This window comes from Streptomyces caniscabiei (assembly GCF_014930365.1).
Classification (GTDB): Bacteria; Actinomycetota; Actinomycetes; order Streptomycetales; family Streptomycetaceae; genus Streptomyces; species Streptomyces caniscabiei.
The window spans coordinates 340,898-398,568 of sequence record NZ_JABXWI010000008.1 but is presented as its reverse complement, the minus strand read 5'-3'; the positions used below and the strand labels follow the sequence as shown (position 1 = coordinate 398,568).

At 72.2% G+C, this 57,671-nt stretch carries 46 protein-coding genes (2 of these 46 running past the window's edge); 16 read left to right on the top strand and 30 right to left on the bottom strand.

Features of this window, described 5'->3' with window-relative positions:
- Together HW837_RS23940 and HW837_RS23935 are read right to left on the bottom strand one after the other, a co-directional pair.
- Positions 1 to 1,950, bottom strand: partial view of a SpoIIE family protein phosphatase gene (locus HW837_RS23940; protein WP_093789088.1) — the 5' portion only. 702 nt of this gene lie to the left of the window's left edge; 1,950 of the gene's 2,652 nt are visible here — the first part of the coding sequence; the start codon lies at positions 1,948 to 1,950; the stop codon falls past the left edge of the window.
- A gap of 76 nt (positions 1,951 to 2,026) precedes the next feature.
- The gene (locus HW837_RS23935) at positions 2,027 to 6,295 is read right to left on the bottom strand and encodes a HAMP domain-containing protein (protein WP_093789087.1); all 4,269 of its coding nucleotides are present in this window, start codon (positions 6,293 to 6,295) and stop codon (positions 2,027 to 2,029) included.
- Positions 6,296 to 6,931: 636 nt separating this feature from the next.
- Here HW837_RS23935 and HW837_RS49640 point away from each other — a divergent pair.
- The 3 genes from HW837_RS49640 to HW837_RS23920 all read left to right on the top strand — a co-directional run bounded on the left by HW837_RS49640 (position 6,932) and on the right by HW837_RS23920 (position 9,284).
- Positions 6,932 to 7,822, top strand: coding sequence for a calcium-binding protein (locus HW837_RS49640; RefSeq protein ID WP_045555481.1), 891 nt, complete (start codon positions 6,932 to 6,934; stop codon positions 7,820 to 7,822).
- Positions 7,823 to 8,087: 265 nt separating this feature from the next.
- The gene (locus HW837_RS23925) at positions 8,088 to 8,795 is read left to right on the top strand and encodes a hypothetical protein (RefSeq protein WP_093789086.1); all 708 of its coding nucleotides are present in this window, start codon (positions 8,088 to 8,090) and stop codon (positions 8,793 to 8,795) included.
- A 105-nt stretch (positions 8,796 to 8,900) separates the two neighbouring features.
- Positions 8,901 to 9,284, top strand: a complete 384-nt coding sequence (locus HW837_RS23920) for a hypothetical protein (RefSeq protein ID WP_060885997.1) — start codon at positions 8,901 to 8,903, stop codon at positions 9,282 to 9,284.
- Positions 9,285 to 9,323: 39 nt separating this feature from the next.
- Here HW837_RS23920 and hypE read toward each other — a convergent pair whose 3' ends face one another.
- From hypE to HW837_RS23815, 22 genes are all read right to left on the bottom strand, one after another.
- Positions 9,324 to 10,409 carry a hydrogenase expression/formation protein HypE gene (gene hypE / locus HW837_RS23915; protein ID WP_269153611.1) on the bottom strand — a complete coding sequence of 362 codons (1,086 nt, stop codon included), beginning with the start codon at positions 10,407 to 10,409 and terminating at the stop codon, positions 9,324 to 9,326.
- Positions 10,402 to 11,529: a hydrogenase formation protein HypD gene (gene hypD / locus HW837_RS23910; RefSeq protein ID WP_193380245.1), complete on the bottom strand. Its 1,128-nt coding sequence runs from the start codon at positions 11,527 to 11,529 to the stop codon at positions 10,402 to 10,404. The genes hypE and hypD overlap by 8 nt, the downstream gene beginning before the upstream one ends.
- Positions 11,526 to 11,891 (bottom strand): HypC/HybG/HupF family hydrogenase formation chaperone, encoded by a 366-nt coding sequence (locus HW837_RS23905; protein WP_045555485.1) that lies wholly within the window; start codon positions 11,889 to 11,891, stop codon positions 11,526 to 11,528. The genes hypD and HW837_RS23905 overlap by 4 nt, the downstream gene beginning before the upstream one ends.
- A 31-nt stretch (positions 11,892 to 11,922) precedes the next feature.
- Positions 11,923 to 14,313: a carbamoyltransferase HypF gene (gene hypF / locus HW837_RS23900; RefSeq protein ID WP_193380244.1), complete on the bottom strand. Its 2,391-nt coding sequence runs from the start codon at positions 14,311 to 14,313 to the stop codon at positions 11,923 to 11,925.
- Positions 14,310 to 15,110 carry a hydrogenase nickel incorporation protein HypB gene (hypB, locus tag HW837_RS23895; protein ID WP_193380243.1) on the bottom strand — a complete coding sequence of 267 codons (801 nt, stop codon included), beginning with the start codon at positions 15,108 to 15,110 and terminating at the stop codon, positions 14,310 to 14,312. The genes hypF and hypB overlap by 4 nt, the downstream gene beginning before the upstream one ends.
- A gap of 3 nt (positions 15,111 to 15,113) precedes the next feature.
- Complete coding sequence (hypA, locus tag HW837_RS23890) at positions 15,114 to 15,512, bottom strand: hydrogenase maturation nickel metallochaperone HypA (RefSeq protein ID WP_193380242.1); 399 nt, start codon at positions 15,510 to 15,512, stop codon at positions 15,114 to 15,116.
- Between the two features lie 146 nt (positions 15,513 to 15,658).
- On the bottom strand, positions 15,659 to 15,763 hold the full coding sequence (locus HW837_RS50390; RefSeq protein ID WP_371271399.1) for a DUF6893 family small protein: 105 nt from the start codon (positions 15,761 to 15,763) through the stop codon (positions 15,659 to 15,661).
- Positions 15,764 to 15,774: 11 nt separating this feature from the next.
- Positions 15,775 to 16,320 (bottom strand): hydrogenase maturation protease, encoded by a 546-nt coding sequence (locus HW837_RS23885; protein ID WP_045555489.1) that lies wholly within the window; start codon positions 16,318 to 16,320, stop codon positions 15,775 to 15,777.
- Positions 16,317 to 17,810: a hypothetical protein gene (locus tag HW837_RS23880; protein ID WP_193380241.1), complete on the bottom strand. Its 1,494-nt coding sequence runs from the start codon at positions 17,808 to 17,810 to the stop codon at positions 16,317 to 16,319. The genes HW837_RS23885 and HW837_RS23880 overlap by 4 nt, the downstream gene beginning before the upstream one ends.
- On the bottom strand, positions 17,807 to 18,499 hold the full coding sequence (locus HW837_RS23875; protein ID WP_045555491.1) for a DUF6084 family protein: 693 nt from the start codon (positions 18,497 to 18,499) through the stop codon (positions 17,807 to 17,809). Before HW837_RS23875 ends, HW837_RS23880 begins: the two co-directional genes overlap by 4 nt.
- Complete coding sequence (locus HW837_RS23870) at positions 18,496 to 19,152, bottom strand: DUF5947 family protein (RefSeq protein WP_045555492.1); 657 nt, start codon at positions 19,150 to 19,152, stop codon at positions 18,496 to 18,498. The genes HW837_RS23875 and HW837_RS23870 overlap by 4 nt, the downstream gene beginning before the upstream one ends.
- Positions 19,149 to 19,682, bottom strand: coding sequence for a hypothetical protein (locus tag HW837_RS23865; protein ID WP_045555493.1), 534 nt, complete (start codon positions 19,680 to 19,682; stop codon positions 19,149 to 19,151). The genes HW837_RS23870 and HW837_RS23865 overlap by 4 nt, the downstream gene beginning before the upstream one ends.
- Positions 19,679 to 21,463: a nickel-dependent hydrogenase large subunit gene (locus tag HW837_RS23860; protein WP_045555494.1), complete on the bottom strand. Its 1,785-nt coding sequence runs from the start codon at positions 21,461 to 21,463 to the stop codon at positions 19,679 to 19,681. Before HW837_RS23860 ends, HW837_RS23865 begins: the two co-directional genes overlap by 4 nt.
- An 87-nt stretch (positions 21,464 to 21,550) precedes the next feature.
- The gene (locus HW837_RS23855) at positions 21,551 to 22,639 is read right to left on the bottom strand and encodes an NADH-quinone oxidoreductase subunit B family protein (RefSeq protein ID WP_045555495.1); all 1,089 of its coding nucleotides are present in this window, start codon (positions 22,637 to 22,639) and stop codon (positions 21,551 to 21,553) included.
- A 63-nt stretch (positions 22,640 to 22,702) separates the two neighbouring features.
- Positions 22,703 to 24,526 carry an enoyl-CoA hydratase-related protein gene (locus tag HW837_RS23850; protein WP_193380283.1) on the bottom strand — a complete coding sequence of 608 codons (1,824 nt, stop codon included), beginning with the start codon at positions 24,524 to 24,526 and terminating at the stop codon, positions 22,703 to 22,705.
- A 184-nt stretch (positions 24,527 to 24,710) separates the two neighbouring features.
- Positions 24,711 to 24,968, bottom strand: a complete 258-nt coding sequence (locus tag HW837_RS23845) for a hypothetical protein (protein ID WP_045555496.1) — start codon at positions 24,966 to 24,968, stop codon at positions 24,711 to 24,713.
- A complete protein-coding gene (locus HW837_RS23840) occupies positions 24,955 to 25,269 on the bottom strand; it encodes a DUF6400 family protein (protein WP_045555497.1) in 315 nt (104 codons plus the stop codon). Before HW837_RS23840 ends, HW837_RS23845 begins: the two co-directional genes overlap by 14 nt.
- Before the next feature lie 147 nt (positions 25,270 to 25,416).
- The gene (locus HW837_RS23835) at positions 25,417 to 26,448 is read right to left on the bottom strand and encodes a S66 peptidase family protein (protein WP_045555498.1); all 1,032 of its coding nucleotides are present in this window, start codon (positions 26,446 to 26,448) and stop codon (positions 25,417 to 25,419) included.
- 44 nt (positions 26,449 to 26,492) lie between these two features.
- Complete coding sequence (locus tag HW837_RS23830; RefSeq protein WP_045555499.1) at positions 26,493 to 27,110, bottom strand: TOPRIM nucleotidyl transferase/hydrolase domain-containing protein; 618 nt, start codon at positions 27,108 to 27,110, stop codon at positions 26,493 to 26,495.
- A gap of 253 nt (positions 27,111 to 27,363) precedes the next feature.
- Positions 27,364 to 28,332: an epimerase gene (locus HW837_RS23825; RefSeq protein WP_045555500.1), complete on the bottom strand. Its 969-nt coding sequence runs from the start codon at positions 28,330 to 28,332 to the stop codon at positions 27,364 to 27,366.
- Positions 28,333 to 28,470: 138 nt separating this feature from the next.
- Positions 28,471 to 28,920 (bottom strand): hypothetical protein, encoded by a 450-nt coding sequence (locus HW837_RS23820; protein WP_045555501.1) that lies wholly within the window; start codon positions 28,918 to 28,920, stop codon positions 28,471 to 28,473.
- A gap of 115 nt (positions 28,921 to 29,035) precedes the next feature.
- Positions 29,036 to 29,725 (bottom strand): M24 family metallopeptidase, encoded by a 690-nt coding sequence (locus HW837_RS23815; RefSeq protein ID WP_045555502.1) that lies wholly within the window; start codon positions 29,723 to 29,725, stop codon positions 29,036 to 29,038.
- A gap of 254 nt (positions 29,726 to 29,979) precedes the next feature.
- Here HW837_RS23815 and HW837_RS23810 point away from each other — a divergent pair, with 254 nt between their 5' ends.
- The gene (locus HW837_RS23810; protein WP_234442406.1) at positions 29,980 to 31,830 is read left to right on the top strand and encodes a rhamnogalacturonan lyase family protein; all 1,851 of its coding nucleotides are present in this window, start codon (positions 29,980 to 29,982) and stop codon (positions 31,828 to 31,830) included.
- Between the two features lie 236 nt (positions 31,831 to 32,066).
- On the opposite strand, the gene HW837_RS23805 is transcribed toward HW837_RS23810, so the two are convergent.
- Entirely contained in the window at positions 32,067 to 33,032 is a 966-nt protein-coding gene (locus HW837_RS23805) for a D-2-hydroxyacid dehydrogenase family protein (RefSeq protein ID WP_177261745.1), read from the bottom strand.
- A gap of 116 nt (positions 33,033 to 33,148) precedes the next feature.
- Here HW837_RS23805 and HW837_RS23800 point away from each other — a divergent pair, with 116 nt between their 5' ends.
- Positions 33,149 to 34,378 (top strand): MFS transporter, encoded by a 1,230-nt coding sequence (locus tag HW837_RS23800; protein WP_093789080.1) that lies wholly within the window; start codon positions 33,149 to 33,151, stop codon positions 34,376 to 34,378.
- Positions 34,379 to 34,422: 44 nt separating this feature from the next.
- Here HW837_RS23800 and HW837_RS23795 read toward each other — a convergent pair whose 3' ends face one another.
- Positions 34,423 to 35,376: an ADP-ribosylglycohydrolase family protein gene (locus HW837_RS23795; RefSeq protein WP_193380240.1), complete on the bottom strand. Its 954-nt coding sequence runs from the start codon at positions 35,374 to 35,376 to the stop codon at positions 34,423 to 34,425.
- Between the two features lie 188 nt (positions 35,377 to 35,564).
- Here HW837_RS23795 and HW837_RS23790 point away from each other — a divergent pair, with 188 nt between their 5' ends.
- Entirely contained in the window at positions 35,565 to 36,809 is a 1,245-nt protein-coding gene (locus HW837_RS23790) for an MFS transporter (RefSeq protein WP_045555505.1), read from the top strand.
- Positions 36,810 to 36,811: 2 nt separating this feature from the next.
- On the opposite strand, the gene HW837_RS23785 is transcribed toward HW837_RS23790, so the two are convergent.
- Together HW837_RS23785 and HW837_RS23780 are read right to left on the bottom strand one after the other, a co-directional pair.
- The gene (locus HW837_RS23785) at positions 36,812 to 37,999 is read right to left on the bottom strand and encodes a cytochrome P450 (RefSeq protein WP_045555506.1); all 1,188 of its coding nucleotides are present in this window, start codon (positions 37,997 to 37,999) and stop codon (positions 36,812 to 36,814) included.
- A 37-nt stretch (positions 38,000 to 38,036) separates the two neighbouring features.
- Entirely contained in the window at positions 38,037 to 41,150 is a 3,114-nt protein-coding gene (locus HW837_RS23780; protein WP_196789156.1) for a non-ribosomal peptide synthetase, read from the bottom strand.
- Between the two features lie 151 nt (positions 41,151 to 41,301).
- Between HW837_RS23780 and HW837_RS23775 the strand changes: the two genes are divergently transcribed.
- The 6 genes from HW837_RS23775 to HW837_RS23750 all read left to right on the top strand — a co-directional run bounded on the left by HW837_RS23775 (position 41,302) and on the right by HW837_RS23750 (position 50,268).
- A complete protein-coding gene (locus HW837_RS23775) occupies positions 41,302 to 44,412 on the top strand; it encodes a type I polyketide synthase (protein WP_234442407.1) in 3,111 nt (1,036 codons plus the stop codon).
- 110 nt (positions 44,413 to 44,522) lie between these two features.
- On the top strand, positions 44,523 to 46,445 hold the full coding sequence (locus HW837_RS23770; RefSeq protein WP_193380239.1) for a non-ribosomal peptide synthetase: 1,923 nt from the start codon (positions 44,523 to 44,525) through the stop codon (positions 46,443 to 46,445).
- A complete protein-coding gene (locus tag HW837_RS23765; protein WP_045555509.1) occupies positions 46,442 to 47,182 on the top strand; it encodes a thioesterase II family protein in 741 nt (246 codons plus the stop codon). The genes HW837_RS23770 and HW837_RS23765 overlap by 4 nt, the downstream gene beginning before the upstream one ends.
- A 93-nt stretch (positions 47,183 to 47,275) precedes the next feature.
- Positions 47,276 to 48,394, top strand: a complete 1,119-nt coding sequence (locus tag HW837_RS23760) for a DUF6421 family protein (protein WP_234442408.1) — start codon at positions 47,276 to 47,278, stop codon at positions 48,392 to 48,394.
- Positions 48,395 to 48,456: 62 nt separating this feature from the next.
- Entirely contained in the window at positions 48,457 to 49,329 is an 873-nt protein-coding gene (locus tag HW837_RS23755; RefSeq protein WP_143110688.1) for a DUF6202 family protein, read from the top strand.
- Between the two features lie 12 nt (positions 49,330 to 49,341).
- Complete coding sequence (locus tag HW837_RS23750) at positions 49,342 to 50,268, top strand: GNAT family N-acetyltransferase (RefSeq protein ID WP_052682811.1); 927 nt, start codon at positions 49,342 to 49,344, stop codon at positions 50,266 to 50,268.
- Positions 50,269 to 50,361: 93 nt separating this feature from the next.
- Here HW837_RS23750 and HW837_RS23745 read toward each other — a convergent pair whose 3' ends face one another.
- Together HW837_RS23745 and HW837_RS23740 are read right to left on the bottom strand one after the other, a co-directional pair.
- Complete coding sequence (locus tag HW837_RS23745) at positions 50,362 to 51,459, bottom strand: aldo/keto reductase (protein WP_045555511.1); 1,098 nt, start codon at positions 51,457 to 51,459, stop codon at positions 50,362 to 50,364.
- Positions 51,460 to 51,599: 140 nt separating this feature from the next.
- Positions 51,600 to 52,397 carry an ATP-grasp domain-containing protein gene (locus HW837_RS23740; RefSeq protein WP_193380238.1) on the bottom strand — a complete coding sequence of 266 codons (798 nt, stop codon included), beginning with the start codon at positions 52,395 to 52,397 and terminating at the stop codon, positions 51,600 to 51,602.
- Positions 52,398 to 52,886: 489 nt separating this feature from the next.
- Between HW837_RS23740 and HW837_RS23735 the strand changes: the two genes are divergently transcribed.
- The 4 genes in view from HW837_RS23735 to HW837_RS23720 are tightly spaced (at most 58 nt apart) and all read left to right on the top strand, a layout consistent with a single transcriptional unit that may run on beyond the window.
- A complete protein-coding gene (locus HW837_RS23735) occupies positions 52,887 to 54,443 on the top strand; it encodes an AMP-binding protein (protein WP_052682812.1) in 1,557 nt (518 codons plus the stop codon).
- Complete coding sequence (locus tag HW837_RS23730) at positions 54,440 to 55,879, top strand: MFS transporter (protein ID WP_045555514.1); 1,440 nt, start codon at positions 54,440 to 54,442, stop codon at positions 55,877 to 55,879. The genes HW837_RS23735 and HW837_RS23730 overlap by 4 nt, the downstream gene beginning before the upstream one ends.
- On the top strand, positions 55,876 to 57,021 hold the full coding sequence (locus HW837_RS23725; protein ID WP_193380237.1) for an NAD(P)/FAD-dependent oxidoreductase: 1,146 nt from the start codon (positions 55,876 to 55,878) through the stop codon (positions 57,019 to 57,021). The genes HW837_RS23730 and HW837_RS23725 overlap by 4 nt, the downstream gene beginning before the upstream one ends.
- 58 nt (positions 57,022 to 57,079) lie before the next feature.
- Positions 57,080 to 57,671: the 5' portion of a non-ribosomal peptide synthetase gene (locus tag HW837_RS23720; protein WP_193380236.1), read on the top strand. 2,459 nt of this gene lie beyond the right edge of the window; the window shows 592 of its 3,051 coding nt (coding positions 1-592); the start codon lies at positions 57,080 to 57,082; its stop codon lies off the right edge, out of view.

Here is a 57,671-nt window from a genome sequence, read left to right as displayed (position 1 = left end):
GAGGGTGAGCCGGTCGCGTTCGCTGGCCTGCTGCTCGGAGTGGGCGAGTTGGTCGCGGGTGGCGGCGAGGGCGACCTCCGTCCAGTGGTGGGCGGAGATGTCCTGGTAGGCGCCCCGGACGACGAAGAGCCGGCCGTCGGAGTCGAGGACCGGCTCGGCGACCACACGGATGTGCCGGGTGACGCCGTCGGGCCGCTGGAGCCGGAAGGCCGCGGACGCGGAGCGGCGGTGGTGCAGCAGGGTGCGCAGGAACCGGCCGATGGCGACGGCGTCGTCGGGGTGGGCGTGGGCGGGCAGGTCCTCCAGCGGGACGGGTCCGCTGATGGAGGGTTTGCCGTAGAGGCTGTAGAGCTGGCCGTTCCAGGTGATCTCGCCGGTGACGAGGTTCTCCTCGAACCCGCCGATGCGGCCGAGGCGCTGGGCGTGCTGGAGCAGACTCGCCAGCCGTGCGGTCTCGTCCTCTATGCGCCAGATGAGCAGGACGCTGCCGCCGTGCCGGGTGATGTTGATGTCGGCGACCGCCGCCAGCGGGACGTCCTCCACGAGCGAGGTGAGCCGCATGCGCCGGGCGCGGAACGGCTCACCGGTGGCGTAGACACGTTCGACCTGCTCGAACAGTTCGCTCTCACCGGCGGCCATGGGATACGTCTCCAGGAGCAGGGCTCCGTTGACGACGCCCCGGGGCCGGCCGGCCGGGTCGAGGAAGCGGCTGTTGACGTGGTGGATGCGGAAGTCGACCAGTTCCCCGGTGGCGTCCAGGTGCGGGACGAGCACCAGGGCGGGGTCGTGGAGACCGTCGGCGAGGTCCATCAGTTCGGCGACGTCGGGCAGGGTCCCGGGCCGCGCGTCGCCCTCGCCGCGCGGCGGGGCCAGGGTTCCCAGGGTGTGGGCGCAGAGTTCGGCCAGGGCCTCGACCTGGCGGACGATCTGCGGGGGCTGGGCCTCCAGCGGGGTGGGCCAGACGATCTCCAGCACTCCGTGGATACGGCCGCCGGTGCCGGCGGGTACGGCGACCCGGCCGCCGTCGGGATGGTGGTGCCGGCCGATGGAGGGCAGGCCGGTCTGCGACAGGCTGGCGATCCACTGACCGGCCCGGTCGCCGAGTCCGCGGCGGGCGACGGTGACCACGCCCGGCGGGACGTACCGCCAGCGGGTCGCCTCGGCGGCCGAGAAACCGGCGCTGCCGGCGAGGGTGAGGGAGCCGTCGGCGCCCAGCGCCCAGATCGCCACGGCTTCGGCGCCGAGCGGGGTCAGGGCGTGTTCCAGGAGGGAGTCGGCCACGGCCTGGGCGTCGTGGGCGGCCAGCGCGGCGCTCTCGGCGGTCCGCAGCCGGACGGCGAGGGAGCCGCTGTCCGGTGCCTCGTCGGCGTCGTCCCGGCCCGTGGTGGTCGCGAGCAGGGCGGTCGTCATCTCGGAGAGCCGGTCGCGGGCGGCCTGGTTGATCACCTCGACGGCGAACTCCAGCGGTGTCACGCCCGCTTGTTCGGTCAGTTCGGCGAGTTGCAGAGCGGCCTGGGCCGGCCCGCACCCGAGCCGCTCGACGAGGATGCCCTTGGCCAGTTCGATCACGGCCCGCCCGTCGGCCTCCGCCTGGGCCGCCTGCACCTCACGCCGCAACCGCTCCACGGTCGCGGCGAGCCGGCCGACGGGCGAGGACTGCGCCTTGGTGTCCAGAGCGGTCACATCGACCGCGGCCGGGTCGTCGACCGCGCGCTGGTGGTCGGCGGGAAGCTGGTGGCCGGCCGCGGGAGGGCCGGCGACCCCGTGCGGGTCGCCGGTCAGGGGCAGGGCGTCAGTCGTAGGCGGCGCGTCGGTCGCGCTCGGCCCGTCGGCACCCGGCGAATCCGGCGCGGCGACCGCCGACGGCTCGTCCGGCGCGGCGGCCGACGACGGCTGGTCCGGCGCGTCGTCGGCGTGCGGCGGCGCGGCCGGCTGGTGGGGGTTGCTCACGGTTGACCTGTTCCTCGGCTCGGGCGTCGCGGGACGCCACGCGGTGGGCTGGTGCGCGCGGCGATGTGACGCCCCGTCATACGGTCAGCCACCGTCGGACGCGGCCGATGAGGTCACCGGTGTCGACCGGCTTGGTGACGTAGTCGTTCGCGCCCGACGCGAGGCTCTTCTCCTGATCCCCGGGCATGGCCTTCGCGGTGACGGCGATGATGGGCAGGTCGGCGTACTGGGGCATCGCACGGATCTCCGAGGTCGCGGTGTACCCGTCCATCTCGGGCATCATCACGTCCATCAGCACCAGCGAGACGTCCGGGTGGGCGAGCAGCATCTCGATGCCCCGGCGGCCGTTGTCGGCGTGCAGGACGTGGAAGCCGTGGAGTTCCAGCATCCCGCTCAGGGCGAAGAGGTTACGGGCGTCGTCGTCGACCACGAGGACCTTGCGGCCGAGGAAGGCGCCGTCGACGACCTGCTCGGCGGGGCGCTGGTTCTCCTCGGCGCGCACCAGGGACAGCACGTCCCCCGGCTCCTCGGCGGACAGGTGCAGGGTGATGCGTTCGCGCAGTTCGTCCAGGCTGGAGAGGAAGTCCAGCGGGCGGCCGTCCGCACGGGAGCGCAGCGCCTGTTCGTGCGCCAGGTCCACCCGGTGGCCGGTGTGCACGAGGACGGGGACGCTGGCGAGTGCCGAGTCGCCCTCCATGGCCTCCAGCAGACGCGCACCCTCGTCGTCGGACAGGGCGAGTTCGAGGACGACGCAGTGGCAGGGTTCGGCGGCCAGGGTGCTCGCGGCCTCCTGTGCTCCGACGGCGGTGATGATGTCGATGGCGCCGAGGGGGTCGCCGTCGGACGCGAGGTCCGCGACGGCGCGTTCGGCGACGAGGGTCAGCAGTCCGCGGGGGCGGTCCTCGACGACCAGCAGACGGCGTCGGCGCTGCTCGGGCACCGCCGCGGACGCGAGCTCCGGCCGGGACGCCGACGGGAGGTCACGGCCGGTGGTGTCCGGGTGCTCCGTCGGCCGGCCGTCGCCGTCGAGCAGTTCCTCGAAGTCGTCGCGCGCCACGGGCAGGTAGAGGGTGAAGGTGCTGCCCTGCCCGGGTGTGCTGTCGACGGTGACGGCGCCGCCGAGCAGATGGGCGATCTCCCGGGTGATCGACAGGCCGAGGCCGGTGCCGCCGTACTTGCGGCTGGTGGTGCCGTCCGCCTGCTGGAACGCCCCGAAGATCGTCTCCAACTGCTGCTGGGGGATGCCGATGCCGGTGTCCTCGACCCGGAACGCCACGACGGGACCGCCCCGCAGGACGCTCACGGGGATCTCGCGGTCCACGGCGGGTTCGATACGCAGGGTGACGCCGCCGTCCTCGGTGAACTTCACCGCGTTCGACAGCAGGTTGCGCAGGATCTGCCGGAGCCGGGAGTCGTCGGTGAGCAGGTCGGCGGGCGTGCCCGGTGCGGTGGCCACCGCGAAGTCCAGGTTCTTCTGCGACGTCATCGGACGGAACGTGGCCTCGACGTACTCCAGGAGCTTGCGCAGCGGGACGCGCTCGGGGGCGACGTCCATCTTGCCCGCCTCGACCTTGGACAGGTCGAGGATGTCGTTGATCAGCTGCAGCAGGTCCGAGCCGGCCGAGTGGATGATGCCCGCGTACTCGACCTGCTTGGGCGTGAGGTTGCGTGAGGGGTTCTGGGCGAGCAACTGGGCGAGGATCAGCAGGCTGTTGAGCGGGGTGCGCAGTTCGTGGCTCATGTTCGCCAGGAACTCCGACTTGTACTTGGACGCCAGGGCCAGCTGCTGTGCGCGGGTCTCCAGCTCCTGCCGCGCCTGTTCGATCTCCAGGTTCTTGGCCTCGATGTCGCTGTTCTGCGAGGCGAGCAGGGAGGCCTTCTCCTCCAGTTCGGCGTTGGAGCGCTGGAGTTCGTCCTGCTGGACCTGCAACTCCTCGGACCGTGCCTGGAGTTCGGCGGTCAGCCGCTGGGACTCCCCCAGCAGTTCGTCGGTGCGGGCGTTGGCCACGATGGTGTTGAGGTTGACGCCGATGGTCGGCATCAGCTGGCTGAGGAAGTCCTGGTGGATCTGGGTGAAGGGGGTGACGGAGCCCAGTTCGATGACGCCGAGGACCTGGTCCTCCACGACGATGGGCAGCACCACCAGGGCACTGGGCACGGCCTGTCCGAGTCCGGAGGAGATGGTCACATAGCCCGGCGGCAGTTCCTCGACGCTGATGGGACGGCGGTTGCGCGCCGCCTGCCCGACCAGGGAGCGGCCGACGGGAATGCGCTCGGGCCGGTCGGTGTCGTCGGGGTAGCCGTAGGAGCCCACCAGCCGCAGTTCGGGGCCGCGTTCGGTGTCCTCGGCGAGGTAGAAGGCGCCGTACTGGGCGGAGGCCAGCGGCGCGAGCTCGTCCATGATGAGTTCGGCGACGACGGGCAGATCGCGGTGGCCCTGCATCAGGCCGGAGATCCGGGCGAGGTTGGTCTTGAGCCAGTCCTGCTCCTGGTTGGCCCGGGTGGTCTCGCGCAGGGACTCCACCATGGAGTTGATGTTGTCCTTGAGGTCGGCGACCTCGCCGGAGGCCTCCACGGTGATGGAGCGGGTCAGATCGCCCTCGGCGACGGCGCTGGTGACCTCGGCGATCGCGCGGACCTGCCGGGTGAGGTTGCCGGCCAGTCCGTTGACGTTCTCGGTGAGCCGCTTCCAGGTGCCCTCGACGCCCTCCACCTCGGCCTGTCCGCCGAGCCGGCCCTCACTGCCGACCTCACGGGCGACGCGGGTGACCTCCGCGGCGAACGACGACAGCTGGTCGACCATCGTGTTGATGGTGGTCTTCAGCTCCAGGATCTCGCCGCGCGCGTCGACGTCGATCTTCTTCGACAGGTCGCCGTTGGCCACCGCCGTCGTGACCAGGGCGATGTTGCGGACCTGGCCGGTGAGGTTGTTGGCCATCGAGTTGACGTTGTCGGTGAGGTCCTTCCAGGTGCCGGCGACGTTCGGCACGTGCGCCTGGCCGCCGAGCCGTCCCTCGGTACCGACCTCGCGGGCGACGCGGGTGACTTCGTCCGCGAACGCGGAGAGCGTGTCGACCATGGTGTTGATGACGTCCGCGAGGGCCGCGACCTCGCCCTTGGCCTCGACCGTGATCTTCTGGGAGAGGTCGCCGCGCGCGACGGCGGTGGCGACCTGGGCGATCGAGCGGACCTGGCCGGTCAGGTTCGACGCCATCACGTTGACGTTGTCGGTCAGGTCCTTCCAGGTCCCCGACGCGCCCCGGACGATGGCCTGACCGCCCAGGTTGCCTTCCGTGCCGACCTCGCGGGCGACACGGGTGACCTCGTCGGCGAAGCCGGACAGCTGGTCCACCATCGTGTTGATGGTGTCCTTGAGCTGCAGGATCTCACCACGGGCATCCACGGTGATCTTCTGGGAGAGGTCGCCCTGAGCCACCGCCGTGGCCACCTGGGCGATGTTGCGGACCTGGGAGGTGAGGTTGGCCCCCATGAAGTTCACGGAGTCCGTGAGGTCGCGCCAGGTGCCCTTCACACCCTTGACGTCCGCCTGCCCGCCGAGCCGTCCCTCGGTGCCGACCTCCCGGGCGACGCGCGTGACCTCGTCGGCGAACCCGGACAGCTGGTCCACCATCGTGTTGATGGTGTTCTTCAGCTCCTGGATCTCGCCGCGGGCGTCGACCGTGATCTTCTGCGAGAGATCGCCCTCGGCCACCGCCGTGGTCACCTGGGCGATGTTGCGGACCTGCGAAGTGAGGTTCCCCGCCATGAAGTTGACCGAATCGGTCAGGTCGCGCCAGACGCCGCCGACGCCGGGCACCTGGGCCTGACCGCCGAGCCGGCCCTCGCTGCCGACCTCCCGGGCGACCCGGGTGACCTCGTCGGCGAAAGCGGAGAGCTGGTCGACCATCGTGTTGACGGTCTCCTTCAGCTGAAGGATCTCGCCACGCGCCGGGACGTCGATCTTCTGTGACAGGTCGCCCCGGGCGACGGCGGTCGCCACCTGCGCGATGTCGCGCACCTGGGTGGTCAGGTTGCCCGCCATGGCGTTGACCGAGTCGGTGAGGTCGGCCCAGGTGCCGGAGACGCCCGGCACCTCGGCCTGACCGCCGAGCGTGCCCTCGGTGCCGACCTCGCGGGCCACCCGGGTGACCTCCGAGGTGAACACGGACAGCTGGTCCACCATGCCGTTGAAGACGGTGGCGATGTCGCCGAGCAACCCCTCGCCGTCGGACGGCAGCCGGGTGCCGAAGTCGCCGTCCCGCACGGCGGTCAGTCCGGCCAGGAGCTGTCGTAGCTCCTGCTCTCCCGGAGCCCGTTCGGCGGTCTCGGTCGTCTTGCCGCTCATGCGCACCCTCGTTCCGCTCCCCAAGAGCCCTCGCGCCGAGGACTCGGAACCCGCGCCGGGCCGTGCAGGGCCCGCTCACCGGCCGGATTTCCGCAGTTCACGGAACGGCCGGATGAGAAAATCCGGTGAAGGTTAACGCAGTTGTCGTCCGACAACCAAAGCCGGTCGCGAAGATCCCGGCCGCCCCGAAAAGATACCTCCCCAGGCGGAATACCCACCGTTTCGCGGGGCACTCGGGATGGTTTCGCGCCGCCGCCGGCCGTGCCCCGAGACCGCCTCGGCAAGGGTGCTTTCAGCCGCTTTCCGGCCACCTGTCCGCCCCGGTACGACCCGCCCCCAGACCTGGCGCCCGGCGCGCTGTCCAGTCCACCGTCCGGACCCCTGCCCAGTCCACCGTCCGGTCCACCGTCCGGTCCACCGTCCGGACCTTCCCGGCCATCCACCGCTCCGCCCGTCGACCCCGTCGTCGACGGCCGAGGAGCAGGCGCCCGCTCGTACCCCCGCTCCGCGCGCCCGCGCGCGCCGTATATGGGGGCCCATCCCCCATGCGCCGCCCCAGGCCCCCCGGGGACCGTGGGGGCGGCCCGGCGCACCGGTGGTGCGCGTGGCTCGACGAACGCAAGCGAGAGGGAGTCCATGGGAAGAGAAGCGTTACTCCGGGTCCTGGTGGTCGCGGTGATGGCCGCGTCCGCGGTGACGTTGACCGGAGGGCCCGCGAGCGCGGCCACGGGTGTCTTCAAGAGCGGGACCAACGTGGTCGTCAACGCGGCGGCGGGGCGCGCCAACAACATCACGGTCAGCCTGTCCGGAAGCAACGTCGTCATCCAGGACACCGCCGACACCCTGACCGCCGGGGTCGGCTGCTCGGTCCAGGTCAACGGGTCGGTGGTCTGCCCGGTGAACCTCAACTCCGACACGGTCGTGGTCAACGCCGGTGACGGCAACGACATCGTCACCAAGACCGGCAACGTCCGCGGTGACCTGAAGGGCGAGTCCGGCAACGACGTCATCAACGGCGGCCCCAGCCCGGGCAGCAACATCCTCAACGGCGGCCCGGGGAACGACACCCTGAACGGCGGCGTCACCTTCGACCTCCTCATCGGCGGCACGGGCGCGGACCGGCTCAGCGGCGGGGGCGGCGCCAGCGACATCGCCAGCTACCTGGAGAGCGGCTCCGGGGTGGTCGTCGACATCGACAACGCCGCCGACGACGGCATCGGCGGCGAGGGGGACAACGTCCTCACGGACGTCGAGATCGTCTACGGCAGCCCGTTCGGCGACACGCTCACCGGCGGCACGGCGGGCGACATCCTGTCCGGCTTCGGCGGCAACGACCTCCTCGTGGGCGGCGCGGGCAACGACACCCTCGTCGGTGGCGCCGGCGGCGACAGCCACAGCGGCGGGGCGGGCAACGACACCCTCGACGCCGTGGACGGCGTGTTCGGGAACGACTCCCTCAACGGGGGCACCAACACGGACACCTGCACGGCCGACACGAACGACACCAGGAGCGCCTGCGAGGCGTGAGGTGACGGGGCGGGGCCGGATCGCACGGAGACGCGATCCGGCCCCGCCGACGTTCCCGCCCACAGGACGACGTGGTGCCCCCGACGTCACTGCCCTCGGCGTGCGGTGAGGGTGACGGCGTGCCCGGTGCCCCGCCGGTGAGGGCACCGGAGCCGGCATGCAGAATTCGGCCAGGACGTGCAACTGCCTACGGCCGAAAATCGTCCCTTTCTCCCGAGCCGACGGGGCTCACGGAGATCGCGAACAAGCAGGAGGGGGACGCGCCATGAACGTGACACCGAGGAAGACCCGCCGCAGACCCGGCACCGTCAGGGCGATCGTGCTGAGCGTCTGCGCCGCGGGGGCGCTGAGTCTGACCGGCTGCTCGGGGGACGGCGGTGCGGAGGCCGCCGACGGGGACGCGAAGGCGAGCGCGACGGCGACGGGCGGGACCCAGGACAAGGCCGGCGGAAAGAGCGGGGGTACGGCCGGGACACCTGACGCGAAGGCGTCCGCGACCCCGGACGCCGGCACCGGGAAGTCCGGGGCCGACCCGGACGCCTCGAAGCCGCCCGCCGCCGACGCGACGGGCTCCACGGCCTCGGGCGGCGGCAGCAGCGGCGGTGGCGGTGGCGTCGATGACGGCTGCGACCACAAGATGCCCATCTCCCCCGACGAGATCGCGGTCTACCGCTACACGCCCGAAGGCGGATCCCTGAGCCTGATCGTCAAGCACGGCAACTGGGGATGCGGCACCCCAGACTCGGACGGCGCCCCCTTCGAGACGGTCGGCAAGGAGACGTACATCCCGATGGACCAGGCCGCGGCCATCACCGTGACCGACCCCGTCGTTCAGAGCACGACGAACCAGCCCATCGGCGTGCAGGAGTTCCTGGACTGGATCGAGGCCCATCCGGACTCCGGACTCGTCTTCACCTACCACCTCGGCGACAACGGGGCCATCGACCGCCTCGACGAGGTCTTCACCCCCTGAGCGAGCACGCTCACCGCGCCCGAACCATGACAAGGAGGGATAATTTACCCATCGCAGCGACATATGAGCGCCGCCCCCACCGCCCACGAACAGACAGGTCGGACCATGTCGAAGAAACCACGTTCGTCCGAGCCGCCGCACGGCAAGGGCCCCAGCCGGCACCGGGGCACCGAGCAGCACGGCTGGTCGCCCGATGTGGACGAGACCCGTCAGCAGGACAACCCGAGCGCCCCGCGCTCCTTCCGTGCCGAGCACGCCGGCGAACCGGGCCCGGGCCGGAAGAAGTCCGCGCAGGAGACCAGGTCCGTCCCCGGTGACAGGGCGAAGAGCGAGGGGACACGCGGCGAGGAGTACGGCGACGCGGACGAGAAGGGCCGCCGGGACACCGGCCGCAGGGGACGTTCCCAGCGCCCCAGCGGCACCAAGGACGCCGACGCCGTGACCGGTGTGGACCCGCAGGACCCGCAGGACGAGCCTCCTGGGACCTGACGGGGTCGGCGGCCCCGTCCGGCGACGCGTGGCCGCGCATCAGCAGATGCGCGGCAACTGCTCCCCGATCGGCAGATCGACCACCCGCGTTCCGCCCAGCCCGGTGCGGGCCACGACCATGCCGGGATGCCCCTCGACGACCTCACCGATGATCATGGATCCCGCGCCCAGCGGGTGGGCCCGCATGGCTTCGAGGACGGCGTCGGCGCGCTCGCGCGGTACGAAGGCGACGAGCTTCCCCTCGTTGGCGATGTACATGGGGTCCAGTCCGAGAATGGCGCAGGCGTTGGCCACGGCCGGCGGGACCGGGACGTCGCGTTCCGTGATGACGACCCCGGTCCCCGAGGCCGCCGCGATCTCGTTGAGCGCCGCCGCCAGACCGCCCCGGGTGGGATCGCGCAGGACGTGCAGATCAGGGGTGACGGCGAGCATCGCGTCGACCAGACCGCCGAGGGCCGCGCAGTCGCTCTTGATCTCCACGCCGAACTCCAGCCCTTCCCGCACGCTCATGATCGCCACCCCGTGGACGCCGATGGCGCCACTGACGATCACGACGTCACCGGGGACGACCCGCTGGGGCCGCAGATCGACGCCGGCCGGTACGAGACCGATGCCGGCCGTGTTGACGTAGACCCCGTCGCCGTGGCCGGCCTCCACCACCTTGGTGTCGCCGGTGGCCACCTCCACCCCGGCGGTGCGGGCGGCCTCGCCCAGCGCCCGGGCGACCCGGCCGACCACGTCCAGCTCCACGCCCTCCTCCAGGATGAACCCGCAGGAGAGGTAGGCGGCGCGGGCGCCGCGCATGGCGAGGTCGTTGACGGTGCCGTTCACCGCGAGGTCGCCGATGCTGCCGCCGGGGAAGAACAGCGGCCGCACCACATAGGAGTCGGTGGAGAACGCCAGCCGGGCCCCGCCCAGCGCGAGAACGGCCGCGTCACCCATCTGGGCGAGCACATCGCCGCCGTAGGCCGGTGCGAAGATCTGCTCGACGAGTTCGGCGGAGAGGGCTCCCCCGCCGCCGTGCCCCATGACGACGCGGGGCCTGTCACGGACGGGGGCCGGGCACGTCCACGCCTCGATGTCCAGGGGGGTGGGGGCGGGGAGATCGGTGGTGGTGTCAGACAACGGGGCTCGCCTCCCGGGCCTTGGCGGCGGGCATGTCCAGCCGCCGGTAGAGGTAGTACGCGGCGCAGGCCCCCTCGCTGGAGACCATCGTGGCCCCCAGGGGTGTGCGCGGTGTGCACAGCGTGCCGAAGGCCTCGCATTCGTGCGGCTTGAGCAGGCCCTGGAGGACTTCTCCGCTGCGGCACTCGGCGGGCTCGACCGTCCGGATCCCGCCGACCGCGAAGCGGTGCTCGGCGTCGTGGTCGCGGTACGCGGGCGCCAGCCGCCAACCGCTGTCGGGGATCACCCCGATCCCGCGCCAGGCCCGGTCGGTGACCTCGAAGACGTCCTCCAGCATGGCCCGGGCGGCCTGGTTGCCCTCCGGGCGGACGGCTCGGGCGTAGGCGTTGTCGACGGTGTGCTCGCCGCGTTCCAGCTGGCGCACGGCCTGGCGTACGCCTTCGAGGATGTCCAGCGGCTCGAAGCCCGTCACGACGATGGGGACGCGGAAGCGCTCGGCGAGTTCCGGGTACTCCTCCACCCCCATCACGCTGCAGACGTGCCCGGCGGCGAGGAAGCCCTGCACCCGGCAGCTCGGCGAGGACATGATCGCCTCGATGGCGGGAGGTACGCGGACGTGGGACACCAGCATGCTGAAGTTCCCGATGCCCAGCTTGCGGGCCTGATGGACCGTCATGGCGTTGGGCGGCGCGGTGGTCTCGAAGCCGATACCGAAGAACACCACCTCGCGGTCCGGGTTCCGCTGGGCGATGCGCAGCGCGTCGAGCGGCGAGTACACGACCCGTACGTCGCCGCCCTCCCCCCGGACCTGGAACAGGTCCCGGCCGGTGCCCGGCACCCGGAGCATGTCGCCGAAGGAGCAGAAGATCACCTCCGGTCGTGAGGCGATCTCCAGCGCCTTGTCGATGACCTCCAGCGGGGTGACGCACACAGGACAGCCGGGTCCGTGGATCAACTCCAGCTCGTCAGGGAGGAGTTGATCGATACCGTGCCGGATGATGCTGTGCGTCTGTCCTCCGCACACCTCCATCAGGGCCCACGGCCTGGTGACCGTGGCACGGATGTCGTCGAGGAGCCGCCGCGCCAGCTCCGGGTCCTGGAACTCGTCGATGTACTTCACCGGTTGCGCACCTCTTCCGCCGACACCTCTGCCACCGGGGCTCCCGCCACCGGCACCTCCGCCAGCGGCGCCTCCGCCACCGGTTCCACGCCCGCCTCCGCCGCCGCCATCTCCCAGGCGTCGCCGAACTCCTCCTGCAACATGCCGAGTTCGGCGAAGAGTTCCAGGGTCTGGCGGGCCGACTCCTCGTCCAGCCGTTGCAGGGCGAACCCGACGTGGACGATGGCGTACTCGCCGACCCGCAGGTCGGGCAGGTACTCCAGGCACACCTCCTTGACCACTCCGCCGAAGTCGACGGTGGCCATCCGGGTGCCGTCCCGTTCCTCGATGTCCAGCACTCTGCCGGGTACCGCCAGGCACATGAGCCTCTCCTCGCTGTGGGTCGCGTGTGCTTCAGTCGGTGGGGGTGGAATCGGTCCGGGCGGCCACCATCAGCTGGCCCAGTGCCAGACCGCCGTCGCCCGGCGGGACCAGGTGGTGCCGCAGGACCGTGAAGCCGTCCCCGCGCAGGGCGCATGAACAGGCCGACGAGAGCAGGGTGTTGGCGAACACGCCTCCCGTGAGGACGACCGTGTCGAGGCCGTGCCGCTCCCGCGCCCGCAGGCACATGCCGTGCACCAGAGCGGCCACACCCCGGTGGAAGCGGGCCGCGACCAGCGCCGGTGCGACGCCCGCGCGCAGGTCGTCGACGATCGCCGCGAGCACGGGCGCCGGGTCGGCCCGGACGGCACCGCCCTCGCCGCCCTCGGGGTCGTGGAGGGCGAAGGCGTACGCCTCGGTGTCCCCGGCCGGTGCGCGCAGGGCCGCGGCCTCCCACTCGACGGCGGCCTGCGCCTCGTAGCCGGCCCGGTGGCAGACCCCGGCGAGGGAGGACACGGCGTCGAAGAGGCGGCCCATGCTGGACGTGGGCACACAGTTGAGGTTCCGTTCCAACTGCCGTGCCAGCAGCGGTAGTTCGTCGGGCGGACAGGCCGCCGTGCAGGCGAGGTCGTCGGCCCAGCCGATCCCGGCCGCCCGCAGATGGGCCAGGGCCATGCGGTACGGCCGCCGCACGGCCGCGTCGCCGCCGGGCAGCGGAACGTAGGCGAGGTGCCCGAACCTGGTGAACCGGTCGTAGTCGGCGAGCAGGAACTCCCCGCCCCACACGGCGCCGTCGTCACCGTGGCCCGTGCCGTCGAAGGCGACGCCGATGACCTGCCGGGTGCCGTCGAGCCCGTGCTCGGCCATGGCCGCGGCGATGTGCGCGTGATGGTGCTGGACGCGTACGACGGGCCGCCGTGCCGCCTCGCGGTCGGCCCACCGGGCGGAGCGGTAGCCGGGGTGACGGTCGGACACCAGGGTCTCGGGCCGCACCCCGGTGAGGGACTCCAGTTGTGCCGTCGCGTGCGCGAAGGCCCGCTGGGTGCCGAGGTCGTCCATGTCGCCGATGTGCGCCGACAGCCAGGCGTGGCGGCCCGATCCCAGGCAGAAGGTGTTCTTCAGGTCGCCACCGACGGCGAGGGCCGGCCGCACGGGCAGCGGGAGGGTGAGCGGCAGCGGCGCGTAGCCACGGGAGCGGCGCAGCACCAGGGGCTCCCCGTCGCAGACCCGGACCACGGAGTCGTCGCACGGGACGTGGATCGGCCGGTCGTGGGTGAGCCAGGCGTCGGCCAGCTGCGCGAGCCGCTCCCGTGCCTCGGTGTCGTCCGTGACGATCGGTTCCCCGGAAAGGTTGCCGCTGGTCATGACGAGCAGCCGAGGGCCGTCCGCGTCGCCGGGCAGGCCGAGCAGCAGATGGTGCAGGGGGGTGTAGGGCAGCATCACGCCGAGATCGGGGCTGCCGGGCGCGACGGCTTCGGCGGGCCGTACGCCGTCGGCGGCGTGCGCCGGCCGCGGTCGCCGTCTCATCAGGACGACCGGCCTGGCCCGGCTCTCCAGCAGGTTCTGCTCCTCGGGGCCCACGCGCACGAGGTGGCGGATGTCGTCCGTCGTCCGGGCCATGACGGCGAACGGCTTGTCCCCGCGCGCCTTGCGGCGTCGCAGCAGGTCGACGGCGGCCTGGTTCGTGGCGTCGCAGGCCAGGTGGTAGCCGCCGAGGCCCTTCACTGCGACGACGGCGCCGCGGGCCAGCAGGGTGCGCGCCTCGACGACCGGGTCCGCCCCGTCGGCGCTCCTCGTTCCGGACTCGTCGGCGAGAAGCAGCCGCAGCCGGGGCCCGCACGCCGGGCAGGCGACCGGCTGCGCGTGGAAGCGCCGGTCGGCCGGATCACCGTACTCGCGGGCACAGTCGAGGCACATCGCGAAGCCGGCCATGGTGGTGTGGGCCCGGTCGTAGGGCACCCCGGTGACGATGGTGAAACGCGGGCCGCAGTGGGTGCAGTTGACGAACGGGTGGCGGTACCGGCGGTCGGTGGGGTCGGCCAGTTCGGCGAGGCAGTCGGCGCAGGTGGCGGTGTCCGGGGAGATCAGGGTGCGGGCCGGGCCGCCGGAGTGGGAGGCGAGGATGGTGAAGGTCGTCCCGCCGACGGGAGGCAGCTCCCGGTGGTCGACGGAGTCGACGCGGGCCAGCGGGGGCGCCTGCGCGGCGATCCGGTCGCAGAAGCGGGTCACGGCCGAGGCGGTGCCCTCGACCTCGACGATCACACCCTCCGGAGTGTTGGTCACATGTCCGGCCAGGGCGAGTTCGGTGGCGAGGCCGTACAGGTAGGGCCGGAAGCCCACGCCCTGGACGACTCCCCGGACGGTGACTCGGCGGCGCAGCCGGGTGTCCTCGGTGACGGCGGCCGGGGCCTGCGGAGCGCTCACGACTGGGGGTGGGCCATGGCTTCGGCGGCCTCCGGGGCGGGGTCATGGGTGTGGCCGTGGGAGTGCTCATCACCGTGGCTGTGGTCGTGACCATGTCCGTGGTGCTGAGGCTGGCGGGCCATGACCGGCGCGTGGACGGGTGTGCCTTCCGCCGTGGCCAACGCCCGGTCGAGCAGGGCGCCCACCCCCCACCCCCGGCGTGCCGAGGTCAGGATCACCTCGACGCCGGGGTTGACCTGCTCCAGGTTCTTGCGGAACGCGAACTCGTCGAACTCGACGGCCTCCGCGAGGTCCGTCTTGGTCACCACGACCAGCTGGGCCAGCCCGAAGGCGGTGGGGTACTTGAGCGGCTTGTCCTCGCCCTCCGTCACGGAGGCGAGGGCGACCCGCAGCGTCTCCCCCAGGTCGTAGGAGGCGGGGCAGACGAGGTTGCCGACGTTCTCCACGAACAGCAGCCGCACGTCGTCGGGCAGCCAGCCGTCCAGGTGCCCGGCGAGCATGCCCGCCTCCAGATGGCACAGTCCGTCGGTGAGCACCTGTTTGACCGGGACACCCGAACGCGCCAGCCGGATGGCGTCGTTCTCGGTGGCGAGGTCGGCGCTCAGCGCCGCCACGGGAACGGACCGCTCGCGGGCCCGCAGCAGTTCCTGCTCCAGCAGCGCGGTCTTGCCGCTGCCCGGGCTGGACAGCAGATTGACGACGGCGGTGCCCCGGGCGGTGAGGGCGGCACGCAGTTCGTGGGCGCTCGCGTCGTTCTTCGCGAGTACGGCCTGGCGCAGGTCGGCGACACGGCACATGGTTCAGCTCTCCTCGGAGATCGGTTCGCGGGTGGGCGGCTGCGCGGGGCCGCCGTCCTCCCAGCGCACGTCGACGATGCTCAGCTCCCGGCCCGCCAGCAGATCGGTGCGTGTGCCGCCGCACGCGGGACAGGTGAGTTGGGGCGGCATGCCGACGGCCCACTCGTGTGCGCAGGGAGTGCAGCGGGCCCGCCCCGGCACCGCCTCGGTGATCAGCTCGGCGCCTTCCAACAGGGTTCCGGAGCAGGCCAGTTCGAAGCAGAAGGTGAGGGAGTCGGGTACCACCCCGGCCAGTTCGCCCACCTGGAGCCGTACCGAACGCACCGCCGTGATGTCTCCGGCCCGGTCGGCGGCCTCCGCGACCTGGTCGACGACGGCCAGTGCGACGGACATCTCGTGCATGGGTCTGTGATCCTTCCGCCGCCTGCCTTCCGCCGGGGTTCATTACAGGCGTGCGTGTCCGGGTCCCCCGGCCCGGCGCGCCGTCACGGGTCGCCGGGTACGCCGTTCGACGCAACCGGGACGGCACGCGGGCCGGCGGCCGTGCCTCACATCCGTCGGATGCGCAGATAGCGCCTGAGGTCCGGCAGGACCTCGGCGGCGACGGCTACCAGGGCGGCCATGGCCGCTCCTCCGATGACGATCTTCTTCATCCCGTCTCTCCTCATGTCGAAGCCTCAGCGGTTGAGGCCCGTGCCAGGGACGGCTCGCCGTCCCGCAGCAGCTCTTCGATCAGCCGGACGGCCTCCGGCACGGCCGCGGACACCGGTGGGCTGAGTCCGATGCGCTCGTCCACCGAGGCCGGTTCGCATCCGACGACCAGAACGCGGCGTGGTGGTGCGCCCCCGGTCCCCGCGCAGAGGGTGTGCAGCAGCGCCAGCACGGTGTCGGGGGTCATCCGGTGCCCGTCCAGGGCGGGGGCGCCCGGCGACGGGTTCGGGGCCGTGTCGTCGTGCTCGATCACGTACAGCGTGCCGGGGGCTTCGCCGCGTGCCGTGGCGTCGACGAGGATCAGGGTGTCGTAGCCGTCCAGGAGCTGGTAGGCGAGGTGCACCCCCCGTACGCCGATGTCGACGACCTCGATGTGGCCGGGCAGTTCGCGCTCGGCGAGGCGGCGCGCGGTCTCCACGCCGAAGCCGTCGTCGCCGAGGAAGATGTTGCCGATGCCGGCGACCAGGGTTCTGGGGTCCGACGGCGCGGGGTCGTTCATGCGTCGTCCTCCAGCGGGGTGACCTCGTCGGGCTGGAAGTACAGGAAGCGGCCCTGCTCGCGGCGGATGTCGGCGCCCGGGTCGCCCTCGACCGTGACGGCGAGGTGGACCCCGCCGTCGACGTCGTGCAGCACCGCCTCGACCACGGCGGTGCGCCCGCGCAGGAAGATGTCCTGTGCGTCGGTGCGGCGCAGCCCGGGGTGCAGTTCGACGCGGCTGCCCTTGCCGACCGACCGGCCGTCGACGACCACGCGGTCCCGCGTCGGGTCGAAGCCCGCGTCGCTCGCGGGGTCCCACCAGGGCGTGTCCGGCCGCTGCACCCCGTACTCGTCGGGGAAGCCGCCTCCCTGGGCCGCGAAGTCGGGGTCGGGGGCCGCGAAGCCGGGGCCCGGGGCGGCGGGGCCGGAGCCTGGGGAGCCGGGGTCGGGGCCGGTCACCTCGCGCAGGCTGCGTACCGCGCCGTGCAGCCGCTCCAGGACCTCGGCGGGCATGGAGTCGGCCAACTCGATGACGGCGGCGGCCCGTTCGTCGGTGCCCCGGGCCTCACGCTTCTCCTCGTCGGTGAGGGCGGCGGTGCGTAGCGCGAGGATCTCGTCGATCTCGGTGGCGTCGTAGAGCGCGCCGGGGCTCTCCGGCGCGATGGCGGGGTGGTCCTCCAGGATGATCGGCGAGGACAGCACGAGGTCGGCGCGGCCGGGTTCGCCGGCGAGTACTGGCCAGGTGTGCAGGTTGCGGCAGGCGGCGACCGCGCCTCTGGCCCACTCCGGGGGGTCGGTCATCGACAGGAACGATCCGGCGCTGAGGGCCATGAGCAGGTGGGTGGCCACCAGGGAGTGCGGCAGCGCCGCGTCCCGGTCGGCGCCGCGTCCCTCGGGGGGTGTCCAGCCGCTGGTGTTCTCGACGACGGCGGTCAGGCGCGACACCCGGTAGGGGCCGTCGAGTTCGCGGGCGGACAACCGCACCGTCCCGTTGATCTCCTCGCGGCGCCGCAGCAGCCGGCCGACGGTGCGGCCCGCCGCGTCCAGGACCGGTGCGGTGTCCTCCCGGGCCGGGCGGTGGAAGGGGTGGACGACGCCGTCGCCGAGGAGTTCGGCGACCGGCGCGATCACCTCGACGCGTTCCTCGACGCCCTCGTCCCAAGGCACCAGCACCCGGTCGTCCAGGTCGAGTTCGGCGACCGTGTCGAAGCCTCCGTCCGGGCGGGCCCGCTGCACCGTGCGCCGCCGGGCGTGCAGGAAGCGCACCTCGACCGAGAGGGTCGCGTCCGCCTTCGGCTCCATCAGGCATTCGGTGTGCTGGAAGTCGTGTTCCTCGCACTCGGCGCCCCAGGCGGGCGGTACGAGCACCCCGAACTGCCAGCGCAGCCGGTTCTTGGCCGCCGAGGCACGGTAGGGGTAGAGCACATAGCCCTCGAAGAGGACGGCGTCGGCCACCTGCCGGGCGAGGGCGAACCGTTCCTCGGTCTCGGCGGCGAACGCGGTGAGGGTCACGTGTCGGTCCTTCCGGTGGTGCCGGTGAGGGCGCGGAACGGGTCTCTCGCGGGCGTGTCGGCGGCGCTGCTCCGGTCGAGCAGGGAGGTGAGGGTCGCCTCCCAGGAGGACAGCGCGTGCCGGGAGCGGTAGGCGAGGAGGGCGTCCATGGTGTCGCGGGGGAGCCGGATCCAGCCGCAGCCGGGGAAGTGCTGCTCGACCATCTCGCGCCAGGTGGCGACCGGCATGCGGAAGGCCGCCTCGCGGTCCCAGGGGACGGGTTCGACCCGGAAGCCGCCGGTGCCGGTGAACGCCGTACCGGAGAACAGCATCAGCAGCGGGACTTCGCCGTCGGTGAGGGCGGTGAGGTAGCGGGTGGCGGCGATGTCCATGTCGTAGGTGCAGGGGACCACGAGGTCGACGTCGGTCTCTCCCGTGAAGCTGGGCACCATGAGCGCGACCTGGGCGAACTGCACCGGCTGGAGGGTGCTGCCCCAGCGGGTGCGCTCGCCGAAGAGGTCGGTCAGCCCGTCGGCCTCGGCGGGCTCGTACGCCCGGCGGGCAGGTTCGATGCGGATCTGGCAGCGCAGGGCGACGGCGTGCACGTGCGCGTTGTCGGCGGCGGTGACGCGCAGCCGGAAGACGAGCGTGGGGCCGGCTGCGTACCGGTCGGCGCGGACGCCGGTGCAGGCGAAGGAGAACTCGGTCATGAACGCACCGCCCCGTCCACCGGCCGGGTGCGTCGTGCGACGTCCGCGAAGAAGGTGTCCAGGGCGGCGCGGGCCTCGGCGCCGCCGTCGAAGCCCTGCCACAACAGGCGCATACGGCCGACGAGTTCGTAGCAGATGTCGATCGGGACGAGGTGGCAGGTGCAGCGTCCGTCGGTGCGGCGCAGCAGCAGTGCCTCCACGTCGGGTTCGAGGAGTTCGGCGAGGCGGCTGCCGGCGAGGACGTCCGCCCAGGTCGCCGGGTCGAGTTCGCTCTCGGTGGCTCCGGCCGGGCTCGGGTACAGGGCGACCAGCCGGTCGAGCGCGGCGTTGCGGAAGAGGAAGGCGACGCCGACCGGGATCTGGAGCGCGTCCCAGGCGCTGTCGTCCAGGTGGTGTGCGGGGTCGGTGAGGTAGCGGGCGGGGACGGCGCGGAAGCGGCCCGCTGCGGCGCCTGGCTGTTCCATCAGCAGGGCGCAGGCGCCGCAGGCGCAGACGAGGGCGCGTTTCTCGGTGTCGACCAGGTGGCGGTGGTCCTCGGGCACCACCACCGCGCACAGTTCACAGCGCTCCACCTGTGGTGGACGCTCGGTGAGGAACCGCCGTAGGCCCGCGCCGGGCCCCGTGGTCCGCGTGCGTGCGGTCGTCGCGGTCATCGGGCCACCGTCGGCGCCGAGCCGATCTGCAGAAGCGGGGGCTCCACGGGTGCGGTCTCCACCTGGACGGCCCGGACCTCGGGCGCGAAGCAGGCGAGTGCCGCCTCCGCCGCCTGCCGGGCGTCCGCGCCGGAGCCGCCACCGCAGCCGCCGGAGGCCCGGGCGCGTACCCGCAGGGTGCCGCTCGGCTCGTCGAGGTCCATGACGTCAAGGCCGTGTTCCCGGACGGTGTCGAGGGCGCGGGCGATGCGGGTGTCGCGGTCCTCGGGGTGCAGGTCGTGCAGGACGAGGAGGCTCGCGACGAGTTCGTCGCCGAGCAGCCGCGCCGAGGGGTCGCCGGGTGCCGAGGACAGCAGGTGGAGGATGCGGGCCAGGCCGGCGCCGTAGTAGTCCATGAGGGAACGGACGAGTTCCTCGGCCGCGGCGGTGACGGCCGGGTCGCCGCTCGTGGCCAGCCGGTCGAGCACCTCCTCGACCCTGCGTCCGGTCTGTTCCGCGTTCGCCGGCGGCGTCGCCGTGGGCGCGCTCATCCGCCCAGTCCGCTCAGGCCGGTGGGCACATGCATCGACTTCACGGTCTTGCCGCCGCCGACGTACATGTGGACGCCGCAGGGCAGACAGGGGTCGAAGCTGCGGACGGCGCGCATGATGTCGATGCCCTTGAAGTTCTCCGGGGTGTTCTCCTCGAAGATGGGCGTGTTCTGCACGGCGTCCTCGTACGGGCCGGGTGTGCCGAAGGTGTCCCTGGTGCTGGCGTTCCACGGGGTCGGCGGATACGGGTGGTAGTTGGCGATCTTGCCGTCGCGGATCACCATGTGGTGGGAGAGGACGCCGCGGACGGCCTCGGTGAAGCCGACGCCGATGCCCTGGTCCGGGACCTCGAACTTCTCCCAGGTCTGGGTGCGTCCGGCGCGGACCTCCGCGAGGCCCTTCTCGGCGCAGTGCAGGGCGACGGCGGCGGCGTAGGCCTGGAAGTAGGTGCGGGCGCGGTTGCGTTCCAGCGCGTTGGACCACTTGGGGATCTGCCACTCGAAGGTGGTCTCCGGCTTGGTCATGGTGCGGGGCAGGTTGATGACCACGCTGTGGCCGGTGGCCTTGATGTAGCCGATGTCGACGAGGCCGGACAGGGCGGTGGACCACAGGCGGGCGATGGGGCCGCCGCCGGTGTCCAGGGCGAGGTGGTCCTTGCCGTCGAACCAGCGCGGGGACATGACCCAGCTGTACTTGTCGTCGAAGTTCCGCTTCTGCGGGGCCGGGATGGTGTGCTGGTTCCACGGGTGGCGCGGGTCCACCGGGTTGCCGAGCGGGTCGTGGGTGACGAACTGCTCCTGTCCCTGCCAGTCCTCGTAGTAGGAGCTGCCGAGCAGGATGCGGATGCCGAGGTTGATCTCGGTGAGGTCGTTGGTGACGAGCTTGCCGTCCACGACGATGCCGGGGGTGACGAACATCTTCCGTCCCCAGTCGGTCATGTTGGCGTAGGTGAAGTCGCAGTACTCGGGGTCGTTGAGCGCGCCCCAGCAGCCGAGCATGACGCGGCGGCGGCCGACTTCCTCGTAGCCGGGCAGGGCCTCGTAGAAGAAGTCGAACAGGTCGTCGTGCAGGGGCACGACGCGCTTCATGAACTCGACGTACCGCATGAGGCGGCTCATGTAGTCCGTGAAGAGCTGCACGGAGGCGATGGTGCCGACGCCGCCCGGGTAGAGCGTGGAAGGGTGTACATGGCGGCCTTCCATCAGGCAGAACATCTCGCGCGTGTAGCGGCTCACCTGGAGCGCCTCGCGGTAGAACTCGCCCTCCAGGGGGTTGAGCGAGCGCATGATGTCGGCGATGGTGCGGTAGCCGTGCTCGGCGGCGTGCGGGGCCTCGGTGCGCTCGGCGAGTTCGAGGACGCCGGGGTTGGTCTCCTTGACCATCTTTTCGCAGTAGTCGACCCCGACCAGGTTCTCCTGGAAGATGTTGTGGTCGAACATGTACTCCGCCGACTCGCCGAGGTTGATGATCCACTCGCCGAGGTGCGGGGGCTTCACGCCGTACGCCATGTTCTGCGCGTACACCGAGCAGGTGGCGTGGTTGTCGCCGCAGATGCCGCAGATGCGGCTGGTGATGAAGTGGGCGTCGCGGGGGTCCTTGCCGCGCATGAAGACGCTGTAGCCCCGGAAGACCGACGAGGTGCTGTAGCACTCGGCGACCCGCTTCTGCTTGAAGTCGATCTTCGTGTGGATGCCCAGGGAGCCCACGATCCGGGTGATCGGGTCCCAGGCCATCTCCACCAGGCCGTTGCCGTCGCCGGCCGTCTTCGTCTTCGGTGCCATCTGGGTGCGTGCCCTTCGTTGCGTCATTGCGCGGGAGGTTGGGGTGGGGGGTGCACGAGGCGGGGAGCCGCTGTGCGTGGGGGCCGTTCACCACGGGGGCCGGTAGCCGGTGGTGATCTTCTCTCCGGTACGGCGCCACTTGGGCTCCTTGTCCACGGTCCTGGCGGTGATCGACCGCAGTTTGCGGACCACGGCGCCGTACGCCCCGCTGGCGCCGCTCGACACCTTGGCGCCGGGGGGTTCGTCCATGAACGGCATGAACTTGTCGGGGAAGCCCGGCATGGTGCAGGCGATGCAGATGCCGCCGACGTTGGGGCAGCCGCCGATGCCGTTCATCCAGCCGCGCTTGGGCACGTTGCACTTGACGACCGGTCCCCAGCAGCCGAGTTTGACCAGACAGGTCGGCGAGTCGTACGACAGGGCGAACTGGCCCTGCTCGTAGTAGCCGGCGCGGTCGCAGCCCTCGTGCACGGTGGCCCCGAACAGCCAGGTGGGGCGCAGCTTGTCGTCCAGCGGGATCATGGGGGCGGCGCCGGCCGCCTGGTAGAGCAGGTAGGTGAGCGTCTCGGAGAAGTTGTCGGGCTGGATCGGGCAGCCCGGGACGCACACGATGGGGATGCCCGCGTGGGACTTCCAGTCCCAGCCGAGGTAGTCCGGTACGCCCATGGCGCCGGTCGGGTTGCCCGCCATGGCGTGGATGCCGCCGTAGGTGGCGCAGGTGCCGATGGCGACGACCGCGAGGGCCTTGGGGGCGAGCCGGTCGATCCACTCGCTGGTGGTGATCGGCTGACCGGTCTCGGGGTTGTCGCCGAAGCCGCACCAGTAGCCCTCGGGTTTGATCGACTCGTTGGGGATGGAGCCTTCGACGACCAGCACGAACGGGTCGATCTCGCCCCGCTCGCCCTTGAAGAACCACTCGATGAACGTGTCCGAGCCGCCGACGGGACCGCATTCGAAGTCGATGAGCGGCCAGTGCACGGCGACCTTGGGAAGTCCTGGCAGCACACCGAGCACGATCTCCTCGATGCTGGGCTGCATGGCCGCCGTCAACGCGACCGAGTCGCCGTCGCAGCTCAGGCCCGCGTTGATCCAGAGGATGTGGATCGTGGGCGTCTCGTCGGCGGACGTGCCGCCCGCGTCTGCGGTGTCGAGCGTGCTCGGCGTCGTCTCAGTCATGGGACCGCCTCCTGGGGAGGTATGGGATGAAAGCCGGTATTTCGACCGTCGCTCTTCTTCGTATCAGCCGTTCGACCGCGACGGGTCGCCAGCAGGGGCCGTTCCGGTGACGTCGGCGGCGGAGGGCATCGGGGCGGTGCGCGCAACCCGGCTCGGACCGAGGTGCGCCGGGGTGTGCGCCGACGGCTCCTTGCGGACGAAGGCACGGCGCAGCGCGTGGTAGCCGGCGTCGGGGTCGTCGAAGGTCCGGCGCATGCGGGCCAGCTCCCGTTCGCGGAAGCCGGCCAGCGGGGTCGTGCTCTCCAGCCGGTCCAGTTCCGTCTTCTTGGCGGAGATCCGGGAGGCCGTGGCCGGAAGGGCGGCCAGCCGCGCGGCCAGGTCGCCGACCTCCCCCGCGAAGGTGTCCGGGCCGCTGTCCACGACACGGTCCACGAGCCCGAGCCGCAGTGCGCTCGCCGAGCTGACCGGGAGTGCCTCGTCCATGAGCCGTTCGGCCGTCGCGGGTCCCACCCGGCGCGGCAGGGTGTACGTCCAGTACTCCGAGCCGTAGAGGCCCATCAGCCGGTAGTGCGGGTTCAGGACGGCGCCCGAGCGGCACCAGACCTCGTCGGCCGCCAGGGCGAGCATCACGCCGCCCGCGGCGGCGTTGCCCGCGACCGCCGAGACCACCAGCCGGTCGGTCGTCGTCAGGACCGCCTCGACCAGGTCGTCGATGGCGTTGATGTTCGCCCAGGACTCGGCGGCGGGGTCGGCGGCGGCCTCGATGACGCCCAGGTGGATGCCGTTGGAGAAGAAGTCCCGCTCACCGCCCAGCACCAGCACCGTGGTGGGCCGTGCGCAGGCCTCCCGGTAGGCGTCCAGGAGACGGCGGCACTGCTGCGTGCTCATGGCGCCGCCGGGGAAGGAGAACGCGAGGTGTCCGACGTTCCCGTCCTCCCGGTAGCGGATGTCCGACCAGGTCCGGTGCGTGTTCTCGGGCAGGCGGGGCGGGGCGTGCTCGGGCAGCGGTGGCAGCCGGTCACCCAGGGCCCGTACGGCGGGGAGCTTGAAGGTGGGCGGCTGTCCGGGCACTCGTCGGGGCCGCAGCTCGGGGATCCACACGGCGCCGTCCGCGGTGGCCCGGCAGACCGCCCCGGCGCGGGTGGCCAGCAGCTCTCCCGGCCGCCCGCGCAGCACACCCTCGGCGTGGCCGCCGTGCAGGTACCACTCCGCGCCGAGCAGCTCGTCCAGCACTCCGGGCTGCGAATCGGCCGCCCGCAGCTTGCGCAGGACGTCCTCGGTGGAGTCCTCGGCCCAGTCGATGCGGCGGACGCTCTGGTCGAGGTAGGGACGCGTGCGGGGGCCCGGGTGCGGCACGCCGCCCACGTCCGCTGCGGCATAGGCGTCGGCATCCGCGGTGTCCGTGCGGTCCTGCTTCAGCGGCACGTAGGTGCCGTCTGCGAAGCGCTCCACCGCGAGCAGCACGGCCTCGATCGCGGCGTCGGCGATCTCGCCCCGGTACAGCTCGCTCTTGGGGACGCGGGGAACCCGGCAGGGCACGGTGGCCCACACGTCACCGGCGTCCATCTCCGCGTCGGCCTGGAGCACGGTGACGCCCCACCGGTCGGCGCCCTCGTGGATCGCCCAGTCCAGGGAGGACGGCCCCCGGTCGCCCACGGGTCCGGGGTGGACGACGAGACAGGTGTGGGCCGACCACACCTCCTCGGGGATCGCCGTCCTGAGCATCGGCGACACGATGAGCTCCGGCGCGTGACGCCGTACGGCCTCGGGCAAGGGGCTGCCGGGCAGGGCCAGTTCGACCGTCACGGTGTGGCCCCGGTCGCGCAGCTCGGCGTGGGTGCGCTGGGTGAGGCTGTTGAACGCGCTGGCTAGGAGCAGGATGTGCACGGCTGCCTCCGGGCGGACGAACGGCAGGCAGGGATGACCGCCGTCCGCGATCCTCGGCCACGGCTGCCCGCCGTCCCCGGCGACAGACGGCGAGGTCATCCGAAAGCGGGCGTGCATCCGCCGTCCGGCCTCACCGGGCCGAACCGTCGTCCCGCCGGCTCAGCGGCTCAATGGCGGGGGCCGGTCACCGTCGTCGCAGGCCGCTGGTGATGCGCTCCCAGGGGGTGCGGGTGGCGCCGAAGTGGGTCTCGTGGGCCCAGATGTGGGTGCACGACGGGCACTGCAGGTGCAGCAGGCTGCCGACGTTGGCCAGCAGATAGCGCCAGTGCGCGGAGCAGGTGCGGCCCTGCTCGCAGGTGCCGCATCCCTGGTGGTCGGCGCAGCTCGGGCAGGCCACCCAGGCGCGGCGGCCGATGTCGGCCTGCGGGTCAAGCGGCAGCATGACCGCCACCGTCTCCCGGCAGCACACCGGCCGCGACGAGGTCGTCGTAGATCCGGCGCTGTTCGTCGTCGAGCCCGGAGTACAGCAGTCGGTGGGCCGTCTCCTCGTCGCGCAGGGCCGCGACGGGGTTCCAGTCGTCGCCGAGGGCGTCCAGGACATGAGCGCGCCGGAGCATCTCGTGCGAGGTGAGGTCGATGTCCAGATCGACCGTCGGGGCGGCGTCGGGGCTGCCCGCTGCGGGGTCGCTCACCGCCTCGGGCTCGTCCGGTCCGCCGGGAAGGTCGCGGTCATGGGGGGCCATGCGACCGAACGTAGGTAAACGGCGCGGGCTCCGGCAAGGGCAGGTGGGCGAAGTCACAGCAGGTCGGGAGCGTACGCGGCGACCGCGGACCGGCCGGCGGGCGTGGTGTTCCCGGCTCGGGGTGAGCGGCTCGCTGATCCGCTGTGCTCAGCCGACCGGTCCCGTCGTCGGGAGCGGTCGTACCGCCGGTTCGAGCAGCGACAATGTCCGCCGGTGCGCATCGAGGCCGACGCGGATGCCGACCGGCATCGGCAGATTCGGGCCGGCGTGCCCGAACTCGACGTTGCCCAGGACCGGGATGTCACGGTCGCCGAGGACGTCGAGGACCATCTCGGACAGGGTCGGGGACGCGTCACGAGCATCGGTCGTGCCGAGCCCGTGGATCGCGTCCGGAACGCCCACGACCATGCCGGAGATCCGATCGAGGATGCCGGAGTGCCGCAGGACCTGCAGATAGCTCCACACATGCGATGCCTGGCCGCCCGCCTCCTCCCAGAACAGCACCGCGCCGTCGAAGCATGCGAGCGGCAGCGCGAAGGACGTCGCCTGCACCAGCGCGATGCGGTTGATCACCCCGCCGATCAGCCGGCCTTCGGTGCGACCGGCGCGCCAGCACTCCCACGACGGGGTGGCCGGCAGCGCACCGATCGCCTCGTCGCCGGTCAGCAGCGTCGAGTAGAGCTTTTCGAGTTCCGCTCTGCGTGCCGCGGGCGCGGACTGCCAGTACCCGCCGAGTCCACGGGTGGCCACGTCGGCGTGGAATCCGACCAGCCCCGTACGCGCGTAGAGCACCAGATGCAGCAGTGAGATGTCGCTGTAGCCGAGGATCGGCTTGGGGTCGGCCGCGATCGCCTCGAAGTCGATCAGGTCGAGGTAACCGAGCGCGGTCTGCCCGCCGTCGTGCGCGATGATCGCGCGTACTTCGGGATCACGCAGCAGAGCGTTGAACTCCCCGGCGATCTCCGTCGGAGTACCCGCGCTCCACCAACGGTGCCGCCCCGCTTCGAGCAGGGGTGCCCGGCGCACCCGGAACCCCATCCCTTCGAGCACGGCCATCGCCTGCTGGAGGCCGGGCTCGTCAACCGCGTCGAGCGGTCCGGAGAGTGCTGCGACGACGACGAGATCTCCGGGCTTCAGGGCGCGAGGTCGAAGCAGTCGAGGCTGTGCGGAAGCGGTCACCGACGCAGTGTCCAACACGCGCAACGACTCGCTACGACGGCTTCTCACAGGTGGGCGAGGAGGTCGTCCAGCGGGGCCGGCACCTCCTCGGGGGCGAGGGCTTCGACCAGCAGGCGGCCGTAGCGGATCTTGCGGCCCTTCCTGGTGCTCATGAAGCGCCGCAGCTGCTGGTGCCGGGGGCGGCCGTACTGGGCGGGCTGCTGCAGGAAGGTCTGCCAGGGGCGCGACTCGTCCTCGGCGTGGACGATCTGCTCGACCCGCTGCGGGCCCAGCGCGCGGATGAGTTCGTCCTCCAGGTCGGCCGAGCAGACGAAGACGGCGTGGCGCGGGGTCGAGGCCGGGGCGAGGCTGCGGTCGAAGAACGGCTGCTCGCGTTCGTCGCACAGCCCGACGAGGCGCAGGCCCAGGCCGGACGGTCCGAGCAGCGCGGTGTAGCGGCCGACGCTCATCGCGCCGCCCATCGACAGCACGCACACTCCCTCGGCGGCCAGGTCGCGGCCCCGCATCCCGGCGAGTGCCTCGACGGCGGCGAGGTCGCTGAGCCCTTCCAGCAGGACGACCGTGTGCACGCCGAGCCGCTCCGCCAGTTCTCCCGCCGACCCGCCGGAGTCCCCGCCCGCCCGGCGGGTCACCTCGTCTCTGAACATGCGCATGTCCGCCATACCCGCGAGTCTGCTACGCCCGCCGCGGCCACCGCACGCGATATTCGGCAGCGCGGTCGCCCTCACCGGGGCCGGAGCGCCGAGGAGTTGGGTGGTGCTGATCGACTTCGGGTGCCGACGAGGCACTGGTGGGCGGGTGGCTCAAGCAACGGCATCAGGCGTCGGTGCCGCGGGAGCGCGCGGCGACCCGCTCCCCGAAGGCCACCGTCCGGTCGGCGGGCACCGGGAGCGAGACCGGGGGCCCGCGGGCCCGTCATGACGCCTTGCGGAGCACGGCTGATCGCTCCGGCCGGGCGCGTCGCACTAGGGACGCCGCCGCGCTCTCCCAGTCGGGGTGCGCGAAGGAGAATCCGGCGTCGGTCAGCCGGCCCGGCACCACGCGGCGGCTCTTGAACAGCAGTTCCGTGTCCGAGCGCAGGGCGAACGCGCCCAGCTCGGCCATCCCCCGGGTCGCGGGCAGTCCCACCGGGACGTTCCAGGCCGTGCGCAGGGCCCGCATGAACGCGCGGTGCGGGAGGGGCTCGGGCGAGGCGAGGTTCACCGGACCGTCGAGGTCGTCCCGGGCGATCAGGAACTCGACGGCCCGCACGAAGTCCTCGTCCTGGATCCAGGAGACGTACTGCGCGCCGCCGGCCACCGGGCCGCCGAGCCCGAGGCGCACCAGCCGTGACAGGACGTCGAACACACCGCCCCGGTCCGGGCTCATGACCATCGCCGCGCGCAGGGCCACCTTGCGGGTGGCGGGGGTCGGCGCCTCGGCCTGCGCCCGCTCCCAGTTCTTCGCGATCTCGACGCTGTACGCCCAGTAGTCCGGCACCCCGGCCTCCGAGCCGCCGATGACGCCGGTCGCCTCGTCGTGGGGCGCGTCGAAGCGGTGGGCGTAGATCGTCGCCGTACTCATCTGGAGCCAGACGCGCGGCGGTCGCGCGGCGGCGGCGATCGCCTCGCCGACGACCCGCGTCGAAGCCACCCGGGAGTCCATCATGGTGCGCAGGTTCTCGGGGGTGTAGCGGCAGGAGACGCTGCGCCCGGCCAGGTTGATCACGATGTCGCAGCCGTCGATCGCCGTGGCCCAGGGGCCGAGCGTGGCCCCGTCCCAGCCGATGTCGCGCGCCCGCACGGGACGCCGGGTCACCACGGTGACCTCGTGACCGGCCGCTGTCAGCGCACGGTCGAGAACCGCGCCGATCTGTCCGGTTCCCCCGGGCAGCACCACTCTCATCGAACCCTCCTCGCTCGGCTCGACTCCAGGGTAACCGCTTTTTGAACGCGTTCAACAAAGTGCCGTGAGTTCCCGCGCCGGGTGCGACTCGAAAGAGGGGCGGCGGTGCGGGAACTCACGGCCGGATGACGCGCCGGATCAGCGGATCTCGGTGACCCGGTGCTCCTTCAGGGAACCGCAGTTGGAGTTCTCCACCGACACGTACACGTTGTCGATGCTGCCGCCCCAGCTCACGCAGAAGCCCTTGCCGTAGACGTAGGCCGGTCCCGCGTACGAGGAGTAGCTGTCGGAGTCCCCGGCGTACTCGTCCGTCGCGGGGACATAGACCCACGTGGACATGGGCTTGAGCGTGCCCGGGTTCTTGCGGATGGTCGCGACGCAGTTCTCGCCGTTCGAGGAGTTGTAGGTCAGGTAGACGGTGCCCAGCGAGCCGACGGGCGCCGAGTTGACCGTCTTGTAGGCCTTGCCGCAGACACCCTGCGGGGTGACGTTCGGCGCGGCGGAGGCCGTCGTGGCGAAGGCGGTCGAGGCACCCACCGCGAGTGCGGCTAAGGCCCCCATCGTCACGACATTACGTACCTTTCTCATATTTCCCCCTTGTAGCCATGAGAGCGCCTTTGCTCTCACAAGATGTGACCCACGAGGGGGACGGATGGTTGCCCCGGTCTTCCACTGAGGTTCGCGGGAGTGCGCGCGGCCCTGGTCAGAGGGTGAGAAGTTCTTCGTGGAAGCCGCCGAACCCGCGCCCGGGGTCGATGAGATGGATCTCCAGGATCCAGTGGCAGCGGCGCCCGGCCTTGTCGGTGCGGCGCATCGGGGTGGTGTTGGCGGGGGTGATGTACGACTCCACATCGGCGCCGTCGATCCACTCGTGCGGGAACTCGCCGACCAGGTGGCCGGCATGCCAGCCGCCCAGCTCCCACCCCGCCTCGGCGGCCAGCCGCCGCACCTCGGCGTACAGCCGCGCTCCGGTGATGTCCGGGTCGGCCTCGAAGAACCTTCGGCCCGCGGCGAAGACGCGCGGCAGGTCGTCGCGGAGCCGGTGCTTGACGGGGTCCTCGCCGAGGACGAAGGTCCGGCCGAAGTCGGCCTCGTACTCCTCGAAGATCGGGCCGAAGTCGGCGAAGACGATGTCGTCCGCGGCGATCACGCGGTCCGGCGGGTTCTCCCGGTAGGGCTTCAGCGTGTTCGGGCCCGAGCGCACGATCCTCTTGTGCCAGTGCCGGGTCGTGCCGAACAGTTCGTTCGCCAGGTCCCGGACCCGGTCGCTGACCGCGCGCTCGCTCTCGCCGGGAGCGACGAGACCGCGCTCCTCCAACTCCGTGAAGAGCCGTACCGCCTTCGCCTGGGCGTCCAGCAGCCGTGCCGCGCGTGTGGGTTCGTCGTCCGCCATGGAGCGACCGTAATGAGGGAGATCGCTTCCGGCAACGGAATATCACCGACCGGCTTCGGGGGCGTTTCTGGAAGCGTTTCCAGACGGGTCCGAGTGGGTGTTCCGAGGCATCAACGCCCCTGAACTGAGGGAATGTTGACGCTTCGTGAGCCTTGACGGTCACCTCGGGCGGTGCTTCCATCACAAGCGTGTAAACGGTTCAAGTCCCTGCGGTACGACTCGTCGGCGGTTCCGTTCCGGCACAGGAGGTTGTCATGCGCATGACTTTCACAGGGGTCGTCTGTGCCGTGCTGGCCGTCGGGGCGACCGGCCTCGCCTCGCCCGGCGCGCCCACGGCCACGGCCGACGAGCCGCCGAGGGTTCAGGCCGCGCGGGTGATGGAGAACCTCGGGCGCGGGGTCGTGGCGGTGCGCTCCGGCGCCACCCAGGTACTGGTCTCCTGGCGGCTGCTGGGGCTCGACCCGGACGGCATCGGCTTCCACGTGTACCGCTCCACCGGTGGCGGCGCCTACGTCAGGCTCAACGCGAGCGCTCTGACGGGCGGGACCAACTACGTCGACTCCACGGCCGATCTGACCCGCTCCAACAGCTACCGGGTCGTTCCCGTGGTGGGCGGGCAGGAGCAGGCGCCCAGCGCACCCTTCAGCCTGACGGCCGACCACGCCACGGAACCGGTGGTCCGCGTGCCGTTGCGCGCCGGCGGTCCCGTGAAGTTCGTCTGGGTCGGCGACCTCGACGGCGACGGCGAGTACGACTACGTGGTCGACCGGCAGACCTCCCCGCAGCGGCTGGAGGCGTACACCGGCCGGGGCCAGTTCCTCTGGGACGTCGACCTGGGGCCGAACAGCCGGAACCAGGACAACATCGAACCGGGGTCGGCCACGATCGACGTGGGCCACTGGGACGGTGTCACCGTGTACGACTTCGACAGCGACGGCCGCGCCGAGGTCGCCCTGAAGATCGCCGACGGCGTCAGGTTCGGCGACGGGACGACCTGGACGCACACGGACGACGCGCGTCAGTTCATGGCGGTCCTCGACGGCCGGACCGGAGCGCTCCGCAACTGGTCCGCGGTGCCCACCACCTACCTCGCCGACGGGCCGATGGGCGCGCGGCTCGGCGTCGCGTATCTCAACGGCACCACGCCGAGTCTGGTGGCGTACATGAAGAACCGGCGCGACGACGGGTCCTTCAACCTGATGATGGCCGCGTGGCGGTTCACCGGCAGCGCGCTGCGGCAGGAGTGGACGTGGCTGCGCGGCGGCCAGAACGCCCCCGACGGGCACAACACCCGTGCCGTGGACGTCGACGGGAACGGGACGGACGAGGTCGCCGAGATCGGCTTCGTCCTGAACGGCGACGGCTCCCTGCGCTACTCCATGGGACCGCAGGGCATCGTCCACGGCGACCGCTTCCACCTCGCCGACATGGACCCCTCCCGCCCCGGTCTGGAGGGCTACGGCGTGCAGCAGGACAATCCGAGCGGTCTGCTGGAGTACTACTACGACGCCGCCACCGGCTCCGTCCTGTGGCGGCACGGCGGCGGCCCCGCCGACGTCGGGCGGGGCATGGCCGGCGACGTGGACCCGCGCTTCCCCGGCATGGAGGTCTGGTCCTTCTCCGGCCTCTACAACGCGCCCTCCGACAGGCTCACCGAACCGAACACCGCGCTGCGCCCGTGGCCGCAGCTGGGGCTGTGGTGGGACGGCGACCTCACCGTGGAACTGCTCAACGACGGCAAGATCGAGAAGTGGGATCCGGCCCGCCCGACGCCGACCGGCAGTCTGCCCCGGCTGGTCAGCACCTGGAATCACGGCGCCGTCACCGCCGCGCAGGGCGGCCCCACCCTCGTCGGTGACATCCTCGGCGACTGGCGGGAGGAGGCCGTCTACACCAACGCCTCCCACGACGAGCTGATCGTCTTCACCACCGACCGGCCCACCGCCACCCGGCTCTACACGCCGGCCCACAACCCCGCCTACCGCAACGCCATGACGTTCAAGGGCTATATGCAGTCCCATCACGTCGACTACTTCCTCGGCGCCGGCATGGCCCGGCCGCCGCGGCCCGACATCGCCTACGCGGGAGACGGTTCCCTCCGCTAGGGCCCTTCTGATGGATCTCCGTGGGAGAAGGAGCGGCGTCGTGGGGGTCCCTCCCGCTCGAGCGGAGCCGAGAGTGGGGGAGCGTGCGCTCGGCGTGCGGCGTGGAGGGCCTTGTGGCGGAGCCACCTGGCCCTTCGCGGCGTGCGGCGAGCGTGCGTGCCGGGCGCCGCGACGCCGCGGAGATCCATCAGAAGGGCCCTAGGCCCGCCCCCGGACCTCCCCCACGCCTCCGTCGGCTACCCGTCCGTCAACCGGCGGACCGGGGCGCCGGCGAGGAAGGCGGTGATGTCCTCCACCGCCTGGGAGTAGAAGGTGCGGTAGTTGCGCTCGGTGACATAGCCGAGGTGTGGGGTCGCGAGGACGTTGGGGAGGGTGCGGAAGGGGTCGTCCGCGGGGAGGGGCTCGGTGTCGAAGACGTCGAGACCCGCGCCGGCGATCCAGCCCTCCCGCAACGCGCGCAGCAGTGCCGTCCGGTCGACGATCGCGGCGCGGGACGTGTTGACGAGGTGGGCGTGCGGGCGCATGGCGCGCAGTTCCGGCTCGCCCAGGAGGCCCCGGGTGCGGTCGGACAGCACGAGATGGACGGAGACGAAGTCGCTGCGGCCGAGCAGGTCCTGCTTGTCCTCGGCCGGTCGGGCGCCGGCCTCGGCCGCTCGCTCGGCGGTGAGGTTCTCGCTCCAGGCCAGGACCTCCATGCCGAAGGCGGTGGCGATATGGGCCACCCGGGTGCCGATCTTGCCGAGGCCGAGCAGGCCCAGGGTGCGGCCGTGCAGGTCCTGGCCCACGGTGGACTGCCAGGGGCCGCCCTCGCGCAGGGCCCGGTTCTCGACGGTGACCTGCCGGGCGAGGCCGAGGAGCAACGCCCAGGTCAGTTCGACGGGCGGGGTGGGACTGCTCGCCGTACCGCAGACGATCACGCCCCGGGCCCGCGCCGCCGCGAGGTCGATGGAGGCGTTGCGCATGCCGGTGGTGATCAGCAGGCGCAGCCGGGGCAGTCGGGACAGGAGGTCGGCGTCGAAGGGGGTGCGCTCCCGCATGGCCACGACGATCTCGCTGTCGGCGAGTTCGGCCACGAGCCGGTCCCGGTCGGTGATGTTCTCGCGGAGGGCGCGGACCTCGACCCGGTCGGCGAGGGGGCTCCAGTCCGCCAGGGTCAGGGCGGCGTCCTGATAGTCGTCCAGCACGGTGCAGTGGAGGGTCATGCGGACAGTCTGCCGTTCACCGACGGCCGCCTCGGGCGCGGGAGGGGAGCGGGTGCCGGGGCCCGGCCGCGGTCGTCGGGGCGCGTGCCGTGATGGGCGGGGTTACCTTCGGCGGTATGGACGGTGATCCCGGGCGCTGGCGCCGGTGCACGCTCGGCGGTGCGGTGTTCGCCGTGTGCATGGCCGGCACGACGCTGCCGACCCCGCTGTACGGCCTCTACCAGGAGAAGTTCGGCTTCTCCGAGCTCACGGTCACCGTGGTCTACGCCGTCTACGCCTTCGGGGTCATCGGTGTGCTGCTGCTGGCGGGGAACGCGTCGGACGCCGTGGGCCGGCGCCCGGTGCTGTGGTGGGGCCTGGGGTTCGCGGCGGCGAGTGCCGTCTGTTTCCTGTGCGCCACCGCGCTGGGCTGGCTGTACGCGGGGCGGCTGCTGTCGGGGCTGTCCGCAGGCCTGTTCACCGGTGCGGCCACGGCGTACGTGATGGAGCTGGCACCGCGCGGCGGTGCCTCACGGGCCACGTTCGTGGCGACCGCCGCGAACATGGGCGGGCTCGGGTGCGGTCCCCTGCTCGCCGGGGTGCTGGCGCAGTACGCCGCGTGGCCGCTGTACCTGCCCTTCGCCGTCCATCTCGCCCTGGTGGCCTGCTCGGCGGCCGTCCTGCTGGGGCTGCCGGAAACCGTGGGGGAGCGACGGCCGCTGAGCACCGTACGGCCGCGGCGGCCCAGCCTGCCGCCCTCGGTGCGGGTGGTGTTCGGGCCCGCGGCGGCCGCCTCCTTCGTGGGGTTCGCCCTCTTCGGGGTCTTCACCTCGGTCAGCCCGGCCTTCCTCGCCCTGTCCCTGGACGTGCGCGACCACGCGGTGAGCGGGCTGGTCGTCGCGCTGGCCTTCTTCGCGTCCACGGCCGGGCAGTTGGCCGTCGGACGGGTCGGGGTGCGCCGGTCGCTGCCGCTGGGCTGCGCCGGTCTGCTGGCCGGGCTGGCGCTGCTGGCGGGCGCGCTGCACTGGGAGCTGTTGGCGCTGGTGGTGCTGAGCGCCGTCGTGGGCGGGGCCGCGCAGGGGCTGGCGTTCCGCGGCGCGCTGTCCGCCGTGGCCGCCGCGTCGGCGCCGGACCGGCGGGCGGCCGTGATCTCGACGCTGTTCGTCGTCGCCTACACGGGGATCTCGGTACCGGTCATCGGCGTGGGTCTGCTGGCGGAGCCGATGGGCCTGGAGGGCGCCGGGCTCGTGTTCATCGCGTGCATGGCCGTGCTGGTGACGACCGCGGGCGTGTATCTGCTGCGCCGTCCGGTACCGGTTCCGGAGGCGGACCGGGACATGGGGGTGGAGTCGCGGTCGCGGTCGTGAGCGTCAGCGGGGCGTCCGGCGGGGCGGGGCGGGCGTAACCGCCGTCAGGCATCCGCGGATCGGTGCGGCACGGGGTGGCTCGACGGCGACGGGGCCTGCCAGCGGCTCCAGGCGGGGAGGGGCTCACGGGCCTCGTGCCAGGCCGGGGGTACGTCGGCCGTGCCCGTGCGGGAGGCGACGACGCCGCCCGCGATGGCGCAGGTGGTGTCGCGGTCGCCCCACCCGGCGACGGTCTGCCACAGGGCCTCGGTCAGGTCGTCCAGGTGACCGGCGGCGGACCACAGGGCGAACGGGACCGTGTCCGGGGCCGAGATGAGGGTCCCCGAGCCCAGTACGGACGCGGCGTGGCGGACCGACGTACGGTCCGGGAAGGCCGCGGCCACCAGCAGCCGGGCGCGGACGTCGCTGTCCGGTACATGGTCGGCGACCTCCCGCAGGAACTCCGCGCGCGGCGGGGCGTCCGGACCCTCGGCGGCTGCCGCCAGCGCCGCCGCGACCGCGACGGCGACGGCGCCCGCGACGGCCTCGGGGTGGGCGTGCGTGGTCAGCGCGGACAGCCGGGCCTGCTCGCGGGCGGCGGGCAGGTCGTCGCGGAACCAGGCGCCGAGGGGGGCGACCCGCATCGCGGCCCCGTTGCCGTGGGAGCCCTGGCCGCCGAACCGTGCCGTGGTGACGTCCCGCCAGTCGCCGCCCTCGTGGATGCCCCGGAGCACACTGTGCATCGACGGCCCGTAACCGCGCGCGGGGTCCCGGTCGTACTCGGCGGCGAACTCCGCCGCGAGGGCGTCCGGGCGGACCTCGCCGTGGGTCGTCAGGTGCGCGAACAGCACGAAGGCCATGGCGGAGTCGTCCGTCCACGGCCACGGCCGGGGGCGGGGCTCGCGCGCGGCCCACAGCGCCTCGGCGTCCTCGTCGGAGCGCGTGAACCAGCTGTCGCCGAAGGCGTCACCCATCACCAGGCCGTCGAGGCCTGCGCGGGCGTGGTCGGGGCCGGTCATCGGGATGCTCCTCGGGACGTCGGGGTGGCCAGAGCATTGTCGTCGGCGGGCGTCGGGCTCGCGAGTGTGTTTCCGCCGCGTCGCGGGCGACATGGCCGACCGGGCGGGACGGCTCCCTTGATTTGGCAGGTACTGCACAACAAAGCTTGCCGGGCCCCTGCTCGACGACCCTGAGTGGAGTCCCCGCCGTGCCCCGCCTGATACCGGACACCCGGCCGCAACGCGTGCTCGCGGCCTCCAACTTCGTCTACACCATCGGCAACGGTCTCTATCTGACCGCCGGAGTGCTGTACTTCACGCAGGCGGTGCGCCTTCCGGCGGACCGGGTGGGGCTCGGTCTCGGGCTGGCGGGTCTGATGGCGCTGGCCCTGGGTGTGACGGTCGGTCATCTGGCGGACCGGTTCGGAGCGCGCGGTGTCTACGCGGTCACCCTGGTGGTCCAGGCCTCGGCCACGGCCGCCTTCGTCCTGGCGGACAGCTTCTGGCCGTTCGTGTGCGCGGTCTGCGCGGCGGCGGGGGCGAAGACGGCGGGCACGGCGGCCCGCTCCCCGCTCATCAGGCACTACGGAGGGGACCGGCCGCAGGAGTTCCGTGCCTATCTGCGTGCGGTGACCAACCTGGGCATCTCCCTGGGTGCCGTCCTGGCGGGCTGGGTGGTGCAGGTGGGCACGCTCACCGCCTACCAGCTGATGGTCGTCGGCAACGCGATCGCCTTCGTGTTCTCCGCGGCGGTGCTGGTCCTGCTGCCCCCCGTCGCGCCGCTGCCGGCCGTCGGCGGCCCGCGCTGGACGGCCCTCCGGGACCGCCCCTATCTGCTGCTCACCGCCCTGGACGGCATCATGGCCGTGCAGTTCAAGGTCCTCACCGTGGGCATCCCGCTCTGGCTCGTCGGCGCCACCACCGCCCCGCACTGGCTCATCTCGGGCACCATCCTCACCAGCACGGCCATCGTCATCGCGTTCCAGGTGCGGGCGAGCCGCTCCATCGTCTCCCCGGCGGCCGGCGGTGACGCCTACCGCCGGGCGGGCGCGGCCTTCCTCCTCTCCTGCTCGCTGATCTCGCTGGCGGCGGGCCTACCCGCGTGGGCCGCCGCGACGCTGTTCATCACGGCGGCGGTGATCCACACGATCGGCGAACTGTGGTACTCCGCCGCGGGCTTCGAGGTGTCCTTCGCCCTCGCCCCGCAGCACGCCACCGGCCAGTACCTGGGCGTGTTCGGCCTGGGCGCGGGGCTGGCCGACGCCGTCGGGCCGGCTCTGATCATCTCGCTCTGCATCACCTGGGGCCGCCCCGGGTGGTACGTCGTCGGGGGCCTGTTCGCCGTGACGGGTCTGGCCGCGCCGCCGGCCGTCCGCTGGGCGGAGCGCCGGCGGCGCGCCCGTCGGACGGAGCCCGGCCCCGCGGAGAACGCGCCGACGGCGGGACCCGTGTGAACTCAGCGGGCGACCAGCCGGACGGTGGCGTGCGCCGGGCCGTTCACCGTGATCGAACGCAGCGGTTCCGCCTCCCCGACCGGCTCGACCACGGCGACCCGCTCGGCGAGCGTCTCCAGGAGCATCCGGGTCTGGTGGCGGGCCATGGTGCTGCCGATGCAGACGTGTTCGCCCGCGCCCAGGGCCAGATGGCGGTTGGGCTCCCGGCCGAGGTCGAACCGGTCCGGGTCCGGGAACACCGACTCGTCCCGGTTCGCCGACGGGATCCACAGCACGACCCGGTCGCCGGCGGCGATGCGCCGGCCCCGGAGCACCGTGTCCTCGGTGGCCGTCCGCATGCTGTGCGTGGCACTGCTCGTCCATCGCAGCACCTCCTCCGCGGCGGTCCTGACGAACCCGCCGTCCCGCTCCCGCACCAGTCGCTCCCACTGGCGTGGGTGCGCGGCGAGAGCGAGGATCCCGGCGGCCATCGACAGGCCGGCGTTCTCGGACGCCCCGACGAGGTTCTCGACGCCCAGCAGTATCTCGGTCTCGGTCGACAGCTCGCCGAGCACCTCGTTGTGGACGAACATGCCCATCGCGTCGTCGGCGGGCTCCTCCATCCGCGCGTACATCAGCTCGATGAAGTAGCGCATCAGCGGGAGGTGGGCGGTGAGCGGCTTGCCGTCTCGGAACGCCTCGGTGGTCCAGGTCAGCAGCCGCTCCCGGTCCTGCGGCGGTACGCCGAGCAGGCGGCCGATGTTGTGGCCGGAGAGCCGGGCGCCGATGTCGTGGACGACGTCGCAGGTGCCCGCCTCGACGGCGCGGGCGACCACCGACCGGATCTCGGCGCGCATCTCGCCGGCCAGGGAGCGGGCGCAGCGTTCGCTGAACCGGTCGGCCAGTTGTCCGCGCAGGGCACGGTGCCGGGGCGGGTCGGCGAGGGCCATGGTGAGGCCGCTGCCGGGGTCCTCCCCCAGCTCCGTCGGCCGGAGCAGGACGCCGCGCGCGGAGCTGAAGACGGCCGGGTTCCGGTAGACGTCCCGGATGTCGTCGTGGCGGGTGAGCGACCAGAAGCCCGGCAGGTCGCCCGGTTCGTGCCAGTGGACCGGCGCGTGCCGTCGCATCCAGCGCCACAGCTCGTGCACCTCGCCGGAGGCGTGCAGTTCCGGGTCGACGACACCGGCGAGGTCGGGGGTCACGACGGTCATGGGGCCGCTCCCGTCGCGAGGTCGGAGTTCACGACGGTCATGAGGTGGCTCGCGTCGCGAGGGCGGTGAGGCGGTCGTGGAAGCCGTCGAGCAGTTTCCGCGCGGTGGTCCCGGCGACGGCGTCCCGGCGGTACGACAGCACCACGTCGAGCGCGCCGCCCTCGTCCGGCCACACCTCCAGGTGCAGTTCCAGCGGGAGGGCCGGGTAGGGCCGGCGCAGATGTGTGGAGGCGACACCGGGGAGGTCGAGGCGGGGCGGAGGGTTGTCCTGGAGGGCGAAGAGGGTCTGGAAGACGGGCGGTCGCCCCGGTGTCGTCGTGGCGCCCTCGGCGACGGCGGTGAAGGGGACGGGCCCCCGGCCGAAGGCGCGGTGGACGAGTCTGCCGGTCTCCCGGATGCCGTCCTCGCCGCCGGCCGACGCGGTGCCGCGCAGGCGCACCGGCACCATGTCGATCAGACAGCCAACGGCCCGCTCCAGTTCCGGAAGGGTGCGTTCGGCGACGGGAACGCCCACCGCGAAGTCCCGCTGCCCGCAGATCTCGGCCAGTGTCCCGGCCCAGACCGACAGGAGCACCACGAACCGGCTCGCCCCGAGCGCCGTGCCGCGGGCGTCGAGACCCGCCGTGAGGGCTGCGGGCACGGATCCGTGGAGGTGGTGTGTCCCGCTCTCGCCGGGTGCGGCCGGTTCGGGCCAGCGGAGCTCGGGCACGTCCCGGAACTCCTGCCGTACCCGCGCCGCACGCGCGGCCGGGTCCGTCACGGCGTTCGCCGCCGCCGTCAGCGCCGACCGTTCGGCCGGGGTGGGCGGGGCCGGGCCCGGCTCGCGTCCGGCGTAGGCGTCCGACAGGTCGCGTGCCAGGACGGATTCCGACCGTCCGTCGAAGACGATGTGGTGGACCAGGAGCCCGAAGAGCCAGCCGCCCCGGTCGGTCAGCGGCACGAGCGCGGTGCGCCAGAGGTCGGCGTCCCGTGGTTCGAGGGGCTCGTCGAAGAGTGTCCGCAGCGCGGCGACCGCCTCGTCGACGGTCGGCCGGGCGTCGAGCAGTTCCAGGGGCGGGGCGGAGATGTCGGTGACCTCGGCGTGGGGCCGGGGGTCCGCGCGGAAGGCGGTGCGCAGCGTCTGGTGCCGCTCGTGGACGGCGGCCACGGCCGCCTCCAGTGTGTCCGGGTCGAGCCGGTCGTCCAGGTGCCAGGTCATCAGGCAGTACTGCGAGGGGTCCTGCGGCCGGGTCAGATGACGGGTGAGGAAGACCAGTTCCATCGGGGTGAGGGGGAGCTCGCCGGACGACGGTGGCGCGGCGGCGTCGACGGCCGGCGTCGACCGCAGCCAGGCGGCGAGGCGTTCGGCCGAGGGATGCTCGTACAGGCTCGACAGCGGAACCGGACGTCCGGTGGCCCTGCGGATCCGTGTGCAGGCGCGGGCGGCCTGGAGCGAGGAGCCGCCCAGCTCGAAGAACGGGGTGGGCGGCGGCACGGAACGTCTGCCGAGCACGGTGGCGAACGCCTGGCACACGAGGTGGACGAGCGGGTCGTCGCCGGGGGCGTGGTGGGGTTCGTCCGGTGTCCCGGGCAGGGTCGCCAGCAGGGCCCGGTCGTCCAGCTTGCCGGTGCCGGTCAGCGGGAAGGCGTCCACGACGGCGACGGCCACGGGACGTTGGTGTGCGGGCAGGTGGCGGGCGAGCGCCGCCGACACGTCCGCGACGAGGTCTTCGGATACGTCCGTCGAGGCCTGCGGCGGTGCGGCGTCGGGCCGACGCGGGGTGCAGAAGGCGACCAGTTCGAAGGCGCCGTCGAGTTCGTTCCAGCGGGGGACGACCCGGCAGTCGGCGACGGAGCGGACCAGGCGGACGGTCTGCCGCTCGACCTCGGCCGGTTCGACGCGGTTGCCCCGCACCTTGACCTGCCGGTCGAGCCGCCCGCGGAACTCCACGAGCCCGTTCTCGTCGCGGACCCCCAGGTCTCCGGTGCGGTACAGCCGGACCCGCTCGCCGACGATGTCGACGTACGTGAACTTCTCGGCGGTGAGGGCCGGTTCACCGAGGTAGCCGTCGGCCAGACCGTCGCCCGCGGCACAGATCTCCCCGGGCTCCCCTACGGCGCAGGGGCGGTCGCCGTCGAGGACGAAGACGGAGGTGCCGGGTACCTCCCGCCCGAGCGGGATGCCGCCCGGGCGGGCGCAGTCCGCGACGGTGATGCGGTGGGTGGTGGTGAACACCGTGTTCTCGACCGGGCCGTAGCCGTTGACGAGGGCCGTGCCGGGGAACCGGTCGAGGAAGCGGTGGACATGGCGGGCGGACAGGCGTTCACCGCCGATCATCAGCTGGGACAGGCCGCCCATCGCGGACAGGTCCTCGTCGACGATCAGGTTGAACAGGCTGCTGGTCAGCCACACGGTGTTCACTCCGTGGTCGCCGACCAGCGCGCGGAGGGCCTCGGCCGTCAGGAACAGCTCGTCGATCAGGACGCCTGTTCCGCCGTTGTGCAGCGCGGCCCAGAGTTCGAGGGAGAACGCGTCCCACGGCAGCGCCGCCGCGAGGGGGACGACCGTGTCCCGGCCGAAGCGCGCGAACGTGCCGGGCCGGAAGAGCCGGGCCGTGGCCCGGTGCGGAGTCACCACGCCCTTGGGCCGTCCCGTGGTGCCGGACGTGAAGAACACACAGCACACGTCGGTGTCCCGCACCGGCACGTGGGTGCGGCGGGCGGGGCGGTGCGTCGCGCCGCCGTCGGACGGGTCCCACACGGGTGCGGACAGCGGCGCGACCGTGCCCGGCCGGGCGATCACGAGGGGCGGGCGGAGCTGGTCGACGACGGCGTCGAGGCGGGTGGCCGGCCAGTCGGTGTCGAGCAACGCGTGGGCGGCGCCGCATTTGAGAACGGCGAGCAGAGCGACGACCAGGTCCACGGAGCGCGGCATCAGGATCGGTACGAGATGTCCCCGTCCGACACCGGCGGCGGCGAGCCGGTCGGCTAATCGCTCGGCGCGGGCGTCCAATTCACCGTAGGAGACCTGGATGTCCCCTGCAATGAGGGCTGTTCGCAGCGGCTGAGAGGCCGCCTGTGCGGCGAAGACATCGTGCAGTCCTTCCCCCGGAGATTCCATCGACTGCAACTCGTCGGCTCCCTTCGAATCAGGAGCGTACGACGTTGCCATGTCTGATCGTTTCCTGCCAACCTCCTTCCGACTCCCTTTTCCCAAAAAAGGGTTGAGACCGCCTGCATCATGAATATGATCAAGAGGCGACACGGCACCGGCGCAGCATCTGATGGAATATCCGATTTCCAACGGCATGATGGGGGACGTTGTGACGAGTCGGGATCGTTCCCTGGACATCGCGGTCATCGGTATGGCGGCGCGGTTACCGGGTCCCCGGGGAATGGACGAGTGGTGGGACTCGCAACTCCGGGGCACCGTGCACAGCCGGCGGTACTCGCGCGAGGAGCTGATCGCGGCCGGTGTGCCCGTCGCGCTGACCGACGACCCCGACTACGTGCCCGTACGCGGCCATCTCGACGACTGGGACCGCTTCGACCACGACTTCTTCCGCATACCCCGCCGCGAGGCCGAGCTGATGGACCCCCAGCATCGCTGGATGCTGGAGGTGGGCCACAACGCCCTTGCGGACGCCGGGGTTCCGCCTCGGGACGACACCCTGGTGACCGGTGTCTACGCGTCGATGACGGGCAGCGGCTACATGCGCGCCATGGTCCGTGGCGGCGCCCTCGATCCGGGCCTGCTGGACGACGTGATCCACGGGACCGAGCCGGACTTCATGGCGAGCCGCCTGGCCTACCGCCTAGGTCTGACCGGGCCCGCCTTCGCCGTGCAGACGGCCTGCTCCTCCTCGCTCGTGGCCGTGCACCTGGCCGTGCAGGCGCTGCTCGGCGGTGACTGTGACCAGGCGCTGGTGGTGGGGGCCGGGTTCGGCTACCCCCAGGCGGGCCATCTGCACACACCGGGGGGTGTGCTGTCGGCGACGGGGGTCTGCCGTCCGTTCGACCGGCACGCGGACGGGGTGATCGCCGGGTCGGGCGCGGCCGCCGTGGTGCTGCGCCGGATGCCGGACGTCACCGACGACGATCCCGAGCCGTACGGGGTCGTCCTGGGCAGCGCGATCAACAACGACGGGCACACGAAGGCCGGTTACTACGCGCCCTCCTCGGCGGGGCAGCAGCGGGTCATCGGCGCGGCGCTGGACGCGGCCGGCGTCGACGGCGGCTCCCTCGGCTATCTGGAGGCCCATGGCACGGGCACCCGGATCGGGGACCCGATCGAGTGGACGGCGGCCGGCGCCGCGCTGCGCGAGGGCGGTGCCCGGCCGGGCGGGGTGGCGGTGGGCGCGCTGAAGGCGAGCGTGGGCCACCTCGACGCCGCAGCGGGAGTCGCCGCGCTGATCCGAGCCCTGCTCGTGGTCCGCGGCGGTGTGATCCCGCCCGTCGCGGGGTTCACCGAGCCCAACCCCCTGCTGCAGACCGGGGACTGCCCGCTGTACCTCCCCTCGCGGGCGGTCGCGTGGACCGGCGAGGGCCCGCGACGCGCGGGGGTGAGCGCGTTCGGCATCGGCGGCACCAACGCCCACGTCGTGATCGAACAGGCGCCGCGCCGCGAGCCGGCCCTCCCTGAGACTCCGGCATCGCACGAGACGGCCACGCCCCTCCCCGGGACCCCGCCATCACACGAGACGGCCCTCCCCGCGCCCCCGGCATCGCTCCCGGCGGCCGCCCCCTCCCCCGCGCCGGAGCCGCAGGTGCCGCGCGAGCGGCTGGTGTTGGTGTCGGCTGCCGACGCCGAGGCCCTGGAGCGTGTGGTGGACGGTCTGGCCGTTCATCTCGCGGACCACGATCCGGACCTCGGTGAGGTCTGCGGCACGCTGGACAACGGACGCGCGGCCCTGCGCGAGCGTCTGACCGTCACGGGGCGGACCAGTGCCGAGGTCGCCGAGCGACTCGCCTCCCGCTCCGGGACCTCCCGGGGCACCGTCCCGGTGACGGGCCCCGCCCCGGTGGTCCTGCTCTTCCCCGGCGGCGGCACCCAACGCCCGGGAATGGCCGCGTCCTTCACCGCTCTCCCCGGCTTCGGCCCGGCGCTCGACCGGTGCCTCGCGGCCTTCCCCACGCCGTTGTCCGCGAGGATCCGCCGGGCCGTGTGCGACCCGGACTTCCCCGCCGACGAGCTGAACGGGCCCGCGCTGGCCCAGCCGGCCCTCTTCGCCGTCGGCCACGCGGCGGCGACCGCGCTCATGGAGCTGGGCGTCCGGCCCGCGGCGGTCTGCGGACACAGCTCCGGCGAGATCACCGCCGCCACCGTCGCCGGCGTGCTCGGCCTGGAGGACGCGGCCGCCTTCATCACGGCGCGCGGCCGGGCCATGCAGGACTGCCCGGAGGGCGCGATGGCGGCCATCGGCGCGGACGTGAAGCAGGCGCTCGCCCTCGCCGACGAGTGGGGCCTCGACCTCGACGTGGCCGCGGTCAACGGACCGGACTCCTGTGTACTGGGCGGGCCCGCCGAGCAGGTCGACGAGTATCTGCGGCGCGTCGGCGACACCTGCTTCGTACGCCGTCTGCGCTATTCGCACGCGGGGCACTCCCGTCTGATCGAGCCCGCGCTGCCGGCGCTCGCCCGGGCGATGTCGGGGATCGAACTCCGGCCGACCGCTCTTCCCCTCGCGCTCAACGAGTCGGGCCGGGTCGTCGCGGCCGGTACGGTCCTCCGACCGGACACGTTCGTCACACAGGTCAGACGGTCCGTGCTGTTCGGCGCCGCGCTCGACTCGCTGGCCGAACACCTGCCGGGGGCCCTGGCGGTGGAGATCGGTCCGGGGCGCCCCCTGTCGCCGTCGGCGGAGGCCGCCGGGTTCCCCGTGGTCGCCCTGGACCGCGCCAGGGACTCGCCGGGGTCGACGGCGCTGGCCGGTGTGGGGGCCCTGTGGGCCCTGGGCCAGCCGATCACGACCGACGGGCTGACCGGCGAAGGCCACCGGGCCAGGCTGCCCGGTTATCCGTTCTCGGGGCCGCGCCTGGTGGCCCCGGAAGCACGCGCCTCGCCCGGGGCCCCACCCACCGCCGCGCCGCCGGAAACGCCGACCGGAGCGCCAGGAGCACCGGTCGGAGCGCCTGAACGGACGACGGGGGCGCCCGAACGGACGACAGCTGCTCCGGAATCCGCGCACCCGATGCCTGTCGACGCGACCGAGGGAGTGACCCGGATCTGGGGCGAGCTGCTAGGGCGAAACGATTTTCCGGTGGACGCCGATTTCTTCGCCGAAGGGGGTGACTCCCTGCTGATCACACGGCTCATCCGCAGGGTGAACAACGAGTTCGGGATCCGTGTCCCCGTACGCGAGATGCTGGCCCGCCGGACCCTGAACGGTCATATCGCGGTCGTTCACCGAATCCAGGACGAATCCGACCGCTAATCACGTCCCCGACCACGGGCAGGGCGAACACAATTCGCCCGCCCCCCACACGGATCACCGAATTCCGCTTATTGCACGGGGGAGTTTCTCTGTTGTCGGCATCGCACCACATGAAATCGACCGGCGCACCGCTGCCGGATGTTCCGTTCGTCTCCGCGCACGAAGCGGTGGCCCGTGTGGCCGCCGACCGGCCGACGCGGGTCGCCGTGCGGTGCGGTGACGTCGAGGTCACGTACGGCGAACTGATCCGCTGGGCACGGCAGTTGTCCCACCGACTGGCCGCGGCGGGGGTGCGCCCCGGCGATCGGGTCGCCCACCTCGCCGAACCCTCGGTCACGATGATCGCCTCCGTGCTCGGCATCCTCGGCTCGGGCGCCGCCCACGTACCCGTCGACCCGGCCCAGCCGGACGCCCGTCTCGCCACGATCCTCGACGACGCCCGGGTGAAGGCCGTCGTGGCGACGGCACGCACGGAGCACCGGGCGAGCACCGTCGCCCGGGTGCCCGTCGTGACGGCCACGGACCTCCCGAGCGAGGAGACGTACGAGGACCCCGGGTCCTTCCCCGCGGAGGTCGGTCCGGCGGACCCGGTCTACCTCATCTACACCTCGGGCAGCACCGGCGAGCCCAAGGGCGTCGTCGTCGAGCACCAAAACCTCGCCGCGTCGACCCGGGCGCGTCTCCTGGTCCATCCGGGAAGCCCGACCTTCCTGCTGGTGTCGCCCCTGGCCTTCGACTCGTCGGTCGCCGGGACATGGGGGACGCTCCAGGCGGGCGGCTGCCTGGTCGTCGCGTCCGACGACGAACTGCGCGACCCCGAGCGGCTGGTCGCCCTCGTCCACCGTCACCGGGTGGACAGCGTGCTGTGCGTGCCCGCGCTGTACGGGCTGCTGCTCGACGCCGCCGAACGCACCAGCACCGGTCGCCTGGCCTCCCTCCGCCGGGTGACCGTGGCGGGCGAGGCCCTGCCGCAGTCCCTGGTCGACCGGCACTTCTCGGTCCACTCCCCCGGAGTGGACCTCGTCAACGAGTACGGCCCGACCGAGACGACCGTGTGGGCCACCTACCGCCGCTTCACCGGTGTCGCACCGGTGGGCATCGGCGGACCGATCCCCGGGGCCCGGCTCCACGTCCTCGACGACGAGCTCCGGCCCGTACCCCCGGGCGCGGAAGGCGAGTTGTTCATCGGCGGGCCGGGGGTGGCCCGCGGCTATCTCGGCCGCCCCGACGCCACGGCGGCGGTCTTCCTCGCCGACCCCTTCACCGACGAGCCGGGCGCGCGCATGTACCGCACCGGTGACCTCGTGCGCCGGATGCCGGACCACGGGCTGGACTTCGTCGGCCGCAGGGACGACCAGATCAAGGTCCGGGGCCACCGGGTGGAGCTCGGTGCGGTCGAGACGGCGCTGCGCCTCCTGGACGGCGTCCAGGAGGCGGTCGTCCTGCCCGACGCGCGGGGCACGGGCCTGATCGGCTTCGTCGCCTCCCGGGAGGGCGCGGACCCCGTCGCGCTGCGGCGCGCCCTCGCGGAGACGTTGCCCGCCGTGATGGTGCCCGGCGACCTGCGGGTGCTGCCTGAGCTGCCGCGCAACCTCAACGGCAAACTCGACCGCGCCGCCCTGCGGGCCCTCGCCGCCGAGGCGCTCGCCCCGTCGCCGCCCACCGACCGGGCACCCACCGGACGGGCCCCGGCCGCGCCCGTCCCCGACGACGCGCTCACCGCCCAGGTGACCGCCGCCTGGGCGGAGGTGCTCGGCACGCCCACGGTGCCGTCGGACGTCAACTTCTTCGATCTCGGCGGCCATTCGCTGGCCATGTTCAAGCTCCAGGACGCGCTGGAGCAGCGCTGCGGTCTGCGGCCGTCGATCGTCGCCCTGTTCCAGGAGACCACCGTGAACGCCCAGGTCGCGCTCATCCGCGCCGGTCACGAGCAGGGGGAGGACGCGGCGGCCGGCTCCTCCGCCGAGGCCGCCCGCCGGGCCCGTACGGCGCGGCTCCGACAGCAGCGCGCCCGGAAGGGGGTCCGCCGGTGACCGCCCCGGACACCTCCCGCCGACTCGTGTGCGACACCGCACGGCCGACGGCCCGCGTCCGTCTGGTGTGCTTCCCGCACGCCGGCGGATCGGCCTCCTTCTACCGCGGGTGGGGCGACGCGCTCCCCGACGTGGAGGTGCACGCCGTCCAGTACCCGGGGCGCGCCGACCGGTTCGACGAGGAGCCTCCGGACGACCTCGTCCGGCTCGCCGACGACATCGCCGACGCGCTCGAACCGCTCGAGGACCGGCCCCTCGCCTTCTTCGGGCACAGCCTGGGCGCGCCCATCGCCCTGGAGACGGCACGCGCACTGCAACGACGCGGTGTCCACATCGAGCACCTGTTCGCTTCGGGTTCCCGGGACGCTCCGCTGCCCACCGGTCTCGTCGCCGAGGAGGATCCCGACCGGCTGCTCGACGATCTGGTCCGGATGGGCGGCACCGACGCGGAGATGGCCGCCGACCCCATCTTCCGGGAGGTAGTGCTGCCCTATCTGATCGCGGACGGCCGTATGTTCCACGACTACGTGATGCGTCCCGAGCCGCTGCTCACCTGTCCGGTCACCACCATCGTCGGCGACCGGGACGAGGACGCGGACCGCCGTCCGTGGAGTGCGCTCAGCACATCAGCCGTCCGCGAGGTCGGCGTCGCGGGCCATCACTTCTACCTGATCGCGGACCCGCCGTACCCGGTCCTGCGCAAGACACTGGAGGCTCCTCGGCACGACTCCCGATGAATTGCGGGAGCCATTGCGGCCATTCCGAAAAGGCAAAGATTCGAACATCCGGGCGTGGTAGCGTGCACCGGAGTTGACGGGGAGGAGCATTTGTTGATCGACATCGACATGAGCTCGGTGTTCGCGGAAGTCAATGAATTACGGGGAGAGTTCGGCAGCCGCTCCTCGTTCCATGAGGCGGACACCCAGAAGGAGTTGGCCCGTCGGCTAGAAGGATCCACTCATTTACGGCGGCAGCCGATAGTCCAGGCCTTTCTGGAGGACCTGCGCACCTTCGCTCCCGGCTCCAGACTGCGGGCCACGAAGGAACACATCAACAGCCGCCGGGACAACCACATCTTCTCGTTGTTCGACGCCTCGTACTTTCCGTCCCTGTCCCTCGACTACCTCACGTACGAGATGCTGCCGACCGATCCACACCTGGCGGAGCGGTACGCCAGCCCCACGGCGCCGGTCACGGTGACGGGGCAGTCCGACGGATTCCGGTCGCGCGTGGTGGTGGCGCTCTTCCCGGAGAACCACTTCGACGGGATCCAGGACCCGGACGACCTCATCTTCTACTTCATCGACAAGTTCGTCGAACGCCACAACCGCACCACCCGGAAGATGATCGACGCGGTGATGGCGCGGGAAAGCTTCCCGCTCCTCCAGGGGGCGACGGACCGGCAGGTGCAGCAGGCCTCGTCCTGGTGGGTGCGGCTGCACGAATACCACCACCGGCAGGGCGACATGCCGATCCCCGCCTTCCTGTCGGCGAAGAAGTACAAGCCCCTCGCCGGACTCGAAGAGCTGCGCGTGGACGTCTCAGCCATGCTGGTCCTGCTCGGCGACGCCGCCCTCCCGGCCGAGCAGGCGCGGACCGCGTACGAGTACATCCTCGCCGAGCGTCTGCTGCGCTACGCCGTCGAAGGCATCCCACGGCCCAACTACGACGCCGTCGCCTCCCAGTTGCTCTTCGGGTACCTCAGCGAGCACGACGGCATCCGGGTGGCCGGCGGCAGGATCGAGCTGAGCCCGGACCTCCCCCTCGTGCTGGCCCGGTTCCTCGGCGCGATCCAGGACATCGAGCGCCGGATCCACGAGGAACCCGTCGAGGCGGTCCGCCGGCGGCTGCTGGAGTTCACCAACCGGTACACGGACTACGACCCGGTGGCCCGCGACTACCGCTACATCCCGTTCTTCGCCGAGGTGAAAGAGCGGCTCGGCGTATGACTCCGGCCGCTCGTCGGCCTCTTGAACGACCCTCGTCGTCCTCACACTTCTCTGGAGTGATCGTGACTGCTGCAACCGAGTTCTCCCTCGCCGACCGGACCGAACTCGACGAGCGGGTGGACCAGGAGATCGACCGCGCGGGTCTGCGACGGGCGGACCACGCGTTCTTCGGGGGCGCGCGTGCCGCCGCGACCGTCTCGCCGCGGGCCGCGCTCACCCTCGGGGTGTGGTGGCGGTCGATGACGAAGAGCTTCATGTTCAGCACCATCGCCGGTATGGGCGAGATGGCCCGGGTGTTCTCGGCGCAGGACGCGCCGACGCACGACATCCTCGGCGCCTTCCAGACCGTCTACCGGGTGATCGGCGACGACCTGGACAACGCCGCGCCGGAGTTCCGGGCCGTGGCCCCGCGCGGTCCGGCCGGCATCCACTACGTGTGGTGGGACGACACCATCGTCGCCCCGCTGGCGGCCAGGCTGGGCGCGGAGGAGCTGCGGGCGGCGTCGCGACTGCCCGAGGCGATAGGTGAGTTGCTGGCCAATATGGACCGGCTCGCGCGTTCCCCGCTGGGGGCGGCGATCCAGCTGCGGGTCGTGGAGACCATCGCGCTGGACATCGCCGTGGCCTTCCGGCGGCTGTACGCGAAGGTCTCGGTGGACGGGGAGCGGGTCTTCGCCGAGACCGACCAGTTCGCCTGGATCGACTCCCACATCAAGGCGGAGACGGTGCACGCGGCGCAGGTCAGCGACGACGAGACCGGTATGACGTGGGTGGTCACGGACACGGCGCAGGCCGCCGAGTTCCTCACCCTGGTCAGGGAGTACTCGGAGAACTGGTCCCGGGCCCTCGCGTGCTTCGCCGACTGTCTGAGCGACGCTCCGTCGGTGTCCGCCGGGTCCCCCGGTGCCGCGGACTCCGTCGCGGCGGGTGCCTGAGCCGCGCGGCGCATGGAGATCGTGGACCGCCACGGCCTGGCGCTCGCCCTGATCGCACCCGCGGAACTGGCCGAGGAACCCTGGACCAGGACCGATCAGCCCATCGACGTCGTCCGGCTGCTCAACCCTCCGGCCGGGATCTGGGACGACCTCGCCCGTCGGGGGTTCGTCCGCAAGCCGTCCCTTCTCACCTGGGTGGCCGAGCTGGGCGCCGACGAGGACGGTTTCCTCGCGAGCCTCGACAGTTCGTCACGCAAGTCCGTCCGGCGCGCCCAGCGCCAGGCGGTCGCGGCCGGCCTGCGCGAGACGGTCGAGGACCCGGTGACACCGGGCACCCTCGACCGCTTTCTCACGCTCTACCGGGAACGGGTGGCCGACATGCGCTTCGGCGTCCCGTTCGCACTCGACCACCGCGACGCCGTCCTGCACGGGCCCCGTAAGTTCTTCGGGGTCTTCGCGTACGACGGGGAGGAGCTGGTCGGCGGCTGTCTCGCCCTCGAATGCCCGGCGGTGAACACCCTGGTGCTCCGGTTCTCCGCGGTGAGCGCGGCGTACCGGCGCTCCAGCCTCCCCCGGGTCGTCTACCTCTCCGTCCTGCGGGAGGCGCGCGCCCGGGGCTACGGTCGGGCGACGCTGGGCAACGAACCGAACCTGATGGGGCATCTGACACAGCCGGGGCTGCTCCGCTTCAAGACGGGGCTGGGATTCCGTGCGGTGCCCTCGCACGAGTGCGCCGACCCCCAGCCCTCCGACGAGGCGGACCTCGTGCTGCGGCTGACGGCCCTCAACGATCCGACGCTCATCCTCGGGTACGCCGGGCCGCGCCTCGCGGCGCATCTGATCAGCGAGAAGCCCATGGAGGCGGCCGAGGCCCAGCTCTACACCGCGCCCTTCCTGGACCCGACACCCGTCCAGCACCGGCCGGCGTGCCCGGACTGAACCATCGGCCGCCGCCCGTGTTCCGCGCCACGGGCGGTCCGGCCCCGGACAGTCTGAGCCCAGGACAGCCCGAGCCCCGGTCAGCGCCGGGGCTCAGGCCACGGGCACGGCGGGTGCGGCCATCCGGTCGGGATCGCCGCCGATCAGGGAGTCCCGTACGAGACGGCCGATCTCGTGCGGGCTGCCCAGCTCGACGGCGCTCGCCGTGTCCAGCCGGGTGAGGTGCTCCTCCGTGAGCGTGACGTCGAGCGAGGTGAGGTACTCCTCCAGCTGGTCCACGCCGCGCGGGCCGATCACCGGCACGAACGCGGTCGTCGACCGTGCCGCACGGTCGCGCAGCCAGGCGAGCGCCACCTGCGGCGCCGAGAGTCCCGTCTCGCCGGCCACGGCGAGGACGGTGTTCACGACGCCCTCGATGCGGTCGGTGTCGTTGCGCGGGTGCCGGCGGTTCTGGTCGCTGACCCAGCCGGCCTCCGTACGCCGGTACTTGCCGGTGAGGAGTCCGCCGCCCAGTGGTGACCACAGGGCCGCGCCGAGGCCGAGCGCCTCGGCCATGGGCAGCAGTTCGCGCTCGCCGGTGCGGTTGACCAGGTTGTACTCGGTCTGGATGCCGATGACGGGGGCCCAGCCGCGCAGTTCCGCGATCGTCACGGCCCGTGAGACACGCCAGGCGGGAAAGTTGGAGAGACCGGCGTAGAGGATCTTGCCGCTGCGTACGAGCTGGTCGACGGCGGTGAGGATCTCCTCGGTCGGCGTGAGCGTGTCGGGGAAGTGGGCCCAGTACAGGTCGATGTGGTCGGTCCTCAGACGCCGCAGGCTGGACTCGACCGAACGGATCATGTTCTTGCGGCTGTTGCCGGTGTCGGAGACACCGGGGCGTACGGAGTCGCTGTTGGTGTACTTCGACGACAGGACGAAGTGGTCGCGGTCGGCGGCGAGGAACTCGCCCAGCAGCTTCTCCGACTCACCGAACTGGTAGCAGTCGGCGGTGTCGATGAGGGTGCCGCCGGCCTCGGCGAACCGGTCGAAGACCTTGCGCGCCTCCTCCCGTCCGGCGCCGTCGCCCCGTCGGGCCCACATCAGTCCGGCGGCCTCGGGGTGCGCGCCGACGCCCGTGCCGAAGTTGGCCGTGCCGAGGGCGAACTCCGACACGCGCAGCCCGGTGGTGCGGCCGAAGGTCGTGTAGCGCATGGCTCTCCTGAGTGCTGGCGGGACGGAGCTGAGGGCGGGGAGGCAGGGGAGGGCGGGAAGAGGGAGGGCGTGATGAGAGGGGGTGCCCCGGGGCGGGGTCCGGCGGGTGTGCGTCGGGGCGGGGGCCGGGCGGCCGGGGTTCAGGACGCGGTCCTCGCCTCGACCCAGTCGAAGACGCCGCCGAGCACCTGGCGGTGCTGGTCCCGGCCGAGCATGGAGAGATAGCCCGGGACCGGATTGACCTCCAGGACCACATAGCCGTCCGGGGTGGGGAGGATGTCGAGGCCGGCCAGGGTGATGCCCATGGCGCGGGTGGCCCTGAGCGAGAGCTCGACGAGGTCGTCGGGGGCCTCGAACCGCTCGAAGGTGGCGCCCTCCATGGTCTTGCAGCGCCAGGAGCCCGCCGCCGGCAGCTTGAGCATGTTGATCGGGGTGGCCTCCCCCGCGACCGTGATCCGGTACTCGCCGCCCGACGTCGGGTAGAAGCGCTGGCACACCAGGGTGGGATAGCGGGAGAGCAGTTCCTCGGCGACGGCCTTGTCGGCCGCGAAGTCGGCGACCCGCTCCACGTCCGTGCCGCGGTAGCCGAAGGAGGGCTTGAGGATGACCGCGCCCCACTCCTCGCAGGCCTCCTCGACCTCCGTCAGCGAGGTCGCCGAGCGGGTGGGCGGCACGGGCAGGCCGGCGGCGGCCAGACGCTGGGCCATCAGGAACTTGCTGTATCCCGTCACCCACACGTCCGCCGGGTCGAAGAGCAGCAGACCGGGGACGCTGCTGAGCATCGTCAGCCGCTCCACGCGGTCCTGCCAGTCGTCCCCGTACAGCTTGGCGCGGTTGATGACGGCGTCGAAGGCCTCGGCGGGCTCCCCGCCCAGGGTGAGCGTCACGCCGGACGGCCCGGGGCGATAGGCGAGTTCCTCGAGCGTGAAGAACGACATTTCGTGCCCGCGCTCCCGACCGTACTCCACCAGGCTTATGCCATCGGGATCGATTCCCGAATAGTCCCAGCCGAGCAGGCCTATCTTCACCGTGCCTCCAGTGCTCGCGTGCATTGCCGTGGACAGAGCGGACGCCGTCGCAGCCTCACTCTCCTCGCCGCGATGTGTCAAGTGCTTTATCGACGAGACCCGTTGAACGCGGATCGTCGCAATCGTGGACACTGCACGCTTTTGCACGAACGGTGAGGGCGGCGTGTGTTTGATAAACAGAATCGGATTTCCCCGTTCCACCTACCGCGACCTTCCGTCATCCTCTAGGCTCGGCCACCGGTTTCGTGCTCAGCATCAATCTCGAAGTACGAAGAGCGACGTACGAAGAGCGGGGGCGCTTCAGTGGGTGAATGGGACACGCTGGTTATTCCGGGACCGGAGACGGCCGCGAAATACCGGGCGGCCGGCTGGTGGCGAGAGGAAACGTTTCTGGCCGACTTGGCCGAAGCTGTTCGCACCAGACCCGGGCATCCCGCCGTCATCGCCTACGAGGGCCGGGACCTCACCAGGCTGGTGACCTACGCCGAACTGGCCGACCTGGTCGAACGGTTCGCCGCCGCGCTCACCGAACTCGGGGTCACCGCGGGCGACGTGGTCGCGCTCTATCTGCCGAACCGCTGGATCCTGACCCCTCTGTACCTGGCCTGCCACCGGGTCGGGGCCGTCGCCTGCCCGGTGATCCCCGCGCTCGACGTGCGGGAACTGGCGCAGGTGCTCCAGGAGAGTGCCGCGCGGGTCTGTGTCACCGTCGACCGCTTCAACGACATCGACTACGGTGCCCGGCTCGCCGAGGCCGCTCCCGCGTCCCTCGCCCACCGGGTCGTGGTGGGCGACGCCGCCGCCACGGGCGCGATCGACTTCGACGCGTTCTTCGTCCGCACACCGTGGGAGGACCGGCACGACCTCGGCGCGGTGCGGCCGTCGGCCCCCGACGATCCGGCGCTGCTGCTGTACACCTCCGGCACCACCGGCCGGATGAAGGGGGTCGTGCACAGTCAGAACACCCTGCACGCGGCCGTGCTCGCGGTGTCCGGGCCGCACCGGCTCACCCGTGACGACGTCATCTCCATCCCCAACTTCGCCACCCACATGGCCGGGCTGACCTACGCCTGCTACATGCCCCTGCTGCTGCACGGGACCTGCGTGATGCAGGAGGCCAACCGGGACATGGAGCTGCTGCTCGACATCGTCGCCGCCCACCGGGTCACCTGGGCCTACGCGTCCCCGGCGTACCTCGTGGACCTGCTGGACGCCCAGCGCAAGGAGCCGCGCGACACCTCAAGCGTCGTACAGATCGTGTCCGGCTCCGCCCCCATCGACCCGGGGCTGATCGCCCAGGTCCGCGAGGTCCTCGACATCCCGGTGCGCGCCCTGTGGGGCATGACGGAGAACGGGGCCGTCACCGTGACCCGGGACGACGATCCCGAGGGCTGGGCGGGCCACAGCGACGGCCGGGCGGAACCGTCGACGGAGGTGCGGATCGCCGTCGAGGAGGACGGCGGCTCCGGCCGGCTGCTGGTGCGCGGGGCCTCGCAGTGTCTCGGCTACCTCGGCCGGCGCGAGGTGTACGAGGCGTGCCTGGACGAGGACGGCTGGTTCGACACCAGCGACCTGGCCCGGGACGACGGCCGGGGCGGCATCCGTATCGTCGGCCGCAGTGTCGACCAGATCACCCGGGGCAGCGGCCAGAAGGTCTCCACCCTGGAGGTCGAGGCCGTCCTGACCCGGCACCCGGCGGTCAAGGAGGTCGCGCTCGTCGGCTGCCCCGATCCGCGGATCCCCGGCGGCGAGCTGGTGTGCGCCGTCATCGTGCCGGAGGGCGAGCCGCCGACCCTCGCGACACTGCACCGCCATCTCGCGGACCAGCGGATGGCGCGGGTGCTCTGGCCCGACCGGGTGCAGTTCCTGTGGGAACTGCCCAAGAACTCGCTCGGCAAGGTGCTGCGGCACCCGCTGCGCGAACGTCTCGAGATCGAATACGCCGCCCGCCGATGACGGCGTCCGCGCGGACCGCCGCCGACGCCTCCCGGTTCCCGGAGGAGGACCACGGCGACCGGCGGCGGTCGGTCGCGCTCGCGGTGATCTCCTCGGCGCAGCTGATGTTCCTGCTGGACGCGACCATCGTCAATGTGGCGCTGCCCGACATCCAGCGGTCGTTACGCCTGGACGGCGCGGACCTGGAGTGGGTCGTGGCCTCGTACTCGATCGCCTTCGGCGGCCTGCTGATGCTGGGCGGACGGGCGGGGGACATCCTCGGCAGACGGCGTCTGTTCCTGACCGGCGTGGCGGTCTTCACCGTCGCCTCGCTGCTCGGCGGGTTCGCCACCGAGGCGTGGCTGCTGACCGTCTGCCGTACGGCGCAGGGGGTGGGCGCCGCGGCGGCCTCGCCCGCCGCGCTGTCGCTGATCGCGGTGACCTTCCCCGAGGGGCCGGGACGCAACCGGGCCGTGGGCTGGTACACGGCGGTGGCGACCGCGGGCGGGGGTGTGGGGCTGCTGGCCGGCGGGCTGATCACCGTCTACCTGTCCTGGCGCTGGGTCATGTTCGTCAACGTCCCGCTCGGCGTGGCGATCCTCGCCGTCGGCGCCTCCGTGCTGCGCGAGACGCCCCGCGCCCGGGGCGCGTTCGACGTCCTCGGGGCGGTGACCGGCACCCTCGCGGCGCTGCTGCTGTGCTTCGGACTGATCGACGGCGCCTCGGGCGGCGGCAACTGGGCCTCGCCGGCGGTGCTGGGCGCGCTCGGCACGGCGGCCGTCCTGCTGCCCGTGTTCGTGGTCGTCGAGCGGCGCAGCGCCCAACCCCTGGTCCCCTTACGGCTGTTCGCCGACCGCACCCGGCTGGGCGTCTACGCCGTGACGGCACTCATCAGCACCGCCGTCTTCGGCATCTTCTTCTTCCTCACCCTCTTCCTCCAACAGGTCTGGGACTACAGCCCGCTGCGCACCGCGCTCGTCTACCTCCCGCTGACCTGTCTGCTGATCGTCGGCGCCAAGGCCGGCTCCCCCCTCCTCGCGCTCTTCGGCACCCGCACGGTGGTCGTCGGCGGACTGCTGGTGGCCGGCTGCGGGATCCTGTGGCTCGCGAGGATCGGCGACTCCGGCGGCTACACCACCGGAATGCTCGTGCCGACCGTGCTGACCTACGCGGGGCTGGGTGTGACCGGGGTGCCGCTGACCCTGGCCGCGCTCTCGAAGGTCGCCGACGAGGACTCGGGCGCCGCGTCCGGACTGGTCAACATGGCCCGGCAGATCGGCGGGGCGACCGGTCTCGCCGTACTCGGCGCCGTCGCGTGGTCGTCCGGGGCCGGGACGTCCGCAGAGGCCGGTGCGGGACTGTCCGAGGGCGTCGCCCGGGGCTTCGCCGTGGCGGGCGGTCTCACCCTGCTGGCGCTGTGCGTGGCCGCCCTCACCCTGCCCCGGAAGGGCCGGTGAGCGGCGTGCGCGAGTCGGACGTCGTGATCGTCGGAGGAGGTGTCGCGGGCGCCTCGGCCGGCCACTTCCTGGGCCGGACCGGTCGCCGCGTGACCCTGCTGGAGGCCGAGAGCGCTCCGGGCACGCACGCCACCGGCCGGTCGGCGGCACTCTTCTCCGAGTACTACGGCAACGCCGTCGTACGGGAGTTGACCCGGGCCTCCCTCGCCTTCTACGAGAGCCCCCCGGCGGGGTTCTCGCCCGTCGCCGAGCTGCTGCGGCCGCGCGGTGTCCTCGCCCTCGGAACCCCGGGCACCGGCCGGGAGTTCGACGCCGCGAAGGCCTCCGGTGCGGACGCCCCGCAGCCGGTGATCGAGCTGGACCATGAACAGGCGCTCGCCCTGTGCCCGGCACTGCGGCCCGGCGCCTTCGACCGCGCGCTGTACAAACCGGGTGCCCGCGACATCGACACGGACGCCGTCCTCCAGGGCTTCCTGCGCGGCCTCAAGGCGGCCGGCGGGACCGTCGTGACCGGCGCGCGGGTGCACGCGCTCACCCGGCACCGGGGGCGGTGGCACGCGGCGACGCCGGCCGGGGAGTTCGCCGCGCCGCTCGTGGTCGACGCGGCGGGCGCCTGGGCCGACCAGGTGGCGGAGTCGGCCGGGGTCGCCGCCCAGGGCCTGGTGGCGTACCGCCGTACGGCGGCGCTGGTCTCCCTGCCGACGGACCGAGGCTCGGCCGGTGACATCGCGGGCTGGCCGATGATCGCCGACGTGGCGGACACGTTCTACGCCCGTCCCGAGTCCGGCGGGCTGCTCGTCTCGCCCGCCGACGCCACGCCCGTCCCGCCCGGTGACGCGCGGCCCGACGAACGAGACGTGGCGCTGGCCCTGGACCGGTTCCGGGCGGTGGTGGACCTGCCGGTCCGGCACGTCCGCCGCGCCTGGGCCGGACTGCGCAGCTCGGCCGCCGACGACACCCCCGTGATCGGCCCCGACCCGGCGGCGCCCGGCTTCAGCTGGCTCGCCGGACTGGGCGGTCACGGGATCCAGACAGCCCCCGCGGCGGGCGCCCTGCTCGCCGCGCTCATCGCCGGGAACGAGCCGCCGGCCGGACTCACCGGGGCCGTCGCGGGTACCACCCCCGCCCGCGCCGACTCGTGAACAGCCATCTCTCTGGCGCCCCCACCCACGTCCAGCATCAGCAGAGAGCTCGGAGGATATGTCGGAAACGAACTGGCAGGTCGCCGGCGCGGAGGTCGACCACGGACCGTACCGTCCGGTGGCGACCCTCATCGAGGAACAGGCTGACCGCACCCCGGGCCGCATCGCCCTCGTCCACCGGGGCGAGACCGAGACGGCCCTGACCTACGCGGAGTTCGACGCGCTCGCCAACGGGCTGGCCGCGGAGCTGGCGTCGGCCGGTGTGCGCGAGGGTGACCTCGTCCCGCTGATGATCGGCAACAGTGTCGAACTCCCGCTGTGCATGGTCGCCCTGATGAAACTGGGCGCGGTCTTCGTGCCCTGCGACCCGGCCTGGCCGGAGGAGCGGCTGCGCACCGTCCTTCAGGTGCTCGCTCCCCCGCTGGCCCTGACCTCGGGTTCCCTCGTCCGCACGGACGGGCGGTCCCGGGTCGTCTCCCACCGGGCGATCGTCCCGAGCACCGAGCGCCCGGGACGGCGGCCCGCTCCCGACAGTCCGGTGTACGGCGTCTTCACCTCCGGCACCACGGGCGTACCGAAGTGCGCCGTCAATCTGCACGGAGGTCTGACCAATCGCTTCCGTTTCATGTCCCGCTACTTCGCCGCCACCG

What these genes read in the sequence shown, in the direction of transcription:
- HW837_RS23830 (WP_045555499.1), bottom strand. Translation starts at nt 27,110, where the DNA reads ATGGCGGACATGCGCATGTTCAGAGACGAGGTGACCCGCCGGGCGGGC.
- HW837_RS23860 (WP_045555494.1), bottom strand. Translation starts at nt 21,463, where the DNA reads ATGGCACCGAAGACGAAGACGGCCGGCGACGGCAACGGCCTGGTGGAG.
- HW837_RS50390 (WP_371271399.1), bottom strand. Translation starts at nt 15,763, where the DNA reads ATGAAGAAGATCGTCATCGGAGGAGCGGCCATGGCCGCCCTGGTAGCC.
- HW837_RS23885 (WP_045555489.1), bottom strand. Translation starts at nt 16,320, where the DNA reads ATGAACGACCCCGCGCCGTCGGACCCCAGAACCCTGGTCGCCGGCATC.
- HW837_RS49640 (WP_045555481.1), top strand. Translation starts at nt 6,932, where the DNA reads ATGGGAAGAGAAGCGTTACTCCGGGTCCTGGTGGTCGCGGTGATGGCC.
- HW837_RS23905 (WP_045555485.1), bottom strand. Translation starts at nt 11,891, where the DNA reads ATGTGCCTGGCGGTACCCGGCAGAGTGCTGGACATCGAGGAACGGGAC.
- HW837_RS23810 (WP_234442406.1), top strand. Translation starts at nt 29,980, where the DNA reads ATGCGCATGACTTTCACAGGGGTCGTCTGTGCCGTGCTGGCCGTCGGG.
- HW837_RS23855 (WP_045555495.1), bottom strand. Translation starts at nt 22,639, where the DNA reads ATGACTGAGACGACGCCGAGCACGCTCGACACCGCAGACGCGGGCGGC.
- HW837_RS23820 (WP_045555501.1), bottom strand. Translation starts at nt 28,920, where the DNA reads ATGAGAAAGGTACGTAATGTCGTGACGATGGGGGCCTTAGCCGCACTC.
- HW837_RS23785 (WP_045555506.1), bottom strand. Translation starts at nt 37,999, where the DNA reads ATGACCGTCGTGACCCCCGACCTCGCCGGTGTCGTCGACCCGGAACTG.
- HW837_RS23815 (WP_045555502.1), bottom strand. Translation starts at nt 29,725, where the DNA reads ATGGCGGACGACGAACCCACACGCGCGGCACGGCTGCTGGACGCCCAG.
- HW837_RS23800 (WP_093789080.1), top strand. Translation starts at nt 33,149, where the DNA reads ATGGACGGTGATCCCGGGCGCTGGCGCCGGTGCACGCTCGGCGGTGCG.
- HW837_RS23840 (WP_045555497.1), bottom strand. Translation starts at nt 25,269, where the DNA reads ATGGCCCCCCATGACCGCGACCTTCCCGGCGGACCGGACGAGCCCGAG.
- HW837_RS23740 (WP_193380238.1), bottom strand. Translation starts at nt 52,397, where the DNA reads ATGTCGTTCTTCACGCTCGAGGAACTCGCCTATCGCCCCGGGCCGTCC.
- HW837_RS23750 (WP_052682811.1), top strand. Translation starts at nt 49,342, where the DNA reads ATGGAGATCGTGGACCGCCACGGCCTGGCGCTCGCCCTGATCGCACCC.
- HW837_RS23920 (WP_060885997.1), top strand. Translation starts at nt 8,901, where the DNA reads ATGTCGAAGAAACCACGTTCGTCCGAGCCGCCGCACGGCAAGGGCCCC.
- HW837_RS23935 (WP_093789087.1), bottom strand. Translation starts at nt 6,295, where the DNA reads ATGAGCGGCAAGACGACCGAGACCGCCGAACGGGCTCCGGGAGAGCAG.
- HW837_RS23795 (WP_193380240.1), bottom strand. Translation starts at nt 35,376, where the DNA reads ATGACCGGCCCCGACCACGCCCGCGCAGGCCTCGACGGCCTGGTGATG.
- hypA (WP_193380242.1), bottom strand. Translation starts at nt 15,512, where the DNA reads ATGCACGAGATGTCCGTCGCACTGGCCGTCGTCGACCAGGTCGCGGAG.
- HW837_RS23875 (WP_045555491.1), bottom strand. Translation starts at nt 18,499, where the DNA reads ATGACCGAGTTCTCCTTCGCCTGCACCGGCGTCCGCGCCGACCGGTAC.
- HW837_RS23865 (WP_045555493.1), bottom strand. Translation starts at nt 19,682, where the DNA reads ATGAGCGCGCCCACGGCGACGCCGCCGGCGAACGCGGAACAGACCGGA.
- HW837_RS23770 (WP_193380239.1), top strand. Translation starts at nt 44,523, where the DNA reads ATGAAATCGACCGGCGCACCGCTGCCGGATGTTCCGTTCGTCTCCGCG.
- HW837_RS23825 (WP_045555500.1), bottom strand. Translation starts at nt 28,332, where the DNA reads ATGAGAGTGGTGCTGCCCGGGGGAACCGGACAGATCGGCGCGGTTCTC.
- HW837_RS23870 (WP_045555492.1), bottom strand. Translation starts at nt 19,152, where the DNA reads ATGACCGCGACGACCGCACGCACGCGGACCACGGGGCCCGGCGCGGGC.
- HW837_RS23925 (WP_093789086.1), top strand. Translation starts at nt 8,088, where the DNA reads ATGAACGTGACACCGAGGAAGACCCGCCGCAGACCCGGCACCGTCAGG.
- hypB (WP_193380243.1), bottom strand. Translation starts at nt 15,110, where the DNA reads ATGTGCCGTGTCGCCGACCTGCGCCAGGCCGTACTCGCGAAGAACGAC.
- HW837_RS23745 (WP_045555511.1), bottom strand. Translation starts at nt 51,459, where the DNA reads ATGCGCTACACGACCTTCGGCCGCACCACCGGGCTGCGCGTGTCGGAG.
- HW837_RS23780 (WP_196789156.1), bottom strand. Translation starts at nt 41,150, where the DNA reads ATGGCAACGTCGTACGCTCCTGATTCGAAGGGAGCCGACGAGTTGCAG.
- HW837_RS23730 (WP_045555514.1), top strand. Translation starts at nt 54,440, where the DNA reads ATGACGGCGTCCGCGCGGACCGCCGCCGACGCCTCCCGGTTCCCGGAG.
- HW837_RS23845 (WP_045555496.1), bottom strand. Translation starts at nt 24,968, where the DNA reads ATGCTGCCGCTTGACCCGCAGGCCGACATCGGCCGCCGCGCCTGGGTG.
- HW837_RS23805 (WP_177261745.1), bottom strand. Translation starts at nt 33,032, where the DNA reads ATGACCCTCCACTGCACCGTGCTGGACGACTATCAGGACGCCGCCCTG.